Genomic DNA, 57,017 nt, shown 5'->3' on the forward strand with positions numbered 1-57,017 from the left:
TGGCGCGATTCGGTGGCGCTCATGCCAGCACCTGCCAGGCCTTGCTGAAGAAATCGACCGTGCCGAAATTGCCGGACTTGAGCGCCAGCGCCAACGGCGCCCGGCCATCGTCGCCCGGCGCGGGCAAGGCTTGCGTCCACGGCACGCCAGGGTCGATCTCGGGGCCGATGCGCAAGCCCGCCACGCCCAGCGCTTTCACCACGGCGCCCGAGGTTTCGCCGCCGGCCACGATCAGCTGGCCCACGCCGAGGCGCACGAGCCCTTGGGCAATGGCGGCCAGGCTTTCCTCGACGAGGGCGCCGGCACGCTCCACGCCCAGCTGCGCCTGCACGGCGCGCACGGCATCCGGCGTGGCCGTGGCATAGATCAATACGGGGCCTTGCGCCAGATGCTCATCCGCCCACGCCAGCGCCTGCGCGACGACCGCATCGACTACTTCGCCGCCTGCGGCCAACTGCAGCGGGTCGACGTGGAACGCCGGCGCCAGTTCACGCAAATGCGCCACCTGCTGCTGCGTGGCCACCGAGCAGCTGCCCGAGATCACGGCGCGCAAACCCGTCGGCGGCGGCAAGCGTCCCGCTTGGCCCGCGGGCGATGGCGCCAACTGGCCCCGCTGGCGGAAATTCTGCGGCAGTCCCAGTGCGATGCCGGAGCCGCCCGTGACCAGTTTCAAGTCCGCGCAGGCGGCGCCGATGGCTTCCAGGTCGCGGTTCGAGACGGCATCGACGACGGCGAAATGGCAGCCCTGGCCGCGCAAGTCCGTAAAGCGCTGGGCGATGGCGGCCGCGCCCTTCTCCACCACGGAGAAATCGGCCAGGCCTACCTTGGCTTGCACCTGCTGCTGCAGCACGCGCACCAGGTTCGAATCCGTCATCGGCGTCAAGGGATGGTCGCGCATGCCCGATTCGGCCAGCGGCACGTCGCCGACGAACAGGTTGCCCTTGTAGATGGTGCGGCCGTTGGCGGGGAATGCGGGACAGGCGATGGTGAAATCCGTGTCGAGCGCCCGCATCAGCGCTTCGGCCACGGGGCCGATATTGCCGCGCGGCGTGGAGTCGAACGTGGAGCAGTACTTGAAGTAGAACTGCTTGCATCCGGCTTGCTGCAGCCAGGCCAGCGCGGCCAGCGATTCGGCCACGGCGTCCTCCGGTGCATTCGTGCGCGACTTGAGGGCGATGACGACGGCGTCGACATCGGCTGGCGGCGGACCTTGCGGCACGCCGATCAGCTGCACCGTGCGCATGCCGGCCTTGACCAGCATGCCGGCCAGGTCGGTGCCACCCGTGAAATCGTCGGCGATACATCCCAGTAGTACGGTCATGATGGTTCCTCTTGATTCAGTGACGCCTTCGCCGGCAAAGTAATGCCCGGGAAGGTCTTGATGACGGCCGAGTCGTCCTCGCCGCCAAAACCAGCCGCCGAGGCCTGCATGAACATCTGGTGCGCCGTGGCGGACAACGGTAATGGAAACACGCTTTTCTTCGCGTAATCGAGCACGATGCCCAAATCCTTGACGAAGATATTCACGGCCGACAGCGGCGTGTAGTCGCCCTTCAGGATATGCGGCACCCGGTTCTGGAACATCCAGGAACTGCCGGCGCTATTTGAAATGACTTCGTACAGGGCCTCCGGATCGCAACCGGCGCGCAAGCCCAGCGCCATCGCTTCGGCGGCGGCGGCGATGTGCACGCCGGCCAGCAACTGGTTGATCATCTTGACCTTCGAGCCCTGCCCCGGCTGTTCGCCCAGGCGGTACAGCTTGGCGCAGATGGCGTCGAAAATGCCGGCGCAAGCGTCGAACGCATCGGGCGCGCCGGCCGCCATCACCGACATCTCGCCGGCAGCCGCCTTGGCCGCGCCGCCGGAAATGGGCGCATCGATGAAGCGCAGTCCCATGGCCGCCAGGCGCGCGCCGAGCGCCTCGGCAAACTCGGGCGCCACGGTGGCGCAGGCGATCACCACGCTGCCCGGCGCCAGGCTGGCAGCCGCACCGTGTTCGCCAAACAGCACGGCTTCCGTCTGCTGCGCATTGACGACGACGATCAGCATCGCTTGCACCTGTGCCGCCAGCGCGGCCGGAGACTGCGCCGCATGGGCGCCCTGGCCGGCCAGCGCTTGCACGGTGTCGGCGCGCACGTCGCAGGCATGTACTTCAAAGCCGGCGCGCAGCAACGATTGCGCGATGCCCATGCCCATGGCGCCCAGGCCGATCACGCCTACTTTTTCTATTGTTGCGCTCATTATTTGCTCCATTTTTATTTGTTCACCAGCTTGGCCGGCACGCGCATGATGATGGCCGCGCCGATCACCAGGATGCCGGCCAGCAGGTAGATGGCGATGTCGGTCGACTGCGTCAGATCCTTGATCGAGCCGATCATGTACGGCGCTGCGAAGCCAGCCAGGTTGCCCACCGAGTTGATGGCGGCGATGCCGGCGGCGGCCGAGACGCCGCCAAGGAAAGCCGTCGGCAGGCTCCAGAACATCGGCGAGGCGGCCAGGATGCCGCCGGCGGCGATCGTCAGGAAGAAGATGGCCCAGCCCGTGTTGTGGGCGCCGGCCAGCGCGCTGCAGACGATGGCGGCGGCGCCGACGACCAGCGGGATGGCCATGTGCCAGCGGCGTTCGCGGTATTTGTCCGAGCTGCGGCCCAGCAGTATCATCGACGCCACGGCCACCGAGTACGGGATCGCCGTGAATAGGCCGATATTGAGCACGCCCGTCACGCCGGCCGCCTTGATCAGGCTGGGCAGCCAGAAGGTCAGCGAATACTGGCCCATTACGCAGCAGAAATAAATCAGGGCCATGACCCAGATGCGCGGGTCGGCGAACATGGCGCGGATCGACGGGTGCGATACCTTGCCCTGCGCTTCCGTGGCGATGCGCTGTTCGAGGATGACTTTTTCCTCTTCCGTCAGCCACTTCGCAGCGCGGATGCTGTTATCGAGGTAGAACAGCACGGCCACGCCCATCAGCGCGGCGGGAATCGCTTCGAGCACGAACATCCATTGCCAGCCCGCATAGCCGTGCCAGCCGGCGAAGGTTTCCATGATCCAGCCCGACAGGGGGCCGCCGATCAGGCCCGCCACGGGAATGGCGGCCATGAAGGTGCACACCATGCGCGCACGGCGCTCGGATGGATACCAGTAGGTCAGATACAGAATGATGCCGGGGAAGAAGCCTGCTTCGGCGATGCCGAGCAGGAAACGCATGACGTAGAACTGGGTCGGCGTCGTGACGAACATGAAGGCGCCCGAGATGACGGCCCACGTGATCATGATGCGGGCGATCCACACGCGCGCGCCGATCTTGTGCAGCATCACGTTGCTGGGCACTTCGAACAGGAAGTAGCCGAGGAAGAACACGCCCGCGCCCAGGCCGTACACGGTTTCGGAAAACTGCAGGTCGGCCAGCATTTGCAGCTTGGCAAAGCCCACGTTGACACGGTCGAGGTAAGCGACGATGTAGCACAGCATGAGGAAGGGAATGATGCGCCAGGTCACCTTGCGGTAGACGGCGTCGTCGATGGTTTTCTGGCTTGCGGCGGCGCCGGCCGGCTGCCCGGGCAATGCTTGTGATACGTCCATGCTTGTCTCCTGATCGCTGGGGGATCGACCGTGCCGGGTTTTTATGGTCCACCGGAGGTGGCTGGCAACTTGTCTAAAATTTGTATTGATGTATATTATGTGTGTGTTTTGTGTGTGTCAAGCTGTATATTCCATATAATGGCAAGCAGGCAAGCAGGCAAGCCCCATGAGAACCGCTAGCACAAGGATGCACCGATGGACCGCACGTTCCGCTTTACCCTTCCCCCGCCGGAGCCCGCCGCGGGCAGTTTCACCACCGGCACCCTGGGTGCGCGGGTGGCGACACGGCTGCGCCAGCAAATCCACAACGATGGCCTGGCCGGCGGCACGCGTTTGCCGTCGGAGCAGGCGATGGCCAGCCACTTCGGCGTGAGCCGCACGGTGCTGCGCGAAGCCATCGCCCTGCTGCAGGCCGACGGCATCGTCGTTACGCGCAAGGGCAGCGGCACCTTCGTGTGCGCGCAGGATGGCGCGAAGACGGGCGAACGGGGCGACGCGCTGACGGAGCAGTCGGTGCAATCGCTGCTGAACCTGATCGAGGTGCGGCAAGGGCTGGAGGCGGAAATCGCCGCGCTGGCGGCCGTGCGGCGCACGCCGGGCCAGCTGGCCGACATCGAGCATGCGTTGCACCGGATCGAGGAGGCCGTGGCGGCCGGCGTCGATGGCGTGGAAGAAGACGTGCGCCTGCACCTGTCGATCGCCGAAGCGACGGGCAATCCTTACTGGCCGAAATTCGTTGCCATGTTTGCCGACCCGATCCGCTCGGCCGTGAAGGTGACGCGCGCGAATGAAGCGCGGCGCACGGACTTTTCCATCGAAGTGCGGCGCGAACATGAAAAGATCGTCCAGGCGATTGCCGACGGCGACCCGCAACGGGCGCGCCAGGCGGCCATGGAACACATGCAGCACGCGGCCGAGCGCGTGCGCCTGGCCGACCGCGAATTCTGGCGCGGCGACGGCGGCGCGCTGGCGCGCACCTTGGGGCGCGATCCCATCATGCAAAAATAAGACCGCTCACGCCCGCCGCCCCTGCTTGCCTATGCTCGCGCTCATCATGTCGAACAGGGTGCGCGACGCGGGCGGCATCGCATGCTGATGCCGGCTGATCAAGCCCAATGTCCGTTTCACGGCGGGATTGACGAGCGGTACGCCGACCACCGTACCCTGCCGCTCCGGCAGGATGGACAACCCCGGCACGGCCGCTACGCCCAAACCCGACTCCACCAGCGCCAAGATGCCTGACACGTGGTTGATCTCGCACGAGATCCACGGATGCTTTTCCACGCCGGCCAGCGCCGCATCGAGCACGCTGCGGTTGCCGCTCGACTTGGCCACCGAGATATAGCGTTCGTCGACGGTGTCCTTCCAGCTCAGCTTCTTGCGCCTGGCCAGCCGGTGATCGTGCCGCATCGCCAGCACGTAGGTTTCGACATAGATGGGCTGGAAATGGATCTCCGGATTTTCCGCGCCCGTAAAGCTGATGCCGAAATCCGCCTCGCCCGTCAGCACGAGATTGAGCACGTCCTGCGCGCTTTCGTCATGCACGCGCACGCGGATTTTCGGAAACTGCGCGCTGAAACGCTTGAGCACGTCCGGCAGGAAGTGCCACACGGCCGATGGCACGCAGGCGAACGTCACCGTCCCCGTGCGGTGCGCGGCCAGGTCGGCGACACCGAGCACGGCATCCTCGAGGCCATTGAGCGCATCGCGCACGTTCACCAGAAACACCTGCCCCACATTGGTCAGCTGCACGCGCCGGGTGGTGCGCTCGAACAGCTTGACGCCCAGCGCATCCTCGAGTTTTTCAATGCGGCGGCTCAGTGCCGGCTGCGACAGGAACAGGTCGGCCGCGGCCTGGCGAAAGCTGTTGCGCTCCGCCACGGCCACGAAGGCCTGCAAATCATGAAGTTCGTAATTGATGCGTTGCATGCATTAATCCCCGGAAAAATTGCAATTATCAAATTATGCCATTTCAACGATGATGGGGTCTTAATGCTGAGCCTCGCCAAGAAGGCATCCCCCCAAAAAAAGATGGAGACACCATGCGACATTGTTCCACGTTCGCGCTGTTGTTCGCGGCCAGCGGCGCCTGCCTGGGCCAGAGCGGCGCGGTCTTGTATGGCATAGCGGATGCCGGCATCCGCTATGGAAAAGGCTTGAACGCCGCCAACGCACCCACGGCCGGCGGCACCACGCCCGCCGTCAGCAGCGGCATCAACAACACGAGCCGCTGGGGCCTGCGCGGCCAGGAAGACCTCGGCGGCGGCTGGCAGGCGCTGTACCGCCTCGAGGGTGGGCTGAATCTGGACACGGGCAGTGCGGCCAAATCCGACAAGCTGTTCGACCGGCAAGCGTGGGTGGGCCTGAAGTCGCCGCTGGGCTCCGTGACCCTGGGGCGCCAGGCGACCTTGCTGGCCGACGCCATCGCGCCGGTGGACCCGCTGGGCATCCGCTATGCCTCCTTCAATCCGAACGTCAACATCGCCGGCTTGAGCAATACGGCTTTTGGCCGCCACTCGTTTGGCCAGCAATACGGCAGCAGCGGCTATGCCGACAACTTCTACCGGCTCGACAACATGGTGAAAACCAGCGCCAGCCTCGGGCCGGTGGTGGCGCGCGCCGCCTACTCGTTCGGCGAGGTGGCGGGCGCCACGTCGCCATTATCGACCTGGGGCGCCGCCCTGACATACCAGCAGGCGGGGCTGGCCGTCTCCGGGGCAGTGATGCGCTTTCGCAATCGCGACAACCGCAGCCTCGACGCCGCCACCGTGGGCGCCGCCTACAAGATGGACGCCTGGCAGTTCAAGGCCAACCTGGGCGTCAACCGCGCCGACGTGGGCGCCGGCAAGTCGGTCCGGCAGAGCGTGATGTCGGCCGGCGTAAGCCGGCAAATGGCGCAGGACGTGCTGCTCACGACCGCCTACTACAAGGTGCGGCGCAGCGCCACGGGCCACATCGACGACGGCTTCCAGCGTGCTTTCGCCTACCTGGAAAAAACGCTCTCGCCGCGCTCCACCCTGTACCTGGAATCGGACTACACCACGTGGCAAGGCGATGCGGCCGGCGTCACGGGAACGCGGGTCAACGACCGCAAAGGCATGGGCTTGACGCTCGGCCTCATGCACAAATTTTAACGACAGGAGAAACAACCATGCTTCAACATACCCTCGTGCGGCGCTCCGCCCCCATCCTGGCCGGCTTCATGCTGCTGGCCGCCGGCGCGGCCCATGCCGCCGACATCCGCGTGGTCAGCTCGGGCGGTTTCGCCCAGGCCTACAAAAATCTGGCGCCCGCCTACGAGCGCGCCAGCGGCGACCATCTGGTTTCCGAATGGGGACCGTCGATGGGGACGACCAAGAATGCGATCCCGGCGCGCCTGGCGCGCGGCGAGCCGATCGACGTCGTCATCATGGTGGGTGACGCGCTCGACAAACTGATGCAGGAAGGCCGCCTGGTCCCCGGCAGCAAGGTGGTGCTGGCCAATTCACCGATTGCCTGCGCCGTGCGGCGCGGCGCGGCCAAGCCCGACATCAGCACCACCGAGGGATTGCGCAGCGCTTTCCTGAAGGCGGACAAGGTCGCCTATTCGGACAGCGCCAGCGGCGTCTACATCGAGACGCAGCTGATGAACAAGCTGCAGATTTCGGAGCAGATGCAGGGCAAGGCCGCAAAAATTCCCGCCACCCCCGTCGGCGAAATCATCGCGCATGGCCAGGCCGATTTCGGCTGCCAGCAGCGCAGCGAGCTGCTGCCGGTCGAAGGTATCGACATCGTCGGCCTGCTGCCGCCGGAAGTACAGAAGATGACGCAGTTTTCGGCGGCGCTGGTCCCGGGCGGCAAACAGCCTGAAGCCGGCCGCGCCCTGCTGCGCTTCCTCGCCGCCCCTGCCAACGCGGGCGCGATCGAAGCGACCGGTCTGGAACCGGCGGCGGCGGCGGCGCTGGCGCCAACGCCAGCAATGCACTAGGCGTACGTCACTCATCTTTCATCAATAGGTAAATCATGGACATTCCCTCCACCGCCGCGCCCATCGCCAGGGCGGCAACGCCGCGCGCGCAAGTGCGCCAGCCCTCGCGCATCGCCACCGTCATCCGGGTGACGAGCGGGAACTTCATCGAAATGTACGATTTTTTCCTGTTCGGCTTTTACGCCACGTACATTGCCAAGGCCTTCTTCCCCGCCACCAGCGAATACGCGGCCCTGATGATGACGTTCGCCACCTTCGGCGCGGGGTTTTTCATGCGACCGCTGGGCGCCATCATCCTCGGCAGCTATATCGACCGCATCGGCCGCCGCAAGGGCCTGGTGCTGACCCTGGCCATCATGGCTTCCGGCACGGCGCTGATCGCCTTCGTGCCCGGCTATGCCACCATCGGATTGCTGGCGCCATTCCTCGTGCTGATCGGGCGTTTGCTGCAAGGCTTTTCCGCCGGCGTGGAACTGGGCGGCGTGTCCGTCTACCTGTCCGAGATGGCGACACCCGGCAACAAGGGATACTACGTCAGCTGGCAATCGGCCAGCCAGCAGGTCGCCATCATCTTTTCCGCCGCGCTCGGCTACTATCTCAACGAAACCCTGAGCAAGGAATTCATCGCGGACTGGGGCTGGCGTATCCCGTTCTTCATCGGCTGCTCCATCATCCCCGTGGTGTTCTACATCCGCCGTTCGCTGCAGGAGACCGAGGCCTACCTGACGCGCAAGTCCCATCCGACGTTCCGGCAAATGCTGGGGACGATCGCCCTCAACTGGCCGCTGGTGGTCACCGGAACGATGCTGATCGTGCTGACGACGGTCGCGTTCTACCTGATCACCGTCTACACGCCGACCTTCGGCAAGAACGTGCTCAAGCTGAGCACCGAGGAAAGCCTGCTCGTCACCTTGTGCATCGGCTTGTCGAACTTCATCTGGCTGCCCGTCATGGGCGCGCTGTCCGACCGCATCGGGCGCTGGCCCATCATGGCCGTGTGCTCGGCGCTGACGGTGCTGACCGCGTATCCGGCCCTGTCGTGGCTGGTCGCCCATCCCAGTTTCGACCACATGCTGATGGTGGAGCTGTGGCTGTCCTTCCTCTACGGCAGCTACAACGGGGCCACCATCGTCGCGCTGACGGAAATCATCCCGGCCAGCGTCAGGACCACGGGCTTTTCGCTGGCCTACAGCCTGGCCACGGCGCTGTTCGGCGGCATGACGCCGCTGGTGTCGACCCTGCTGATCGAGAGCACCGGCGACAAGGCGGCGCCAGGCTACTGGATGGCCGGCGCCGGCGCCATCAGCCTGCTGGCGACGTGGCTGATCTATCGCGGCATCGTCAGGGAGCGCCATCCGCTCCCTGCATGATGTTATGGCCAGGCGGGCCGGCGCATGTGGAACAGGCTGTCCGGCCCGATCTCGAAATAATCGGCCGGACCGCCGCCGCGCAAGATCGGCGCGGCGGCCGCCGTGTCGTACACGCCATCGTTCAACAGGTGGCGCGCGATGTGCACGCCCACCACTTCCCCCAGCACCAGCCAGCTGCCGACACCGTCGCCATTGACGCCTTGCAGCTCGATGATCTGCGTGCGCCGGCATTCAAAGGAGACGGGGCTTTCAGCCACGCGCGGCACATTGACGATGCGCGAGGCGGCCGGCGTCAGGCCGGCCAGCGCGAATTCATCGACTTCGGGCGGCGCGGGCGCACAGCTGACATTCATCGCGTCGGCCAGCGGACGCGTTGCCAGGTTCCACACGAATTCCCCTGTCTGTTCGATATTGCGCAAGGTATCCTTGCGGCCGATGCTGGAAAAACCGATCAGCGGCGGATGGTAATTGAAGGCATTGAAAAAGCTGTACGGCGCCAGATTGAGCACGCCCTCGCTGCTGCGCGAGGCGATCCAGCCGATGGGCCGCGGCCCCACGATGGCATTGAAAGGGTCATGCGGCAGGCCATGGCCCTGCGCAGGTTCATAAAAGTGAATATTGTCGGCCACGCGCGTTCCTGAGGTCAAAGTCAAAAGCGCCCGGGATGGAACGCCTGGAACGACAGCTTACTGGAATTGCCGCCACCGCGTTGCCAGCCCGCCGGCGCCAGATGCGCTCGCGCACGCATCACGACAATTGTATGGCGCGCCGCACCATGCCTCGCTTATGATGGGACAACTCAACCCTTATCATTACGCTACCGCCCATGCATACCCTCACGCTGCACCAGAAAGTGTTCCTGCTCCTCCTGAGCATCGTCACCATCGGCTTCGGCTGGATACTGGCGCCGTATGCGGGCGCCATCTTCTGGGGCGTCATCCTGGCGATCCTGTTCGCGCCCGTGTACCGCTGGCTGCTGCTGAAAACCAAGGGACGCGCCGGCCTGGCGTCGCTGCTGACCTTGCTGCTGATCATCGTCATCGTGATCCTGCCGCTGTCGCTCATTTCCGTATCGCTCGTGAACCAGGCGGCCAGCGTCGTGGAAATGGTACGCTCGGGCGAATTCACGGTCGCCATGTTCTTCAATAAAATCATGGCCGTGCTGCCGCAATGGTTGATCAATTTGCTCGACCGCTTCAACCTGACCAGCCTGGCCAGCATGCAGGACAAGCTGGCCGAGGGCGCCACGCAGGTGAGCCAGGTGGTGGCGGTGAAAGCCATCAACGTGGGCCTGTACACTTTCGAATTCCTCACCAGCCTGTGCATCATGCTGTACCTGCTGTTTTTCCTCATGCGCGATGGCTCGACCCTGTCGGCCCGCATCAAGGGCGCAGTGCCGCTGAGCCGCAAGTACAAGCAGCGCCTGTTCACCAATTTCACCACGGTGATCCGCGCCACGGTGAAGGGCAACATCCTCGTGGCGATCGCCCAGGGCGCCCTCGGCGGCCTGGCGTTCTGGTTCCTCGACGTGCCGGCGCCCCTGCTGTGGGCCGTGCTGATGGCCTTCCTGTCGCTGCTGCCGGCCGTCGGCGCCGCCCTCGTCTGGGCACCCGTGGCCGTCTACTTCCTGGCCACGGGCGCCATCTGGCAAGGCGCGGGCCTGGCCGCCTTCGGCGTCTTCGTCATCGGCCTGGTCGACAACGTGCTGCGCCCCATCCTGGTGGGCAAGGACACCAAGATGCCCGACTACGTGGTGCTGCTGTCGACCGTGGGAGGCATGGCCCTGTTTGGCCTGAACGGCTTCGTCATCGGCCCCGTGGTGGCGGCCCTGTTCATCGCCTCATGGGACCTGTTCGTCTCGGCCAGCGAGTTCCAGGCCGAGGATTGAGGCGGCTTAACGAAATGCACACACAGACCATTCAGTACCCGGCCTGCGGGCAGCACAATCCGCGCTTCCAGAATCAGGCAAGAACCGCCTGGCGGCAGAGTGTCCACGGGCACCGGATAGTCCCGGCAACTATCCACATGAGACCACATTTCATAGCAACTATCATGTTGCAATAGTATACATTTAGCAACAAATGCAAAAATATAGTTTTTGACGCAGCAGGAGCCGCGGCGTAGTGTCGGTCGTCCCGACAACCACGTAATGAGGAGCCTTCCATGGCAAATCCACTGTGCTTAATGATGCCGGTACTGCCCGGCACCAATCCGATCTCCATCGCTGCAGCATTGCAGGAATACCAGACGAAGATCAATACCGCCCTCACCGATATCGGTACCGTGCACTTTGCCCGCTTCGTCCTGTTTGACCGCTCCCAGGCCAATCTCTTGCCCAACATTGGCAAGACGGGCACTTCCGATACCCTGATCATCGGCGTGATCACCGAGTATGACGGCAGCTTCAACGGCTACATCGAGGATTTCGTGGCCCAGCTGGGCGAGGTATTCGACGCGCTGCTGCAGTTTGTCGTGGGCGGCAAGGCGCTGATGCCCGTTGCCAACCATGTGGCCGCATTCGAAGCCTTCATCACCGCCAACGACGCCGCGCAGCACGTGCCCAACACGGGCCTGTATAACGCCTATCCGCAGACCGTCCAGCAAATCCTCGCTTCCGTCTAAAGAAAACGCCACGCCGGGGCTGCGCAAGCGGCCCCACCACCCCAGCCCCCGGAGAGACAGCATGGCCGATCCCACCATCGATTACGACGACGTGCAAGGCACGATCCTGCGCGGCTACCGCGTCAACCTGGCGCGCCATTTCATCTTCAGCATCACGGATGCGGCGCAGGCGCGGCGCACTATCGCGGCCCTGCTCGACGGCAGCGACGGGCTGCCGGCCATTACCACCGCGCGCCATATCCACCCCAAGCCGCCCTGCTTCCTGAACCTCAGCTTTACCGCTCCCGGCCTGTCGGCTCTGGGGATAACCGCGGCCGAGCTGGCCACCTTTGACCAGGCATTTCAACGGGGTGCGGCCGATCCGGCCAGCGTCGCCGCCGTGGGCGACGTGGGCGACAGTGCCCCCGAACACTGGCTCGGCAACCTGGGGCCGGCCACCACAGCCGGCCAGGTGCATGCGATGCTGAGCCTGTGGGTCAGCGAATCGGAGGAAGTGCTGCAGGCAACGTCGGCCAAGCTGCGTGGCGCCTTTGCCGCCGGCTGGCATGAACTGTATGCGCACGATGGCGTGGCCCTGCCAGGCAACCGCGTGCATTTCGGCTACCGCGACAACATCGCCCAGCCCGACGTCGATGGCGCCCCGCCGCGCAAGCACGAACGCGCATACGACCCGGACCCGCTCAACAGCGTCAAGACGGGCGAATTCCTGCTCGGCTATCCGAATGAAAACGGCGGTACCTACCAGGTGCAGCCGCCGCAACTGTCCACCAATGGCAGCTATGCCGCCTTCCGCATCCTGGAGCAGGACGTGCCCCTGTTCGACAGTATTCTGAGCCAGGGCGCGGCCAGTTCCGGGCTCAGTACCGAGATGGTGGCCGCCAAGATGTGCGGGCGCTGGCGCAACGGCAATCCGCTCGTGCTCGCGCCGGACGAACCGGGGCCCGTGCTGCCGGACGCCAGCCTGAACCACTTTCACTATGTCGATGCGCAGCCGGAACTGGACGACACGCTGGGCTTGAAATGCCCGATCGGCGCGCATATCCGGCGCAACAACCCGCGCGACGAAGGCGTCGTGGGCACCTCGGCCCGTCACCACCGCATCGTGCGGCGCGCCATGCCCTACGGCAGCGAATACGATCCGGTGACACCCATCGCAGAGCAGCGGGGACTGGTCGGCTATTTCATCAACGCCAACCTGCGCAATCAGTTCGAATTCCTGATGCAGCAATGGAACGATGACGCTACCTTCGTCAAATCGGCCGTCGGCCCGGCCGGTCCCGAGGCGGGCAATGCCACGCTCAACATCAGCGGCCAGGACGTGTTCCTGGGAATCAACGACCCGAGCGTCAGCTCCTTCACCTTGCCCGGCGTGGGCGCCAAGGGCAGCGGCAATACGAAACTGCAGCATTTTTCGCGCAGCGTCATCACGCGCGGCGGCGTGTATTGCTTCTTCCCCAGCATCACGGGATTGCGCTACCTGGCAAACCTGAGTTAGGCGGCGGGCGGGCCTCGGATGCAAGCGGAACGGCCCGGACCGCTTGCATTGATCCTGTCATTGCACTATCGTTGCCACACGCGCGTGTTGCCAACCTTGCACAGGAGATCCCACCGTGTCGCTGATCCTCTACGGCCATCCCTTTTCCTCGTACACGCAAAAGGTGCTCATCGCCCTGTACGAAAACGCCATACCGTTCGATTTCCGCTGCCTGGCGCCGGACATGCCCCAGCACTTGCAGCAATGGCTGGAGCGCTGGCCGCTGCGCAAATTCCCGCTGCTGGTGGACGGCGAGCGCAACGTCGCCGAGACCAGCATCATCATCGAATACCTGCAAGTGGCCCATCCCGGCCCCTTGCGCCTGCTGCCGGACGACGCCATGCAGGCGCTGGACGTGCGTTTTCTCGACCGCTATTTCGACCTGCACGTCATGACACCGGTGCAGCATGCCGTCGGTGCCGCCTTGAGCGGCGACGCGGCGAAGACCGAGGAAGGCCGCGCGTTTGCCGGAGACAAGCTGGACCTCGCCTACGCCTGGCTGGAAACCCGCCTGGCCGGCAAGACGTGGGCCGCCGGCGACCGCTTTACGCTGGCCGACTGCGCCGCCGCTCCCTCGCTGTTCTATGCGGACTGGACGCAGCCGATTCCCGCGACGCTGCCCCTGCTGCGCGCCTACCGCGCGCGCCTGCTGGCCCGCCCGTCGTTCGCCCGCGCGGTGGAAGAGGCACGCCCGTACCGCCACCTCTTCCCCCTGGGCGCGCCGCAGCGCGATTGACCTTGTTCAGGCAAACACGGGCCGGAAGAAACTGCGCTCATAGCTGACGATGCAGCGCGTCTCTTCCGCATAGCGGAAGGCGGCCTGGCATTCGGCGTCCTGCATCGAGTCGCTGCGGTACTGCTCGTACAAGGCCAGGCTGGGAAACGAGAACATGGCCAGCGCCACGTTGCTGGCGCCTTCCGATGGCAAAAAGTAGCCGTGGTGCTGGCCGCCGAAGCGTTCGACCAGCGGTATCCACAGCTTGCCATAGGCTTCGAATTCCCGCAATTTGTACGGATCGATGATGTAACGCAGGTAGCAGGTAATCATGTATTTTCCTTGTGAACGTTCAGATCCATCAGCATGCCAGATTCCCAGGAACCGATGGCGGCCAATGGCGAGCCAGGCAAAAAGTCCAGCGCGCAGGGATACGTAAAATCTTCCTGCGCCACGACGCCGAGCCCCGGCCAGGCATAGAACAACAGCTTGCCCTTGCCGATGCGTCCCAGCGCGCTGCCGTCGGGCAGCCAGCGCAAGGCGTCGCCCGTGCCGGCGCCCGCTTCCACGGGCGCCGTGGCCAGACAGCGGCCATCGTCCATCGCATGCACGGATCAGAACTCGTCGCCGCCCGCGTAATGCAGCACGGCCAGGCGCTCGCCATCGGGCGATGGGGCGCACGACGCCAGCTTGGGCAGCGACAGCACCACGCGCCCGCCTCCCGCTTGCAATGGCCAGTCCCACACGCTGCAGTAGTCGGGCGGCTGCACCTGCCCTTCCTCCACCGACTTGATGCCATGCAGGACCAGCAAACGCCGCCCGCCATCGATGGCGTAGATTGCGCGCAGCATTTCGCCAGGGTGCTCGTGCATGAACAGCAGGTCACCCGTCTGCGCGTCGCGCACGCGCAGGCGGCCATCCCAGCCGCCGTCGGCAAGATATTGGCCGCACGGCGACCATGCGGGACCGCAGCCTTCGCCATCCTTTTTGTTCTGGAAGTTCAGCAGCACCTGGCCCGCCAGGGCATCCACCACGGCCTGCTGGCCCGTCGTGCTCTTGATGGCCAGCCGGCTGCCATCGGGCGAGAACGCCATGCTGGAACAATGGGCGATGAACTTTCCGCGCCACAGTTTCTGGCGTGCCGCCACGTCCCACAGGACCAGGTCGCGCCCCAGTACGGCCAGGTGCGCGCCATCGGGCGAAAACCGCACGCCGTAGGCGCAGCCCAGCTTCAGGGGCTTGCGCGTTACCGTCATGGGCGCGCCAGCCGGTACACGACGCTATCGATATCGTAATGGCGTTCCATGCCCGCGTACTGCATGCCCAGGCGCGTCATGACCTTGATCGAGGCGGCGTTGTCCGGGTGCGCCACGGCCACCACTTCGGGCGCGCCGACGACGTCGAACGCATGCACGACGATGGCGGCCGCCGCTTCGCTGGCATAGCCCTGGCCCCAGCCCGTGCGGGCCAGACGCCAGCCGATTTCGTGCGGCTTGCTCTTGTCGCCATCGAGATGCTGCAGGCAGGCCATGCCCACCATCTCGCCATCATCGAGGCGTATCAGCGCCCACCAGGAATAGCCCCACTCGGCCCAGCGGCCCGTGACGCGCTTGACGGCGGCGCGCGTGTCCTCTTCCTTTTCGGGCTGGCCCGCGTTCAGATAGGTCATCACCTCGGGGTCGGTGTTGAGCGCGCGCATGCGCTCGTAATGGTTTTCCGTGATCGGTTCCAGGCGCAGGCGCGCCGTCGTCAATATGGTCATCGCATTTCCTTGGACGAAAAAAAAGACGATACACGATCGTCTTTTTTTTGCAAGCGCGCACGCAATTACTTGCCTGCTTCGCCCTTCTTGATCCACGCCGCCAGCTGGTGCGGACGCAGGCCGTCGTAGTCTTCGAACGGCTGGTGGATCCACGGGTTGTGCGGCAGTTCGTCGAGGAAGTAGTCGGGACGCACGACGGAGCAGCCCTTCAGCCAGATCACGGCCGATTTGACTTCGGTCACGTCAGGGAAGTTTTCCTTCAGGTGACGCGTGACCTTGTCCAGGGTGACGCCCGAATCGGCCAGGTCGTCGACCAGCAAAATGCGGCCGGCCAGCGGGCCCTTGGTCATGGTCATGTACTTGGCGATATCGAGGTCGCCGCGCACCGTGCCCGCGTCTTCGCGGTAGGAGCTGGTCGACAGGATAGCCAGTGGCAAGTCAAAAATGCGCGAGAATACGTCGCCGGGACGCACGCCGCCGCGCGCCAGGCACAATACCTGGTCGAATTTCCAGCCCGATTCGTAGACCTTGAGCGCCAGGCGCTCGATCAGGCGGTGGTATTCTTCCCAGTTGACCCAAAGGTGTTGATCGTTCGATTGTGGGGTAGTCATGATAGTGGAATCTTATTATTAGCGTGATTAAAAAAATCCGCCTTGCGGCGGATTGTGTCCAGCAGCTTACTCGAATGGGTGACGCAGCACGATCGTTTCTTCACGATCGGGACCGGTCGAAACCATGTCCACCGGTACGCCGACCAGTTCTTCGATGCGCTTGATGTAAGCGCGCGCCGTTGCCGGCAGCGCCGCCAGCGATTTCGCGCCGACCGTGCTTTCCGTCCAGCCTGGCATCTCTTCGTACACCGGTACGCAACGGGCGGCTTCTTCAGCGCCCGACGGGAAGATGTCCGTGGCGACGCCATCAATGGTGTAGCCGGTGCACAGTTTCAACGTTTCGATACCGTCCAGCACATCCAGCTTGGTCAGGCACATGCCCGTCACGCCGTTGATCTGCACGGAGCGGCGCAGCAAGGCAGCGTCGAACCAGCCGCAGCGGCGGGCACGGCCCGTCACGGTGCCGAATTCATGGCCGACTTGCGCCAGGTGGTGGCCGACGCCCGCATCCGTTGGCAGTTCCGAAGGGAACGGGCCGGAACCGACGCGCGTCGTGTAAGCCTTGGTGATACCCATGATGTAGTGCAGCATGCCAGGACCCACGCCCGAACCGGCGGCGGCATTGCCGGCCACGCAGTTCGACGAGGTGACGAATGGGTAGGTGCCGTGGTCGACGTCGAGCAGGGAGCCCTGCGCGCCTTCGAACAGCAGGTTCGCGCCGGCCTTGTGCGCCTTGTACAGCGCGCTCGACACGTCGGTCACCATCGGACGCAGACGCGGCACATAGGCCAGCGCGTCGTCGAGGGTCTTCTGATAGTCGACCTTCGGCGCCTTCAGGTAGTTTTCCAGCACGAAGTTGTGGTAATCGAGGTTTTCGGCCAGCTTTTCGGCAAAGCGTTTCTCGTTCAGCAGGTCGGCGATACGGATCGCGCGGCGCGCCACTTTGTCTTCGTAGGCCGGGCCGATGCCCTTGCCGGTGGTGCCGATCTTCGCATCGCCACGCTTGGCTTCACGGGCCAGGTCGATCGCGGTGTGGTAAGGCAGGATCACGGGCGCAGCGTCCGACACTTTCAGGCGCGAAGCGACTTCGACGCCGACAGCTTCGAGCTTGTCGATTTCGCGCAGCACGTCCGGCACGGAAACGACCACGCCGTTACCGATGTAGCAGGCGACGCCTGGACGCATGATGCCCGAAGGGATCAGTTGCAGCGCGGTTTTGACGCCGCCGATGACCAGCGTGTGGCCTGCATTGTGACCGCCCTGGAAGCGCACCACACCCTGGGCGTGATCGGTCAACCAATCGACGATCTTGCCTTTACCTTCATCGCCCCATTGGGTGCCGATGACAACGACGTTCTTTGCCATAATTTTCTTTGACATCACTTAACCTAAGTTTTTAAGAATCCAGCTACTACCATTATCGGCAAGTACCAGCACGCGATCGCACTCGAACTCGTCTTGTTCATTACTGTGACCCGGCATACTCTGGATCACGACCTCGCCCGCCTTGCGCAACTCGGCGATTTTTTCCTTCAATTCTGGCGCGCTGCCCCATGGGGCGCGGATCGAATGCTTCCGTTCCGCCGTTGGGAGCAGGCGCGCCAGTTCGCGCAAATCGAGCGAGAAGCCGGTCGCGGGACGTGCCCGGCCGAACGCTTCGCCGACGTGGTCATAACGGCCGCCGCGCGCAACCGCGTTCGGCAAGCCAGGTACATACAGCGCAAACATCGCGCCACTTTCATATTGGTAGCCGCGCAGGTCGGCCAGGTCGATCGCCACTTCGGCGCGGCCAAGGGCAGATCCTGCCAGCGCGGCCAGTTCGGCCAGCGCCTTCAACACGCCAGGCAACGGCGGCAGCACTTCGCGCGCACGCGCCAGCACGTCGATGTCGCCATACAGATTCGGCAAGGCCAGCAGCGCATCGCGCGTGACGGCATCGTAGGATGCGGTCAGGGCGCGCAGGCCCGGCGCATCTTTCGCGCGCAGCAAGGCGTACAGCGCAGCTTCGTCCCGCTCGGCGGCGGCGTCTTGCGCAATGATAGCGCGCAACAGGCCGACGTGCGACAAATCCAGGCGGACGCTATCGAAACCGGCCAGTGCCAGCGAAGCGAGCGCCAGTTCCTGGATCTCGGCATCGGCTTCCAGGCCGGCGTGGCCATAGATTTCGGCGCCGATCTGCAGCGGTTCGCGGGTGGCGTGCAGACCCGACGGACGGGTATGCAGCACGCTGCCGGCGTAGCACAGGCGGGTCACGGTGGCGCGGTTCAGCAGATGGGCGTCGATGCGCGCCACTTGCGTCGTCATGTCGGCGCGCAGGCCGAGCATGCGGCCCGACAGCTGGTCGACCAGTTTGAACGTGCGCAGGTCAGTATCCTTGCCAGCGCCGGTCATCAGCGATTCCAGATACTCGAGCAGCGGCGGCATCACCAGTTCATATCCGTACAGACGGAAATTATCCAGCATGAGGCGGCGCAGCTCTTCGATCTTGCGCGCTTCCGACGGCAGAACATCGGCAATATTTTCGGGCAAAAGCCAATTCGGCATGAGGGAGCGAGATACGGAAGAAAGTTGAAAAAATGCATCATGCGAGGCAGCGGCGGGCGCGCCAGGCAAGAGGCCGAACCTGATATTTTACGCGAAAACACGGGCCTTTAGGGATAAGTTGTCCGAAACGCTGCCGCACAACCCCAAAAACACCGCATTTTACGCCTTCCAGCAACAGCTAAGTAATCCTAAAAAAACGGGGCCGGCAGTGACGCCGGCCCCGCTGCTGCCACCCGGTCGTTGCGGCCGGTGGCAGTGTCGATGCTGCCTTACTTCTTGGACGGAGCGGCCGTGCCGTTACCCTTGAAGTACTTGAAGAATTCCGAACTCGGATCGACCACCATCACGTCGCCCTTGTCCTTGAACGTGGCGCGGTAGGCTTCCAGGCTGCGATAGAACTTGTAGAACTCCGGATTCTTGCCAAACGCTTCCGCGTAGATCTGCGATGCCTTGGCATCGCCCTCGCCGCGGATCTTCTCGGCTTCGCGGTACGCTTCTGCCAGGATCACCGTGCGCTGCTTGTCGGCGTCGGCGCGGATTTTCTCGGAGTCGGCCGAACCGGTCGAACGCAGCTCATTGGCCACGCGCACGCGCTCGGACTTCATGCGCTCGTACACGGAGTTGTTGATCTGCTCGACGTAGTCGACGCGCTTCAGGCGCACGTCGACGATTTCCACGCCGATGGCCTTCGCTTCAGCCGAGACCTTCGCCAGGATCGCTTCCATCACCTTGCCGCGCTGGCCCGAGATCACTTCGCGCACGGTGCGCTTGGTGATTTCATCGTTCAGCGCCGCCTTGACGATTTGCGACATGCGGTTGCGGGCCGGTTTTTCATCGCCACCGAAGCTGCGGAAATACAGGCGCGGATCGGCGATGCGCCATTTCACGTAGGCGTCGACGAGGATGTTCTTCTTCTCGGCCGTGATGAAGCGTTCCGGTTCCGGCGTATCCAGGGTCAGGATGCGCTTGTCCAGGTACAGCACGTTCTGGAACGGCGGCGGCAGCTTGAAGTACAGGCCCGGCGTGCTGATGACTTCCTTGACTTCGCCGAGGGCGAAGACGACCGCATACTTACGCTGGTCGACCACGAACACGGTCGAGGACAAGAGCATGATCGCGATAAAGCCCGCGATCAGGGCGGCTACGATACGGTTCATTAGCGGCTCTCCCGTTCACGCGAAGAGCGGCTGTCGCGGCGCTGATTGACTTCTACTGTCGGCATGGCTTCCTGTGGCAAAACGGTGTTGGCTGCGGGTGTCGCGGCAGCACGGGCGGCGGCAGCGGCAGCGTCGGTGGCAGCCGTCTGGGCGATCAGCTTGTCGAGCGGCAGGTACAGCAGATTGCTGCCCGTCTTCGCGTCGACCATGACCTTGCTGGCACTGCTGAACACTTGCTGCATCGTTTCGAGGTACATGCGGTCGCGCGTGACAACCGGCGCCTTCTGGTACTCGACCAGCACCTGCTTGAAGCGCGAAGCATTGCCTGCCGCGTTCTCGGTCACCATCGCGCTGTACGCTGCGGCTTCCTCCATCAGGCGGAAAGCGGCACCGCGGGCTTTTGGAATGACGTCGTTGGCGTAAGCCTGGCCTTCATTCTTCTGGCGTTCGCGGTCCTGGCCTGCCTTGACGGCATCGTCGAAAGCGGCTTGCACCTGCTCCGGCGGCTGCACGGCCTGCATCGTCACGTTGGTGATGACGGCGCCGACCTTGTAGCGGTCGAGAATCTGCTGCATCAGCTGCTGCGTATCGTACGCCACCTTTTCGCGGCCCTCGTACAGCACGAAGTCCATCTTGCTGCGGCCGACCACTTCGCGGATCGCCGTTTCGGCGACCTGGCGCAGGGTGTCTTCCTGGTCGCGCGTGTTGAACAGCCACGCCACGGGATCTTTCAGGGTGTACTGCACCGCGAACTGGATGTCGATGATGTTTTCATCGTCCGTCAGCATCAGCGATTCGCTGGCCTGCTTGTTGCGCAGCGACTGGCGGTAACCCACTTCCACCGTGCGCACTTGCGACACGTTGACGGTTTCGTCGGTCTGGAACGGGTACGGCCAGCGCCAGTTGAAACCGGCCGGCGTGGTGTGGCTGTACTTGCCGAACGTGAGCACGACGCCGTTCTGGCCCTCTTGCACGATGAACGCGCCGCTGGCGAGCCAGATGAAGACGGCGATCACGCCGACCACGCCGGCGGTGATGCCGGCGCCCTTCATGTCGGGACGCGGACCACCGCCACCGCCGTTGTTATTGCCGCCGTTGTCGGGACGGTTCTTCTGTCCGAAAAAGGCGTTCAGGCGCTGATTGAAATCGCGCCACAACTGATCGAGGTCCGGCGGACCTTCGCCGGGCTTTTTGCCTTCTTGGGCTTTCTTGCCGTCGTCCTTGCGATTGCCCCAGCGGGGATCGTTCAGGGACAACTTCAAGCCTGTTTTTTTGAGTAGGGAGACAAGCATAACTATCGTGTTCCGACTTGGGAGTGGGTGGAAATCCTATCGTCCTCGCCAGGCTCTTCGTCCTGGTCCGGGGCGGCGCCATCGTGCTGGTCGTACTGACCGTCAAACTGATCTTCCTGCGGTGCTTCGTCGTTCTGATACAGGTGGGCCGAACCGGGCGCCTTCCTGGCCATCTCGACGATCGCATCGCGCAGCAGGTCGAGCCCGCTGCCCTTCTGCGCACTGACGAACACGCGACTGATCGTAGCATATTCGTCGCGCTCCACCGAGGGCTCCAGCCCGGCCGCATCGATCTTGTTCCACACGAGGATTTGCGGAATATGATCGGCACCTATCTCTTTCAAGACCAGGTTGACCTGCTCGATCTGCTCCATGCGCACCGGCGACGCGGCGTCGACGACGTGCAGCAGCAAATCGGCATGGATGGTTTCTTCGAGCGTGGCGCGGAATGCCGCCACCAGCTGATGCGGCAATTCGCGCACGAAGCCGACCGTGTCGGAGATCACCACGTTGCCCACTTCCTGCCCCAGGTAAACCCGGCGCGAGGTGGTGTCGAGGGTGGCGAACAACTGGTCGGCGACGTACACGCCGGCCTTGGTCACGGCATTGAACAGGGTCGACTTGCCGGCATTGGTATAGCCGACCAGGGACACCGAGAATGTGTGATTGCGGCCGCGCGCACGGCGCTGCGTTTCGCGCTGCTTGTGCAGCTTTTCCAGACGCGCGCGCAAGGCCTTGACGCGCTCGCCGATCAGCCGGCGGTCGGTCTCGAGCTGCGTCTCGCCGGGACCGCGCAAGCCGATACCACCCTTTTGCCGCTCAAGGTGGGTCCAACCGCGGATCAGGCGCGTGGCCAGATGCTGCAGCTGGGCCAGCTCGACTTGCAGCTTGCCCTCGTGGCTCTTGGCGCGCTGCGCGAAGATGTCGAGGATCAGGCTGGTACGGTCGAGCACGCGCACATTCAGGCGCTTTTCCAGATTGCGCTGCTGGGCAGGCGAGAGGGCATGGTTGAAGATGACGATTTCCAGGCCATCGTTGACGACGACGTCGCCAATTTCATCGGCCTTGCCGCTGCCGACGAAATACGCGGAATCGGGACTGGAACGCTTGGCCGTGATGGTGGAAATCGGGTCCGCGCCAGCCGAGCGCGACAACAGCATGAGTTCCTCCATGCTGGCGGCGAAGTCGCTGTGACCGAAGTCAACTCCGACTAGTGCCGCGCGCATGATGGCATCTGATAAGTTGCGGCGGACGCCGACGCCGATGCAAACGCATCAGCGCCGCTGGCGCGGACGGGGGCGATGGACGGTGAAAGGCGCTGGGCCGTCAAGCTCAACGCTTTACTCCGCTTCAGATTCAATATTGAGATTGACGGCACGGGCCGGCACCACTGTCGAGATGGCATGCTTGTACACCATCTGTGTCACCGTATTGCGCAGCAATACGACATATTGATCGAACGATTCGATATGGCCCTGCAATTTAATGCCATTGACCAGATAGATCGAGACAGGAACATGCTCTTTGCGTAATGCATTGAGGAATGGGTCTTGTAACAGTTGCCCTTTGTTGCTCATAACAGCTCCGTTGTTTATGTTGTTGTGTAAGAATTGGAGGCGACTCGCTTGATTTCAAGTGCTCTCACACCTTTCAAAGAAAGAAAGATGCGTCATAGCTACTGTAACCTGTTTTCGCGATCGCTGTCGCGCATGGCGCATTAACACTTTATTATTTTCGTGCAAACAGCCATTAAATGACTGTTGGCGCCGCATTATCTCCGCGGCGCCTTAATATGCACTTAATTCAGCATTTAAAACATTACTTGCTTGGCGTGCGTGCAAACGGGTTTTTACCCGTACGCAATTCGATGCGCAGCGGCGTGCCGACCAGGGCAAACGTATCGCGGAAATGTTTTTCCAGATAACGTTTGTACGGGTCGCCGACGGCGTCGAGCGCATTGCCGTGAATAACGATCACAGGCGGGTTCATGCCGCCCTGGTGCGCATAGCGCAGCTTCGGACGGATCGAACCCTTGCGGCGCGGTTCCTGCTTCTCCACGGCCTCGATCAGGGCGCGCGTCAGCTTCGGCGTCGACAGGTCGCACATGGCGGCCGCATACGCGGCGTTGAGCGACTTCATCAATGGACCGATATTGGTGCCCTTCAGCGCCGAAATGAAATGCATCTGCGCGAACGACAGGAAATCGAGCTTGCGGTCGATGTCGATCTTGATCTCGTCGCGCTGATGCGATTGCAAGCCATCCCATTTATTCACGGCCACGACCAGCGCGCGGCCCGATTCCAGGATGAAGCCGGCGATATGCGCGTCTTGCTCGGAAATATCCTGCTGCGCGTCGAGCATCAGCACGACCACATTGGCTTCGGAAATCGACTGCAGCGTTTTCACGACAGAGAATTTCTCGATCGCTTCAAACACCTTGCCGCGGCGGCGGATACCGGCCGTGTCGATCAAGGTGTATTGCTGGCCATCGCGCTCGAACGGGATTTCAATCGAATCGCGCGTCGTGCCCGGCATGTCGAAGGCGATCACGCGCTCTTCGCCCAGCAAGGTATTGATCAAGGTCGACTTGCCCACGTTCGGACGGCCGACGAGGGCGATCTTGATGCCGCGGTCGGTCTTTTCCAGCTCTTCAGGCTCATCCGGACGCTGCGCGAACGCCAGGTCCAGCATCACTTCGACGAGGTCGTTGACGCCATCGCCGTGCGCCGACGAGATCGCGTACGGATCGCCCATGCCCAATTCATAGAATTCGGACACGACGGCCGTGTAGCGCATGCCTTCGCTTTTGTTGACCACCAGCAAGACCGGGCGACCGCTCTTGCGCAGGAAGTCGACGATGGTCTTGTCATGCGGGGTCAGGCCCTGACGGCCGTCCACGATGAATACCACCACGTCGGCCTCGGCCACGGCCTGCTTGGTCTGCAGTGCCATCTGGTGCATGATGCCTTCCTTGGCGACGGGTTCGAAACCACCCGTATCGATGACCAGGAAGGGACGTTCGCCGACACGGCCTTCGCCATAGTGACGATCGCGCGTCAACCCAGGCAAATCCGCCACCAGCGCATCGCGCGAGCGGGTCAGACGATTGAATAAAGTCGATTTCCCAACATTGGGTCGACCTACTAGTGCAATTACCGGCTTCATTGTATTACTCGACCGCGAGAGCGGTCACTGTCCCTGATTGGGTTTGAAAAATCAAATTCGAACCGGCAACAACGGGAGCCGAAACAATCGGGCTACCGTCGGTGCTGACACGACCTATTAATGCACCATCTTCCCGTGACAGGAAGTGGATATAACCTTGATAATCGCCGACGGCGACGCTGCGGCCGTAGGAGGCCGGTGTCGACAGGCGGCGGCGCGCCAGCGCCTCGTTCTTCCAGGCGCTCTGGCCGCCTTCGCGGCTGAATGCCAAGACGCCGCCCTGATCATCGGCAACAAACACGAAACGCTGGTCGACGGCCACGCCCACGTCGGACGAGATCGGCTTGGTCCAGCGCGGCACGCCCGTGGCGGCGTCGAAACAGCCCGCCTTGCCCTGGTAGGTGACGGCGCACACTTCGCCTTCGAACACCACCGGCGCGCCGGCGATGTCGGAGACGCGTTCAAGTTCGGTAGCGCCGCGCGGTTCGCTGACGACGATCTCCCAGCGTACCACACCGGTGGCCGCCGTCAGTGCCAGCAGCTTGCCGCCAGGCTGGGCCACGTAGATATTGGCGCCGCCCAGCACCATGCCCGGCGCATTGCGCAGGGTCAATGCCGGCGTGGCGCGCTGCACCGTCCACTTGCGCTCGCCCGTCTTGGCGTCGAAGCCGACGATGCGGTTGTCCACGCTGCGTACCACGACCACGCCTTGCCCCACGACGGGCGCCGTCAATACTTCGCTGGACGCCTGCGCCTTCCACAGCTGCTTGCCATCGGCGTCAAACGCCAGTACGGCACCCTTGGCGGCGCCGACGGCCACGACCGTGCCATCGCTGCCGGCGCTCGATGTGATATCGCTGCCGGCCTTGACGCGCCACGTTTCACGGCCGCTGGCCGCATCGAGGCGCGCCAGCGCGCCATCGGCGTTGACCACGTACAGGCTGCTGCCGGCCAGCGCAGGCGTGAATGCATAGACGCCAGCCTTGCCGATCGAATACTTCCAGGCGTCGCGCACGGCGATGCTCGATTTTAACTCGACCAGCTTGGCCGGCTCGGTTTTCGGATCTTTCGAGGCGAACGGGTTCCAGGACGAGCAACCGGCCATCAGGGCCAACAGACTTGCAGCTACCAGCTTTTCAGTGACACGCATAAGTGTTATCCAACCTTTTTCTTGTACTTGTAAGGGCAAGGCAGGCGGCGCACAACGCCACCCGGCCCCGCCATCAGTGTTCCTGTCAGGCGGCGGCCTTGTCAGCCTTGGCCTTGTCTTCCGGTACCGTACCGCCGATTGCTTCCAGTTTGACCTGGATCAGCTGACGGCCTGGATTGTTCTTGTCCGTCGCGGCCAGAGCGGCCAGGTATGCCGTGCGGGCATCGGCCAGCTTGTTTTGCGCCACCAGGATGTCGCCCTTGCGGTCGGCCACGGCGCCGGCAAATTGCGCCACGGAAGCCGTTGCCAGCACTTTCAGCGCTTCATCGTAGGCTTTTTCGTCCAGCAGGACACCGGCCAGGCGCAGCTTGGCGATGGCCTTGTACTCTTCCGTGCCATGCTCGGCCACCCATTGCAGCTGGGTCTTGGCCGTTTTCAGGTCGTTCGCGTCGAACGCCACCTTGGCCGCGGCCAGGGCGCTCATCTGCGCATACGCCGTGCCGCTGAAACGCGACTGCATGTCGCCGGCCGCGCGCATCACCTTGGCCGTGTCCTTGGCGGCGATGGCGTTTTGCAGTTCGTCGTACAGCTGGCCCGCTTGCGCAGCCTGCGTGCGCTGGTAGTACTGCCAGCCAGCCCAGCCGCTGTAGCCTGCCAGCGCCACGATCAGGACCCAGGAGGTCAGATTGCCATTGCGCTGCCACCAGGCCTTGAGGGTTGCCAGTTGTTCTTGTTCTTCGTGATCGTATGCCATGGGTCGTCAGTTTTAATGAGTAGTTGATCGAGGGTAGAACGGTCTTGCTGCAAATCAGTGGTGGTGATGCACGTGGCCGCCAGGACCGTGGTCATGGCCGCAATCGTGGTCGCCGATGATCTGGTCCACCACGTAATCGACGACATCGTCGAACGGCACCGTGTTCTGCTGTGCGCCCGCATCGGCTTCGCGCATGGCTTTCACCGTCGCGACATGGTTGGCGATTTCATCGTCGCCCATGATCACGGCAAATGCCGCGCCGCTGGCGTCCGCCTTTTTCATTTGCGTTTTGAAGCTGCCGCCACCGTTGCTCGCTGCGCAATGTAGCACAACGTCCAGGCCCGCATCGCGAATCCGCTCGGCCAGCACGAACGCTTGCAAGCCTGCCTGCTCGCCCTGGTGCACCAGGTAGACGTCGCATTGGGCTGGCTGTTCCGGCTCAGCCGCATCTTTCATCAGCAGTACCAGGCGTTCGACGCCCATGCCGAAGCCGACGGCGGGCGTCGATTTGCCGCCGAACATTTCCACCATGCCGTCATAGCGGCCGCCGGCGCAGACCGTGCCTTGCGCGCCCAGCTTGTCGCTGACCCACTCGAACACCGTGCGGTTGTAGTAATCGAGGCCGCGCACCAGGCGTGGATTGATGATGAAGGGAATATTGTTATGGTTCAGAATCTTCTGCACGCCGTGGAAATGGGCCAGCGATTCCTCGCCCAGGTACTCGAGCAGCTTCGGCGCGCCATTGACCAGATCCTGCATGGCAGGATTCTTGGTATCCAAAATGCGCAGCGGATTGCTGTGCAGGCGGCGCTTGGCTTCTTCGTCGAGCAGCTCGCTGTGGCTTTCCAGGTAGGCGATCAGGTCGGCGCGGTGGCGCAGGCGCTCGGCCGCGTCGCCAATCGAGTTCAGTTCCAGGCGGATGCCTTCCAGGCCCAGGTCATCCCACAGGCGGCGGGTCATCATGATCAGCTCGGCGTCGATGTCCGGGCCCGTGAAGCCGATGGCTTCCGCGCCGAACTGGTGGAACTGGCGGTAGCGGCCCTTTTGCGGACGCTCGTGGCGGAACATCTGGCCCTTGTACCACAGGCGCTTCGGGCCTTCGTACACGAGGTTGTGCTCGACGACGGCGCGCACTACGCCAGCCGTGCCTTCAGGACGCAGGGTCAGGTTGTCGCCGTTCATCGAATCGGTGAACGAATACATTTCCTTTTCCACGATATCGGTCACGGCGCCGATGGCGCGCGCGAACAGCTTCGTTTCTTCCACGATCGGCGTGCGGATCTGCTGGAAGCCATAGCTTTGCAGCACGGATTGCGCCGTGTTTTCAAACAATTCCCACAGCGGGGCGTCGGCTGGCAAGATATCGTTCATGCCTTTGACGGCGGTGATTTTGTCGAGCTTTTTATTTTCGGACATAGTGTTCTTCTTTGCTTTAACTTGATTGTCGGATGACGCGCACAGCGCTAATCCGACCTACGCCGTTGCCGTGGCGGCGGCGCCGTAATGGCTTTTAACATAATTGAGGACGATGTCCTGGAATTCCTCGACGATGCGTTCGCCGCGCAGGGTGACGACCTTTTCGCCGTCGACGAACACGGGCGCGGCCGGCGACTCGCCCGTGCCGGGCAGGCTGATACCGATGTTCGCATGCTTCGATTCGCCGGGACCGTTGACGATGCAGCCCATGACGGCCACGTTCATCGCTTCCACGCCCGGATACGATTTCTTCCACTCCGGCATCTGCTCGCGCAGATACGTCTGGATGTTGTCGGCCAGTTCCTGGAAGGTGGTCGACGTCGTGCGGCCGCAACCTGGGCAAGCGATGACCATGGGAGCGAACTTGCGCAAGCCCATGGTTTGCAGGATTTCCTGGCCGACGATGACTTCGCGCGTGCGGTCGCCGCCCGGTTCGGGCGTGAGCGAAATGCGGATGGTGTCGCCGATGCCTTCCTGCAGCAGCACGGCCAGGGCCGCCGTCGAAGCGACGATGCCCTTGCTGCCCATGCCCGCTTCCGTCAGGCCCAGATGCAGCGGATAGTCGCAGCGCTGCGCCAGTTCGCGGTACACGGCGATCAGGTCCTGCACGCCCGACACCTTGCACGACAGGATGATCTTGTCGCGACCCAGGCCCAGCTCTTCGGCGCGCACGGCGTTTTCAATCGCCGACGTCACCAGCGCTTCATACATGACGGCTTGCGCCGGCCATGGTTCGGCACGGCCCGCGTTTTCATCCATGATGCGCGCCAGCAAGGCTTGATCGAGGCTGCCCCAGTTCACGCCGATGCGCACCGGCTTGTCGTAGCGGCAAGCCGCTTCGATCATCTGCGCAAATTGCGTGTCGCGCTTGGCGCCCTTGCCCACGTTGCCCGGATTGATGCGGTACTTCGACAGCGCGCGCGCGCAATCAGGGTAATCGTTGAGCAGGGTATGGCCGTTATAGTGGAAATCGCCGACCAGCGGCACGTCGATGTCCATCTTGTCGAGCTGCTCGCGGATGTAGGGCACGGCCGCGGCCGCTTCCGGACGGTCCACGGTCAGGCGCACCAGTTCCGAACCGGCACGCGCCAGTTCCTTGATCTGGATCGCCGTGCCGATGGCGTCGGCCGTATCCGTGTTCGTCATCGACTGCACCACCACGGGGGCGTCGCCGCCCACCCAGATCTGGCGCTGGCCGTGCGCGATCAGCACCTTGCGGCTGTCGCGCCGGCCGGATGGACCGGAGCCGATCGCTGTTTTCGAGGTAGCCATAATATTATCTTCTGAGTTTGCTTGAACGGTTACTGCAATTATTTGATGCTGACGCGCGAGATCGTGCCACCGGCAACGGTCGGCAGCTCCAGCTTGGCGCCGCGCAAGGTTGCCTGCACCACGCCAGGTTTGCCCACCACCAGGGTGGCCGGGCCCGTGATATCGAACGTTTCCGTGCTGCCCGCCTTGACCATGCGCGAAATCAGCGGCGTGCTGCCTGGGCGGCGGATTTCCACCCAGGAATCCTGCTCCACCTTCAGCACGAGCGCATTCGCGCCCACGGCAGGGGCAGCCACGGGCGGCGTGACGGCAGCCGTCGCGGCTGTCGCAGGGGCTGGCGCAGCAGCCGGCGGCACGGCGGCGGCCGGCGCCGAAGCGATGGCGGCAGCCGGAGCGCCCGTCTGCGTATCGTTGCCTGGCGGCGGCGGCACGGAAATCAGAGGCACGGACGGCGACTGCACGGGCGTCAAGTCCTGGCCCGGCTTGACCAGGGTCGTTTCCACGGGACCCACTTCCGCATGCGATGTTTCTTTCCCCGCCTGCGAGGACAGCAGGCTGGCCGGCACATAACCGAGTTTATACGCGCCAAAGGCGGCCGCCACGACGACGGCCACGGCACCGGCGATCCAGAGGGGAGTCTGGTTCGACGAGCGCTGCGTCATCGAGGGGAAGCGCGATTCGGAAAACGTGGCGGAAATTTCGCGCCGCACGGGCGCGGCCGGGTCTTGCGCCGGCGCCGGGTGGACTTCGATCATGGCCACCAGCGGCGCCGCGTCGAGACGCACCACCTTGGCGTAGGCGCGCACGAAACCGCGCACCACGGCCACATTCGGCAAAGCCGCCATGTCGCCCTCTTCCAGCGCGATCACCTGGCGCGGCGCCAGCTTGAGCTGGTCGGCCACCTGCTCCACCGGCCAGCCCAGCGCTTCGCGCTGCGCCTTCAACTGCGCGCCTGCCAACGCCAGATTGCCCTGGGGCTGCTGCTGAGGCGTTTCTGCCCACTCTGAATTCATTGGTATCCCTGTCTCACTCATCAAACGCCCCATTTTGATAAGCAGCATATTCGGGGGAGCCGGAATGGTGGTTGCGCAAATGCGCCCCCAGGCCAGCTTCCGCACCCGCATCCCCGAGCTTATGCTGCACCTTGATCCCGAGCCACAGCACATCGGCCGTCTGGCTCTCCATTGTTGCTATCTTACCGAGCCGCTGCAAATAATAAGCCGCCTGCCGGTAGTCTTGCTGTTGGTAATACACGCGCACCAGGCCGGCGTTCGTCACTGCCACGTCCGGTGCGATGCGTACGGCGCGCATCCAATACGCGCCCGCACGCGGGTAATCGTTCAGGGCCAAGCTGCAAGCGCCCCCATTGTTGAGCGCCTTTTCCGGCGATACATACGCCGCGTCCGCCAATGCCGCATCGAAATACGCCAGCGATTGCGCGGCGCGTCCCGTCTGGCACAAAAACAGGCCGTAATTATTGCTCAACTCAGGATTGTGGGGCGCAAGGCGCAAAGCGTAAAGGAAATCTTTCTCGGCAGACGCAGTTTGCCGCTGGGCCGCGAGGATCAGGGCGCGCACGCCATACGCTTGCGCATCGTTCGGCGCCAGCTGCACGGCTTGCTGCGCTTCGGCCAGGGCCACGTCGAGCTGGCCTTGCGCATAGTACGCGCTGGCCAGCTGCAAGCGCAGCGCGGCACGCTCCGGCGCACCTGCCTGCACGTCCTTGGCGACAGTCTGCGGCGTGGAAGAGGCACAGCCGACCAGCAGCACGGCCAGGCAAACAGCGGCCACAGCGAGCGAGCGTTGGTAAGCCATGCCTTCCCTCATCAGGAGCGGATCTCCACGATCTTGCCGAAATTGGCACCAAATTTCTGTTGATACTCAGTCATCTTTTCCATCCGTTCCTGCACCCGGGTGCGGTCCTTGACTTCACCGGCCAGCTGGCCGCAGGCCGCATCGATATCGTCGCCGCGTGTCTTGCGCACGGTGGTGATGATGCCGCCGTCCATCAGCACCTGGGCGAAGGCCTTGATGCGCGGGTTTTTCGAGCGGAACAGGCCCGACTCGGGGAAAGGGTTGAACGGAATCAGGTTGAATTTGCAGTTCACGCCGAACTCGCGGTCTTGCACCAGCGCCAGCAGTTCGCGCGCGTGCTCGTCGCTGTCGTTGACGCCGTCCAGCATGCAGTATTCAAACGTGATGAAATCGCGCGGGGCGAATTCCAGGTAGCGCTTGCAGGCCGCCATCAATTCCTTCAGCGGGTATTTCTTGTTCAATGGGATCAAACCGTCGCGCAAGGCATCGTTCGAGGCGTGCAGCGAGACGGCCAGGGCCACCGGCACTTCCTGCGACAGCTTGTCCATCATCGGCACGACGCCCGACGTCGACAGGGTCACACGGCGGCGCGACAGGCCGTAGGCGTTGTCGTCGAGCATCAATTTCAGGGCCGTGACGGTCGGTTCAAAGTTCAGCAGGGGCTCGCCCATGCCCATCATGACCACGTTGGTGATCTGGCGCTCGCCTTTCGGGCCCGGTTCGATGCCCTTGGTGCGGCGCAATTCGAATTCCGCCATCCACAGCTGGCCGATGATTTCGCCGACACTGAGGTTGCGGTTGAAGCCTTGCTTGCCCGTCGAGCAGAAACGGCAGTTCACGGCGCAGCCGGCCTGGGTCGAGATGCACAGGGTGCCGCGGTTTTCTTCCGGGATGAACACGGTTTCCACGGCATTGCCATTGCCCACGTCGACCAGCCACTTGCGCGTGCCATCCGTCGACGTGTGGTCGCTGATGATGGCCGGGGCGCGCACTTCGGCGCGCGTGGCCAGCTTGTCGCGCAGCGACTTGGCCAGATCCGTCATGGCGTCGAAATCGGAGGCGCCGAACTGGTGTATCCAACGTTGTAATTGTTTCGCACGAAACGGTTTCTCTCCCAACTCGGCGCAGTAAGCGATGAGTTGCGCGGGATCGAGGTCCAGCAAGTTGGTGAGGGTCGTCGTATTCATGATCTTGTCTATTCTAAAAATCCGTCCCCGCGCGCATCCGGAGCGAAAACTCCACAGCGCAGCGGGAACAGGGGGTGATAAGTTATTTCACAGATAACGCCAGGAAATAACGTTATCTAAGGCAATTAAGCCTTCAGTTCTGGGAAGAAGTAAGCGATTTCCACTTTAGCAGCTTCGACAGCGTCGGAACCGTGTACGGCGTTAGCGTCGATCGAATCGGCGAAATCGGCGCGGATCGTGCCTTTTTCTGCTTTCTTCGGATCGGTCGCGCCCATCAGGTCACGGTGGGCCAGAACGGCGTTTTCGCCTTCCAGGGCTTGAATCATGACTGGACCGGAAACCATGAAGTCGACCAGATCCTTGAAGAAGCCGCGTTCTTTGTGCGCTGCGTAGAAGCCTTCAGCTTGTTCGCGCGACAGTTGGGTCATGCGTGCTGCAACGATTTTCAGGCCAGCGTTTTCAAAACGCGAGTAGATTTGACCGATTACGTTTTTTGCAACTGCGTCTGGTTTGATGATCGACAGGGTGCGTTCGATTGCCATGTGTGAAAACTCCAATAAAAAGTAAGGTTTAAAACGGTAAATTGAGAACTCAATCAACCTTTGATTTTACCATACTCCACCCCATATCACCCAGACAGGCAGGGGCATCTTGCCGCCCTGTCCCTGTTTAATGAAATCTTAAGCTGCTTTTTTGGCAAATTCCGGCCCTCATGCTATCCTTGAGTAAAGCAGTAATTTGAATTGACAACACGGAGGCACTATGAATCAGAACATGCAACGCACCTTTGACCTGTCGGGGGGCATGCAGCAAGTCCGCCATCAGGTCTTGCGCAACACTTACTGGCTGCTGGCGCTGTCCATGATCCCGACCGTGCTGGGCGCCTTCATCGGCGTGCAAATGCATTTGCCGATGCTGACCGGCGGCATGGGCTTCATCATCTTCATGGCCGTCGCATTCGGCTTCATGTACGCGATTGAAAAGACCAAGAACTCGGGCCTCGGCGTCGCCGTCCTGCTGGGCTTTACCTTCTTCATGGGCCTGATGCTCACGCCACTGTTGACGCGCACGCTCGGCTACTCGAACGGCGGCATGCTGATCATGACGGCATTCGGCGGTACGGCCACCATCCTGGCCGTGATGGCGACGATCGCCACGGTCTCGAAGCGCGACTTCTCGGCCATGGGCAAATGGCTGTTCGCGGGCGTGATCGTGCTGATCCTGGCATCGGTGGCGAATATTTTCCTGGGCCTGTCGGCACTGTCGATCGTGATCTCCATGGTTGCCATCGCCATCTTCTCGGCCTACATCCTGTATGACGTGCAGCAAATCATCAACGGCGGCGAGACCAACTACATCTCGGCCACCCTGCGCATCTACCTGGACGTGTACAACATCTTCACCAGCCTGTTGTCTTTGCTGGGCTTCGCCGGCGGCAGCCGCGACTAAGCGCTAGCGCAAAAACGCCCAGGGCGGCGTTGCAGTGCCTCGCCGTACTAGTCGTACTGTCTTCGGCACCGCGCCTTGCCCTGAACGTTTTATGCTCTGCGCTTATGCGCATGAGCAGGATAAAAAAAGCCGACCCTCGGGTCGGCTTTTTTACGTCTCACACATTTACTTGATTCTCTCCGCCACCTCGAGCAGGCAGGCGCGGGCGCGGTCCAGGGTCGGGTTGTCGCGCTGGGCCGCGTAGACGGCGTAGGCGGAATGCGAGAATTCGGGCGCGTCGCGCACGCGGTGCAGCAAGCCCGCATCGAGATAGGGTTGCGCGCTGCCGATGCGGAAGTAACTGGCACCGCCCGCTTCCAGCAGGTAGACGAGGGCCAACGGCCCCAGCGAGATCGACACGGGCGGGCTGCTCAGTTCCGGATACGCGGCCTGGTGGTTCGCGGCAAACGCCGGGCCCCAGTCCACGTACACGTATGTATCGACATGCATCTGCCCGTCCGCGCGCGTGGTCACCATCACGAGCTTTTCCTCGGCCAGCAATTCGCTGGCCAGGCCCGGACGCTGCGGCGGGTTGTACAGCACGGCCAGGTCGAGCGAGCCGTCGTGCACGGCGTCGAGCAGGCGCGCGGGGCTGTCGACTTCCGCGCGCAGGGCGATCTCGGGGCAATCGCGGCTCATGCGTATCAACCAGTCGCCCAGCAGCGGCTGCCACAAGCTCAGTTCGCAGCCGATGCTGACGGCGTCGTCGCGCCCCGGCGGCAAGGCCACCTGATGGCGCGCCCGTTCCCACACCTGCACCATGGTGGCCGCATGGCGCATGAAGCGCTCGCCGGCCGGCGTCAGGCGCGCGCCCGCCTTGTTGCGCACGAACAGCTGGCGCCCCAGCTGCTGCTCCAGGGTGCGGATGCGGGCGCTGACGGCCGTCTGTGTCACGTGCATGCGTTCGGCCGCCATGATGAAGCTGCCGCAGGACGCCACTTCGAGGAAGGTACGCGCTTGATTGATATCCATCAGCCCATGATATCAGCTGACACGCCCATAGCCGCCCAATACCCCCCGCTTCGACAGCACCCATTGCCACAGCTGCAGGTCGCGCGCGCGGAAGGCGCCCGCGCAAGACAGCAGATAGTAGGACCACATGCGGTGGAAGCGCCCGCCCAGCTGGGCGGCAAAGCGCGGCCACGCCTGCTCAAAATTCGCATGCCAGGCCATCAGGGTCTTGTCGTAGTCGGCGCCGAAGTTGTGCAAGTCTTCGGCTACGAACAGATCGTCCATGGCGTCGCCGATCTGGCCGATCGACGGCAAGTCGCCATTCGGGAAGATGTATTTGTCGATCCACGGGTCGCACGTGGAATGGCGCTTGTTTTTGCCTATCGTGTGCAGCAGGAACAGGCCGTCGTCTTCCAGGCAGCGGTGCGCCACTTCCATGAAGGTACGGTGATTCTTGTGGCCCACGTGCTCGAACATGCCGATGCTGACGATGCGGTCGAATTTTTCATCGGTGTCGCGGTAGTCCTGCAGGCGGATGTCCAGCTGTTCGCCGCCCGGCATGGCGCGCGCATACGCGGCCTGCTCTTGCGAAATCGTCACGCCCACGCACCGCACCTGGTATTTTTCCGCCGCATAGCGCATGAAACTGCCCCAGCCGCAGCCGATATCGAGCACGCGCATGCCCGGCTCCAGGCGCAGCTTGCGGCAGACCAGATCGAGCTTGGCCTCCTGCGCCTCGGCCAGGTTGGCCGCATCCTTCCAGTAGCCGCAGGTATAAGTCATGCGCGGGTCGAGCATGGCCGCATAGAAGGCGTTACCGAGGTCGTAGTGCTCCTTGCCCACCATCCAGGCGCGGCGTTCCGTCTGCAGATTGAACAGGCGCGCGGTCAGCGCGTGGAAGGCCAGGCGCATGGGGCGCACGTCGTCGCCCAACCTGGCGCGCAGCAAATGGCAAAAGAATTCGTCGAGCTGCTGCGCATCCCAGTCGCCGTCCATGTACGCTTCACCGAGGCCCAGGTTGCCGCTGGCGAAGGCGCGCTCGGGCACGCCCGGCTTGCGCAGCTGCATGTCCCAGGCGGCGCGGCCATTCAAATGGATGTCGGCCCTGGCCAGCAGCTCGGCCGCTTCGCGGGTCAGCCGCGTGTCGAGCCGAAGTTCAGTACGATCTGCTGGTGCTTGCTGTAACTGTGTCATGTGCTGCGTGTTCATGCCCTGCCGCCTCCAGATGTTGTTGGTACTGGCGCCGTGCCAGCCATCAAATTATCCGCCCGCCACCGCCCTCTGGATAATGAAACATCGTGGCCGTTCATATCAAAATAATTGCTTCAAAATGATTTGAATCACATATTTTATGGAAATATCTTATACAAGAAGCGCACCGTAGCATGAAAAAAGCCGCCCGTAAGGCGGCTGTTCGCGGCAAGTTCGCCCCGCCATCAAAAGTCGTGATTCGGCGGATACTTGCTGTAAAAATCGTTATCCCATTTGAAGTTGGTAAACGCCACCGTCATCGATACGTCGAGCGCTTCGACGAAATGCCAGCAGCCGACGGGCAAAAACAGGATCTCGCCTGGCGCCAGCACGCATTCGCGCACCTGTACGTCGGCCATCAGCGGATAGCGCCGCACGTCGATGTCGCGCCCGTCGACGGGCGTAAAACAGTGGCGCTGGTTGTACACGCGCGCCACCTCGCAGGCGGCCATGATGCGCAGCCGCTTGCGCCCTTTGACCTGCGCCATGAAGTTGTTCGTCAGGTCGTGGTGGAATGGCGTCACGGTGCCGGCCGGGCCGAACCACAGAAAACCCGTGGGGACGCCATCCTGCTTCAGGTATTCGGGCAGCTGGCCGATATCGTCCCACAGCTCGCGCAAGGCTTGCCGGTTCTGCGAATTGTTATTCGCCGTCATGTAGAAATCGTTGGTCGCGCCGCTGCCCTCGACCAGGCTCGCATACTCGCCAAACGCCATCTTGCGCTTGTGGGCCACGCTGTTCATTTCGTACTGATCGTCCGCCTCGCGGCCGAACTGCACTTCCACTTCGCGCTGCGCGTAATGCTCGCGGAAATAGACGGGGCTCCACTTGGCCATGGCGGGCCAGTCGTCCATCATGCCCGTGATGATGACGGGCTGGTTGGTCGAGTAGTACTCGTCGAGGAATTCCTGCGCGGAGAGCTTGTCGCGGCGGGGAATCTCGGGGTCGCGCAGCTGGTTCAGCTTGCGCTGGATATCGATCACCCAGTCGCGCTTGGCCAGGCGGTTCGACAGGCGCACGGCGCCGGCCAGATAGGGACTCTGCAGCGCCAGCTCGATTTCGCGGCGCGCCAGTGGCTCCGCGATGCCCGCCTGTTGCAGCACCGGCATCAACGCCGACGGGTGGCTGCCCAGCATGAGGTTTTCCGCGATCCAGCTGCGCCACTCGCGGCTCAGCTCCTGTTCCGGATGTTTTACTCCGAATGTCGATACCGCCGCCATCGCCCGTCTCCTGTTTTTTATGTGAACAAGCGGCCGGGCAGCAATGCCGCCCGGCCGCGTCTTACTCTACTCCAGTGTTACCGCACTTTCCACACCTCGGTCGCCAGCACGCCATTCGCGTCGCCATCGAGTTCCCACGAGAACGCGCCGCGCAAGCCCTGGTCCTTCACGTACTTGACCTTGGTGCCGATGACGGTCGGGTCGTCATAGCTCCACCACTGGCCGCCCGCTCCCGTGTACAGGTACAGCTGCTTGGTCACGGGATGGTAGTAGCGCGTGCCAGCCTTGGCGACAAGGATTTTGTAGTCCTCGATGCCCGACTCGTAGGTGCCCGGCGCCGTGCCCGTGGCCGCCTGGTACAGGCCATCGCCATTCGGCCCTGGCGCCACGCCCGTCCAGCCGCGGCCATAGAACGGTATGCCCAGCAGCAGCTTGTCGCGCGGCACGCCAGCGGCAATCATGTACTGCACCGCCTTGTCGCCCACGTATTCGCGCGCCATGCCCGTCGATGGATCGGCAGGGTCGGCAAACAGCTGGGCATTGAAGTTGGTGCTCGTTTCCCAGCCGCCGTGGAAGTCGTAGGTCATCAGGTTGATCCAATCCATGTACTGCGAGTACAGGGCCGGTTCCGTGTTGTCGATCTTGTCCTTGCCGGCGCCGACAGCCGCCGTCAACAGGTAGCGCTTGCCGTTGGCCGCGCCCAGCGCATCGAGCTGGCTGCGGAATTCCGCCATCAGCAAGGTGAAGTTGCGCTTGTCGTTGGGGCTGACCGTGTTGTACGGCTGGCCGCCGCCGACCGGATATTCCCAGTCGATGTCGATGCCGTCAAAGATGTTGGCCGCCGCGCCCACGCCGCCACGACCGCCCTGCACCGGCAGGTTGCCCTTGATGTAGATGTCGATGCACGAACGCACCATCTGCTTGCGCAGCGCATCGGTGGCAGAACCGACGGAGAAGTTCTTCGACCAGCTCCAGCCGCCCAGCGAGATGAACAGCTTCAGGTTCGGGTGCGCCGCCTTCAGTTTTCTCAACTGCAGGAAGTTGCCCGACAAGGGAGCATCCCAGGGAATCGCCTGGCCATCAACGGTGCGCTTCGGCGTGCGGATGTAGTCGGCCTCGGCATCGCCACCCGTGCCCGCATCGGGCGAATTCGGATTCGTCGCGCCCGGCTCCGTCTTGGTGATCATGGCGCATTCATAGCCGCCGTTTTTCGGATAGATATTGCCGAAGGCGTAGTTGATGAAGGTCAGCTTGTCGGCCACGCCGCTCGTGTGCACGTTCGCCACTTCATAGTCGCGGCCATACACGCCCCACTGCGCGAAATAGGAACCGACTTCGCGGCCAGTTGGGGTTGGCGTTGGAGTAGGTGTCGGGGTTGGAGTAGGTGTCGGCGTTGGAGTAGGCGTCGGCGTCGGTGTCGGAGTAGGCGTTGGGGTAGGCGTCGGGGTTGGAGTAGGCGTGGTGCTGCAGATCTCCTGGCTGGTCCATGGCTTGCCCGTGCCGGCGCCGCCGCTGCTGGTCGACGGGTTGTCGCCCTGCGTCCAGTAATTGGCGCGGTAGTTCGTGCCCGCATAGCTGACGGTGGCGCCCGCGCTGTAAGCCGTGCCGGCCGCCCACGCCAGTGCGCAGGTGCCGCCCGTTGGCGTCGGGGTCGGAGTCGGTGTTGGGGTCGGCGTTGGTTCCGGTGTCGGGGTCGGGGTCGGCGTCGGCGTGGGCGTGGTGCCGCCGTCGCAAGTGCCGCCGGCGCTCCACAGGCTAGGCGTGGAAACGGGATTCCAGCCCGAGCCCACGTGATCGGTCTGCGTCACCAGGGCCGTGTAGTTGGCGCCCAGGTACGTGACCACCGTGCCCGCGTTGTAGGTGCCGCCCTCCTGCCATGGCACGCAAGCGACGACCGTGCTGGCCGCCAGCAATTGCGAACCAGCCGGCGCGCCTGCGTCACCGCCGCCGCCACCGCATGCCGCCAGCACACCGCCGCTGGCCAGACATACCATCATGTTCCTGATTGTTTTTTTGAGTATTAAATTTTCCACATTGTCTCCTGTTCAGGTTTGCAGAAATGCCACTCTGCTTCGTAAATAACTACCCTGTGATTTTGTTTTTTTGCAGTTGCAAGAACAGCATGCTGCTGAAAAAATAGGCGGTCAAGTGGTTTTGAAGTGGCATCAAAGTGAGCAATACCACTTCAAACAGAAAGCGCAGCGGAAGGTGTAAACGGCGTGTTGTCCTACTGGACAATGAAAAAACGGCAGAGGGAGGATGAAAAAAGACGCTGAATCGGGAAAAGACAGACCAGTTTTATAACACGGTGTAAGTGGTATTGCGACAGCTTGCTGCGCCGCTGAATGCGGCAACGGCGGGTGCCTGCCTGGCCACCCGCCGTATCAGACAGACTTACTGAGGCAAATCAAATACAGCCATCGATTCGACATGCGAGGTATGCGGGAACATATTGACCACGCCCGCCTTGCTCAGCACATAACCGGCTTCCAGCGCCAGGATGCCGGCATCGCGCGCCAGGGTCGACGGGCTGCACGAGACGTACACGATGCGTTTCGGCAGCAGATCCGGGCGCACTTGCGACAGGCCGACCAGCGCCTGGCACAGGGCCATGGCGCCGTCGCGCGGCGGGTCGACGAGGATGCGGTCAAACTTGCCCAGCGCGATCAGGTCGTCCGTCGTCACTTCAAACAGGTTGCGCGTCGAGAACGAGGTTTTTTCCGCCAGGCCATTGGCCAGCGCGTTTTCCAGCGCCCGCTCCGTCAGGGTGGTGCTGCCTTCGATACCGACCACTGCGCTGCCCTGCGTGGCCAGCGGCAAGGTGAAATTGCCCAGGCCGCAGAACAGGTCGGCCACGCGGTCCGTCGGCTGCACTTCCAGCAGGCGCAGAGCTTTCGACACGAGCACGCGGTTGATGTGGTGGTTCACCTGCGTGAAATCGACGGGCTTGAACGGCATCTTGACGCCGAATTCCGGCAGCAAATAATGCAATTGCTTGTCGAGCGGGTAGAACGGCACGGCCGTTTCCGGGCCTTTCACCTGCAGCCACCATTGCACGCCGTACTCGTCGGCAAAGGCTTTCAATTTCGTTTCGTCGTCCGCCGTCAACGGCGCCATGATGCGCAAGACCATGGCGGTGACGTCTTCGCCCACGGCCAGCTCGATCTGCGGCATCTGGTCGAAAATCGACAGCGAAGCGATCAGGCCGCGCAGCGGCAGCAGCATGGCGGAAATGTGCGGCGGCAGGATCTCGCAGCTATCCATGTCGGCAACGAACGCCGATTTCTTTTCATGGAAACCCACCAGCACGGCGTCTTTCTTCTTGACGTGGCGCACGGACAGGCGCGCGCGGTAGCGGTAGCCCCACGTCGGGCCATACATGGGACGCATGATGCTTTGCGGACGCACCTTGCCGATATGCCACAGATTGTCTTCCAGCACGCGCTGCTTGATCGCCACCTGCGCCGACGGTTCCAGGTGCTGCATCGAACAGCCGCCGCAATTGTCGAAATGCTTGCACTTGGGCGTCACGCGCATAGCCGATTCGCGGTGCAGCGCCGTCATGCGGGCCATTTCCCAGTTCTTCTTTTTCTTGAACGTTACAAAGCTGACGCGCTCGCCCGGCAATGCGCCTTCGACAAACACGACCTTGCCCGGCGAGCCGTCTTCGTTCTCAATATGGCCAACGCCACGGGCGTCCATGTCGAGCGATTTGATTTCGATGATATTTTCTTGCATAGCGATCAATAGGTAAGAGTGGGCCAGGACGCAGGGCCGCGCTGGAACTTGAAAGAATGGGGGAAAGGTCAGGCGCCGCGAGCGGGGCGTATGATAGCAGATGCGGCCCCGGAAATACCGGGACCGGGCGTCCTAGAGCAGAGAGTCGCGCACGACGCCGCGCGCGGCCATGGCCCTCTTGAGCTTGATCAAGGCTTCCTGCTGGATCTGGCGCACGCGCTCGCGCGTCACGCCCATTTCCTCGGCCAGGGTTTCCAGGGTGGCCGGATCGTCGTTGTCGAGGCCGAAACGGCGCATGATGACGACGCGCTGCTTGTCGGGCAGCTTGGTCAGCCAGTCGCGCACCAGCACCGTCATTTCATGGTGTTCGGCGCGCGCGTCGGGGCTGTCTTCGCTGGCGCCGGGCAGCATGTCCATCAAGGACGACTGCGGGTCGTTGTCGAGCGGCGCGTCGAGCGAGGTGGCGTGCTCGGACAGGGCCAGGATATCCTGCACTTCCTCCACGGGACGGCCCACCAGATGGGCGATGTCTTCCGCCGTGGCATCCTTGCCGTCGTGGTGCTGGGCTTCCAGGTGGTATTTGCCGCGAAGGATCTGGTTCAGTTCGCGCACCATATGCACGGGCAGGCGCACCGTGCGCGCCTGGTTCATGATAGCGCGCTCGATGCTCTGGCGTATCCACCAGGTGGCGTAGGTAGAGAAACGGAAACCGCGTTCGGGCTCGAACTTGTCGATGGCCCGCATCAGGCCGATGTTGCCCTCCTCGATCATGTCGAGCAAGACCACGCCGCGGTTGATGTAATGCTTGGCGATCGACACGACGAGGCGCAGGTTGTGCTCGATCATGGTTTGCCGGGCTTCGAAATTGCCCTGCTTGGCAAGGGTGGCGTAATGCACCTCTTGCGGCGCCGTCAGCAGGGGCCGCGTGCCGATCTGGTTCAGATAGTGCTGCGTGGTATCGGTCGACAGCTCGGCCGCCAGCACTTTTTTCAGTTCATCGACACTTTCGACCACCACGCTGACGCTGGCCACCTCGCCGCCCTCGCCCGCGTCGACGGCGTCAATGCCGTCGAGCTCGCCGATATCGTCCGTCACGACTTCGTCTGCCCCGTCTTCCGGCAGTTCCGGGTCATCGTCCAGCTGATCGTGCGGCGCGTGTGTCATTGCTTTACCTAACGGTTAGGCAGGAATTTCGAAGGATCGACGGGCTTGCCCTGCTGTCGGATTTCAAAGTGCAGCTTCACGCGGTCGGCATCGGAATCGCCCATTTCAGCGATGGCCTGGCCTTTGTTGACGTTCTGCCCTTCCTTCACCAGGATGCTGCGGTTATGCGCATACGCCGACAATAAACTATTACTGTGCTTCACGATGACAAGATTACCATAACCACGGATTCCGCTCCCGGCATACATGACTTTTCCCGCGCCGGCGGCCACCACTTGCTGGCCCGCCTTGCCGGCGATATCAACGCCCTTGTTCTTGCCTTCGTCGAAAGTGCCGATGACCTTGCCTTCGGACGGCCACATCCAGCTGATCTTGTCGTCGCCAGGCGCCGATGCCGCAGGGGCTGCCGCTGCGGCGGAAGCAGGTGCCGTGGCGACGGTTGCCGCCGGCGCCGGCGTCGGCTTGGCGTCGCTGGTGCCGCCATCGGCGCGCAGCTCGGCCAGGGTGGCGTCGGAATACGCGCGCTTCTCGCCGCGCGGGCCCGTTTTCTTCGGCACGACAGGCGCGGCAGGCTTGACTTCCGTCGACGGCGGCATGACGATGGCCGACGTTTGCGCGCCGCCCGTGTCGCCGGTTGGCGGCAGCACGCGCAGCACCTGGTCGACCTTGATGTCGTTCGGGTTGCTCAAGTCGTTCCAGGTCACCAGGTCGCGGTAATTCTGGCCGTGCTCGAGGGCGATGCGCAGCAGGGTGTCGCCGCGCTTGACCGTGTAATAGGCCGGGTCGCGGTCGCGCGGATCGCTGGCGGCGGCGCTGCTGCTCGGTGGGTGGCGCTCCACGACGGGCGCCTGGACGCCGGTCGTGCCGCAACCGCTCAACAGCGCGGCCAAGGTGATGCTACATAGAAGTATGTTACTTTTCTTAATCATTCGCATGTAATTGTATGTCCTGCTTGCTAGCTGATCCGGGGATCATATGGTGCCCGGGCGCAAAGGCACGAAATGGCAATCTTCCAGGGTCTGGCTGGTCCATTCCATTTTCCCCACCCGGGTAATGAGTTGTAAGTGTTGCAATTTAGCCCCCACCGGCGCAACCAGACGCCCGCCGGGCGCCAGCTGTTCCAGCAGGGCTTGCGGGACTTCCAGGCCGGCTGCGGCAAGGATAATCCCGTCGAAGGGCGCCGCCTGCGGCAGGCCAAGCATACCATCTCCGTACTGCAAGCGCAGATTCGACACGCGCAGCGGGCGCAGATTGGCCTTCGCCAGTTCGTGCAAAGGCCGGATACGCTCGATCGAATACACCTCTTTCGCCACCAGCGACAGCACCGCGGCCTGGTAGCCGCAGCCCGTGCCGATTTCCAGCACGCGCTGCAGCGCGCCGCCCTGGCGCATCACTTCGATCATGCGCGCCACGATGTACGGCTGCGAAATGGTCTGGTGGTGGCCGATGGGCAAGGAGGCGTCGATATACGCCTGCGAGGCCAGCGCCTCGTCCATGAACATGTGGCGCGGCACGGCTTGCAGCGCGTCGAGCACGACCTGGTCCTTGACGCCCTGCTTCGCCACGCGGGCCACCATGGCCCGGCGCACGGCTTCCGAGACGAGCGGGTTTTGCCGCGGCGGCGACACGACGGCCGGCTGCGCCCGCTCATTGGCGATCGCTTGCGCGCGCGACGGCGCGATGGCCGCATGCGCGCCATACGGCTGCGCCACGCCGCGCGCCGCGTTTTGCGCCGCATTCTGCGTGGCCGTCTGCGGCGTGGCGATCCGGGACTGGGGCAGCGACTGCCCCCCGCCCTGCCTGGCGGGCTTGCCGGCCAGCGAATCGAGGGAAAGGGGGAAGGTACGCGGCTTGTCAGTCATAGTGAGCGGTCATGCCAGGCCTTTTGCCAGTGCATCGAGTTGGGTGGTATGGGTCAGGTCGATCTGCAGCGGCGTGATCGATACTTGTCCATGTTCAACGGCATGGAAGTCCGTGCCCGGACCGCCTTCCTTGGCCGCGCCGGCCGGGCCGATCCAGAAGATTTCACGGCCACGCGGGTCGAGCGCGCGGATGACGGGCTCGGCCGAATGGCGCTTGCCCAGGCGCGTGGCTACCACGCCTTGCAATTGCGCGTAAGGGATGGCCGGGATGTTCACGTTCAGCAGATACGGTTTTTGCAGGGCGTCAAACTGGCGCTCGACGATTTCCCTGGCCACGCGGGCGGCCGCGTCCAGGTTGGCCCAGCCGAACTGCGACTGGGAAAAGGCGATGGCGGGAATGCCGAACAGATAACCTTCCGTGGCGGCCGCGACGGTGCCCGAGTACAGGGTGTCGTCGCCCATGTTGGGGCCGTTGTTGATGCCGGACACCACCAGGTCGGGACGCTCGATGAGCATGCCCGTCAGCGCCACGTGCACGCAGTCGGTGGGCGTGCCGTTGACAAAGTAAAAGCCGTTGGCGGCCTTGTGCACGGACAAGGGCCGGTCCAGGGACAGCGAATTGGACGCGCCCGAACGATTGCTGTCGGGCGCCACCACGACGATGTCGGCGATGGGTGCGAGCGCGTCGGCCAATGCCTCCAGACCGGGCGCCAGGTAACCGTCGTCGTTACTGATAAGAATTCTCATAACGAGATTTTACCTGAAGCAATGCCCACACTGCGCATGCCGCACGCCGATAGGCAGCATTTTTTGTGCCGCCGCGCGAAGATGGGGCAGCCAGGTCAGCGCTGTTCGATGCGCGCTTCCGACAACGCCCCTTCCAGCGCCTGCACTTCATCCTCCTGCAAGGCCAGCAAGGCATTCAGGTCGCCTTGCAACTTGTACATTCTTTTCAGCTGCGCCATGCCGCGCCTGCGCAGCTTGCCCGGCACGCCCGGGCGCAGCAGGCAGGACTTCAAATGTTCGGCCAGTTCGCCCGCCTGCGGATACTGTTCCCGCTCGATCATGCCTTGCAACATCGAGATCATGCTGGCCAGGGTATCCGGCTCGGCCCCTTCGTGGCCGCTGGCGCGGCCGGCCAGGATGGTTTCCTGCAAATGCCGCGCGCCGTCGAGCACGCTGTCAGCATGCCCCGTGACGGGGGCGTTCAACAGCCGGTCGCTGCCGCTGAGCACGGCATCTTCCAGCAGGCGCGCCGCCTCGCTGTCGCCCTGCTGCTGCAGGGTGCCGGCCAATTGCGTCTTGCTGTGCAAGGTATCGAGGTGGTCTTCGCCCAGCAGGCGCGCATGCACTTCCAGCACCTGCTCCTGCACGCTGCGCGCCGCATCGAGTTCACCGCGCCGCAGCAGCGCCTCGGCCAGCTTGCGCTGGCTCATCAGGGTTTCCGGATGGTCGAGCCCGCGCGTGCGCTCGCGCGCCGCCACCTGGTCTTCGTGCAACTGGCGCGCGCCGGCCCAGTCGCCCTGCCCGGCCACGATGTCGGCCAGCAAGTCACGCGTGGACAAGGTGGCCACATGGTCGCTGCCCAGGCGTTTTTCCTGCACTTGCAGCACGGCGGCGAGCAGGCGCCGCGCGCCCTCCAGGTCGCCTTCACGCCCCAGCGCCTGCGCCAGGGCCAGCTTGCTGCGCAAGGTATCGCCATGTTCGGCGCCAAACAGGCGCTCGCGCGCCGCCACCACCGTGGCCAGCACTTGCTGCGCCTGTGCCAGCCGGCCCATGCGCAGCAAGGTGGCGGCGCGGCCATCCATCGCATCGAGGGTCAGCGGATGCTCGCCGCCCAGCTGGCGCGCATAGGTGGCCAGCACCGTATCCTGCAGCAGCAGCGCCGCCGCCAGCTCCCCCTGCTGCAACAGGGTTTGCGCCAGGCAGGCCCGGGCGGCCAGGGTTTCCGGATGTTCGCCGCCCAGCACGCGTTCGCGCACGTCGAGCACGTCTTCTTCCAGGAAGCGGGCTTCATCGAACTTGCCCAGCTGGCGCAGCAGGCGCGCCATGCCGCTCTTGCACGCCAGGCTGTCGGGATGCTCCTCGCCCAGCAGGCGCACGCGGATCTCGACGCTCTGGCGAAAGGCGTCGAGCGCCTGGGCGCTGCGCCCATCCTTGCGGTACAGCTCGCCCAAACGGGCCAGGTCGCGCGCCAGCGGCAAGGCCACGGCGCGGCCCGGCTCGGCCAGCAAGGCCTGGCGCGCTTCACTGATGGCGCCCAGCAAGGCGATTTCACGGCTCGACTGCCATGGGAAGTAGCCGCCCGTCAGCCACTGCAAAAAAGCTTCGAACGTGCGCGTGAGGGAAAAGCGGTCGCCGCCCTGGTCGATGCGCACGGCCAGCTGCTCGCCATAGGCAAAGGTTTTCGTCTGCTGTAGCTGGACTTCGTCGAAATAGCTGTCGAGGGCAATATGCGGCAAGCCATAGGAGGTGCGCAGCAGGCGCTCGAACATGGGCTGGAAGCCGGCGATGCCCTTGTGCGCGTCGCCACGGCGCCACTCGGCGCGCTGCGCGCCATCGCCCATTTCTATGCGCGAGGGCAAGGGATACACGAGCAGCGGACGCTGTTCGTCTTCATGGCTGCGGCGGTACTCGATGGCCCGCGTGACGAGCGCGTCGACGCCTTCCAGGCTTTGCCGGTTCGGCGTGAAGACCACCACGAGCTTTTTCGGCAGCAAGGTGGTGCAGATGCCGGCGCTGTCCGTGCGGCCCGTGCGCGAATCGACGAGCACGTAGCGAAAATGCTGGGCCAGGGTATCGGCGAAGCAGCGGAACAGGGCCGGGCACGTGTCGAACAGCTGATCCCAGCGCATCTGCGCCAGGCGCTCGCTGTAGCTGGCGTCGAAGCGCCCCGCGCGCATCAGGTACAGCGGACTGCCCTGGTCGACGCGCACCACGTACTGCTGCCAGTCGATGGCGTCGAGCACGCGCTGGGCCAGCGCCGCGTCCTCGCGTCCTGTGCCCTGTCCGCCGGCGCGCCCGCCCGCCGTTTCCAGGCTGATGCGTTCGAGCTGCTGGCGGCACGCTTCGAAGAACTCGAGCACGCCCGGTCGCTCCTCGTGCTGCTCGAAATAATGGTGCAAGCCCGGCGCTTCCATGTCCCAGTCCAGCATCAGCACGGGCACGCTGGCGTTTTCACGGCGCGCCAGCAGGACGGCGATATTCGACAGGGCCATGGTGCGGCCGGTGCCGCCCTTGTAGGAATAGAAAGTGACGACTTCGCCAGGGGCGCTCAAAGGCGGCAGGGAGAGGCGTTGGCATTCCATGACAGGACCTTTTACGTGATTAACGTGGAAAGTGGGGAGGCGGAATGGCGCGCCATTCCGGTGGAATATCGGGCAACACGAAACGGCTGCAATCGTGACCGGGCGGTGTTGACCGCTTGAGCAAGTGGTAATGCGTGGCGATGCGCTGCACGATGCGTTCGATGTCGGGCAGATATTGGGGGTTTGACTTCAGGTCGCCGCTGGCCAGCGTATAGCCGGAAAAATCGACGTACAGGCCCGACTCCGTGATTTGCGGCGGCAAGCCGTCCGGATGGCGCGTCATGATGATGGGAATGATCAAATGACTGGGCAGTTCATACCAGGCACGCCGCTCCTGCTCGATCAGCTGCATGGCGGCAAATTCGCGCCGCGTATAGCCGTGCGCTTCATATTTGGGCGTGTACAGCACGATCATGCAGACGCTCTGGCACATGGCCCGCGCCACGCGCAAGTCGATATCGTCGCCGCCGCCCAGCTGCTCGCTGTCAATGAACAGGACCTCCTCGCGGTCCAGGTGCGGCTCCAGATAGCACGCCAGCGCCTCGATGAGGTCATTCTTGAACTTGTTCATGAACGCATATTGGCCGTGTGCATAACTCAAGAAACAGCCGTAGCGGATCTCCATGGCATCCCCCTGTTCCCCGTGCGGCCCTGCCATCGCCGCGCCTTGCCCCTGTAAGGCATGGGCTCACTGTAGACCGCTCAGCAACAACCTTTTTGCGCTGGCGCAAAGATGTGTCTGGCGTCGTGGACATGCGTCACAATGCCAGAAACTGGCGTGATTGCGCCGCTTTCTGGCATGACAAGCACGCAAGCGGGCGGCGCGTGAAAAAGCGCTACTCGCTTGATAACAAAGGGAAATAAGCCGGCGCACGGATGGCGCCGGCAAGCGGAGCTTAAGCGCCCTTGGCGGGCAGGTTGCGGAAGAACTCCACCACTTCGGCGGTATCGCGCGTGCGCTTGAACGGCGGCAGGCTTTGCCAGATGCGCTTGCCGTATGGCTTGGAAATGAGGCGCGGATCGCAGATCATCAGTACGCCCCGGTCGCCTTCGTCGCGGATCAGGCGGCCCGCGCCCTGCTTCAAGTTGATGATGGCTTCCGGCAGCGAGTGGTGCATGAAACCGTTCTTGCCCTGCTTTTCCATCACTTCGATGCGCGCGGCCAGCACCGGGTCGTCGGGCGGCGCGAACGGCAGCTTGTCGATGATGACGAGGGACAGCGCATCGCCACGCACGTCGACGCCTTCCCAGAAGCTCTGACTACCGATCAGCACGCCATTGCCGGCCGCGCGGAACTGGTCGAGCAATTCCGTGCGGCCCTTTTCTCCCTGCACGAACAGGGGGAAGTTCAGGCCCCGCTGCCTGAATTCGTCGGCCAGGCGCTCGGCGGCGCGCTTGACGGCGCGCAAGGTCGTGCACAGGAAGAAGGTGCGCCCGCCCGCCGCCTCGATGATGGGCAAGGCGCAGTCGATGACGGCGTCCGTGTAGCCGAGCGAGTTCGGTTGCGGCAGGTTTTGCGGCACGAACAGCAAGCCTTGCTGGCCATAGTCGAACGGCGACGGCCACGTATGCGACGGCTCGCCCGTCAAGCCCATCTGTTCGGAAAAATGCTTGAAGTCGTTTTTCACGGCCAGGGTGGCGGACGTGAAAATCCAGCTGCGCGGCGTGCCTTCGCGCTGGTTGTTGAAGATCGGCGCGATCGACAATGGCGTTTTATGCAACTGCAAGGAGCTGGAAAACGCTTCCACCCAGAACACGGCTTCCTCGCCAGCCGCCACTTTCGCCTTCGGATCGAACTTCCAGCCGCTCAGCTGCTGCGCCAGCTCGACGCCGCGCACTCTGCACTGCTCCAGCGTTTCCGCCCGTTCCGCCTGGGTTTCCAGCACGGCCACCATGCCATCGAGCTCATCCTTGAGGGTGTCGAGCGCGGGGAAAAAGTCGCTCGACGGGGCGATCTGCGGCAGGGACAGGCGCACGATGTCTTGCGGGAAGGTCAGACGCAGGTCGCGCGCCGCCTTTTCCACCACCGTGACGATCTTGGCCCAGTCGATACCGCGCGCGTGCGCGAGGCCTTCGGCCAGCACGTCGCGGCACAGCTCGAGGATTTGCGAGGTCGATACCGTATTGCCAAAGAACAAAGTGGCCGTATCGGGCAGCTGGTGCGCCTCATCGAAGATGATGGTATTGGCCGACGGCAGCAACTCCGCCACGCCCGTGTCCTTCAGGGCCACGTCGGCAAAGAACAAGTGATGGTTGACCACCACCACGTCGGCCTGCTGTGCTTCCTTGCGGGCCTTCATCACGAAGCAATCCTGGTAGTACTGGCATTCGGCACCCATGCAGGTGTCGCGCGTGGACGTCACCAGGTTCCAGATCATGGCGTTTTCCGGCACCTTGGCCAGCTCGGCCTTGTCGCCGGAACTGGTCATCTTGATGAAGCGCGAGATTTCCCGCAGATGGCCCACGTCGTCGCGCGACGTCATGCGCCCGTTCTGCAGGGTGCGTTCCAGATGATAGTGGCAGACGTAGTTCGAGCGGCCCTTGAGCAAGGCGACGGAAACGGGCGCCTGCAGCGCGGCGCGCACGGTGGGGATATCGCGCAGGAACAATTGATCCTGCAAGTTCTTCGTGCCGGTGGACACGATGGTCTTGCCGCCCCACATCAGGGCCGGCACCAGATAGGCGAAGGTTTTACCAGTGCCCGTGCCCGCCTCGGCGATCAAGGTCGTCTGGCTGTCGATGGCGCTGGCGATGGCTTTCGCCATTTCCGTTTGCGAACGGCGCGGCTTGTAGCTGCCCACGGCCGGACCGAGCGGGCCACCGGCGCCAAACAGGCGCTCGATGTCGGCATCGTGCTTGCCAGGCGCCGCCTGCGGTTCGGCTGGCAGACTGGCTTGCGGATCGGCCGGCTGGCCATCTGGGCTTACTGGCAATAAATTGTGATCGGTCAAAATATACTTAGGTGAAGGCTGGACTGGACGCTACTGGCGCCCCTCAGGCGGGAACGTCGGGCACCAACTGCATTTTCAGCAAGGTGATGTGATCCTTCAATTGCAATTTGCGCTTTTTCAGGCGGCGCAGCTGCAGCTCGTCATGGTGGCCATCGAGTATCAGCAACTCGATGACGGCATCGAGGTCGCGGTGTTCCACGTTGAGTTCAATCAGGCGCCGCTCTATTTGCTGTGCATCGCTCATGTGTTGCGTTCCAGGCAGTGTTACTGACAATGTTGGGAAACCGGCGCGCGCAGGCAGCCATGGTGCGTAGTTTAACCTGCCGCGCGCCTTAGGGCACGCCATTTCCGGCGTACCCTTGCACGGCAGTCTTAATTGGCTGGCGGCACAGGCACAACGGCTGGCGTGCTGGCGGCGGCGGCCGCAGCCTTGGCAGCCTTGGCCTGCGCTTCGGCCTGGCGCTCGGCCAGGCGTTGCGCCACCCGTTTCTGGCGCTCCACGGCTTCCGCCTGTTTTTTCGCATAGGCGGCTTCACGGGCCGCGCGGCGCGGCGCTTCGGCCGCATCGGCGGCGGCCTGTTTCGCCACCTTCGCCGCTTGCTCGGCCTCGCGTTCGGCAAGGCTCTTGCCTTGCGGCTTGGGCGGCGCCGGCTCGGGCGTGACCACTTTCACGGGCTTGGGCACGGCGGCGGCCCGCTGCTCGGCGTCGAGGCGCGCACTTTCCTGCGTCCTGGCCAGGTCGATATCGCGCAGGCGCACGGATTCGGCCCGCTTGAAGTAATTCGCTTCCGCATCGACGGCGCGCAGGCGCACGAGGATCAGGCGGCGCTTTTCCTTGGCCTTGTCGAGGCAGTTATTCACGAAAAACTTGTCGTAGCACTCGATTTCGCGCGCGGCAAACTCGTTTTCCGCCGCCTCGCGCTCGCTGGCCGACTGCTTCAGCTTGGCGTCCGCTTCTTCCACGGACAGGGTCGCGGGCACCTGCGGTGCGCCGACCTCATCCAATGCCGCGGCACCCTGGTGCGCGCAGGCGGACAACGCCAGGACCAGGCCCAGCGCCGCACCCAGCTTGTATAGTGTATTTGCCATCATGTTCATTATCCCTGCCTCAAACGATCGCGTCGGCCGCGCCGCGCTGTTCTTTTTCCATGTATTCGCGCGATTGCATCTCGATGATACGCGAAACGGTGCGGTGAAACTCGTTGGCCAGCATGCCGTTCGTGTACAGCTCATCCGGCGGCACTTCGGCTGACATGATCAGCTTGACCTTCTGGTCGTAAAACACGTCGATCAGCCACGTGAAGCGGCGCGCCTCGGACGACTGCGCCGCCGACATGGCCGGTATGCCGGACAATATCACCGTATGGAAGCGGCTGGCGATTTCCAGATAATCATTTTGCGAACGGGGGCCGCCGCACAAGGTGGCGAAATCGAACCAGATGATGCCGCCGGCGCGGCGCAGACAGTGGATTTCGCGGCTCTCGATGCGGATGCGCGCGTCTTCGTCGGCCGTCTCGGCGATGCGCGTGTAGGCGTCGCGCAGGGCCTTGTCGGTTTCCGCGCCGAGCGGGGTATAGTAACTTTCCACCTGCTCCAGCGCGCGGCCGCGGTAATCGACGCCGGCGTCGACGTTCATCACGTCGAGCTTGTCCTTGAGCAGCGCGATGGTCGGCAGCATGCGGTCGCGATGCAGGCCGTCCGGATACAGCAGGTCCGGATCGTAATTCGACGTCATGATGAAGGACACGCCATTGGCGAACAGGGCCGACAGCAGGTTGTACAGGATCATCGCGTCGGCGATGTCGGAAACGTGGAATTCATCGAAACAGATGAGGCGGTATTTCTTGGCGATGCGCTTGGCCACCTCGTCGAGCGGGTCGGCCACGCCTTTCAATTCATCGAGCTGCTGGTGCACGCCGCGCATGAATTCGTGGAAGTGCAAACGCGTCTTGCGCACGAGGGGCACGACCGAGTAAAAACTGTCCATCAGGAACGATTTACCGCGCCCCACCCCGCCCCACATGTACACGCCTTTCGGCACGGCAGGACGGTTCAGCAGGCGCTTGAAGGTGCTCGAGCGCTGGCCCTTGTAGGCCACCCACTCGTCATAGCACAGCTGCAGGCGGTCGACCGCGCGCCTTTGGGCGGCATCGGCCTTGAAATCACGCTTCTGCAACGCGTGCTGGTAAAACTCTTCTACGTTCATGGGATTCGCTTTAACGCACAAGGGCGCCGGCGGAAAAAATCCGCGAGCGCCCCTGCAGGACTAACTACAATTAAAAGTTCAACGTGCGCTTGTCAACCGCCAGTGCCGCTTCCTTGGTCGCTTCCGACAGGGATGGGTGAGCGTGGCAGATGCGCGCGATGTCTTCGGCCGAAGCCTTGAATTCCATCGCCACGACGGCTTCGGAAATCAGTTCGGACGCCATCGGGCCGACGATGTGCACGCCGAGGATTTCATCGGTGGTCGCATCGGCCAGGAATTTCACCATGCCCGAGGTGTCGCCCAGCGCGCGCGCACGGCCGTTGGCCATGAACGGGAAGGTGCCGGCCTTGTAGGCGATGCCTTCCGCCCTCAGGGTTTGCTCGGTCTTGCCGACCCACGCGATTTCCGGCGAGGTGTAGATCACCCACGGAATCGTGTTGAAGTTGGTGTGGCCATGCTGGCCGGCGATACGCTCGGCCACGGCAACGCCTTCTTCTTCGGCCTTGTGCGCCAGCATCGGGCCGCGCACGACGTCGCCCACCGCCCAGACGTTCGGCAGGTTGGTCTTGCAGTCGCCGTCGACGGCGATGAAGCCGCGCTCGTCCAGCTGCAGGCCGACTTTGTCGGCACCCAGGCCGTTGGTGTTCGGCGTACGGCCGATCGAGATGATCAGCTTGTCGAACACGGCTTTTTGCGCTTCGCCCTTGGCGTCCACGAATTCCACGGTGACGTCTTTCTTGCCTGGCGTGATCGCACCGATCTTGCAACCGAGGTTGATCTTCAAGCCTTGCTTGGTGAACAGCTTCGACGCTTCCTTGGCGATCTGCTCGTCGACGGCGCCCAGGAAGACCGGCAGGCCTTCCAGCACGGTGACGTCGGAACCCAGGCGGCGCCAGACGCTGCCCATTTCCAGACCGATCACGCCGGCACCGATGACGCCCAGCTTGGCTGGTACGGCGTCGATGGCCAGTGCGCCCGTGTTCGACAGGATCAGTTTCTCGTCGAATGGTGCGCCCGGCAGTTCGCGCGCGTTCGAACCCGTGGCGATGACCACGTGCTTGGCCGTCAGGGTTTCGTTGGCTTCGCCCGTCACGCTGATGTCATACGTGCCGGCGGCGGCAGCGGCGAAAGCGGCGCGGCCGTGGAAGAAGGCGATCTTGTTCTTCTTGAACAGGTACAGGATGCCGTCGTTGTTTTGCTTGACGACCGTGTCTTTGCGCTTGAGCATCTGGCCCAGGTTCAGCTTCAGGCCGGCGACGTCGATGCCGTGCTCGGCGAAGCTGTGGCCCGCGTGTTCGAAATGCTCGGACGATTGCAGCAGCGCTTTCGACGGGATGCAGCCGACGTTGGTGCAGGTACCGCCAGGAGCGGCGCCGCCCTTGGCGTTCGACCACTCGTCGACGCAAGCGACGGAAAAGCCCAGCTGCGCTGCGCGGATGGCGGCGATGTAGCCGCCAGGGCCCGCACCGATGACAACTACGTCAAATTGTTTAGTACTCATGTTTTGTTATTCCAATCTCTTCGTCTGGTACGAAAATCCACAATAGAAGGTAAATCACCACGCCGAAGCCGAAGGTCAATGTAAACAGGACGAAGACGAGGCGCCAGATCCACGCTTCCATGCCGGAAGCGCGTCCCAGGCCGCCGCAGACGCCGCCGAGCCAGCGGTCGTTGCGCGAACGGCGCAGGCGGTTGAATTCCTGCACCAGGTCATTCGCCGGGCCGGCAGCCGCATCGGCGCCGGCGCCGGACGTGCTGTCCGGCTTGTCCAGGTTGATATTGCTCAGGAGCTTGGCTTTCGCTTGCGCGAATTCCGCGTCGCTCAGGGCGCCCGCCAGGTGCAACTCATGCAGACGCTTGATTTCTTCAGAGATGTTCATAGGAATCCTCTTTCATTGAGATCAGCCAGCTGCGTCTTCTGGCAAGGGGTATCAGCTACATTGCCCCGGCGGCTACGCCGGGGGACTACGGTGCTTACAGGTCCAGCAGCAGGCGTGCAGGATCTTCCAGCGCTTCTTTCATCGCCACCAGGCCCAGGACGGCTTCGCGGCCGTCGATGATGCGGTGGTCGTAGGACATGGCCAGGTAGTTCATCGGACGTACCACGATCTGGCCGTTTTCGACAACGGCGCGGTCCTTGGTCGCATGCACGCCCAGGATAGCCGATTGTGGCGGGTTGATGATCGGGGTCGACAGCATGGAGCCGAAGGTACCGCCGTTCGAGATCGAGAACGTGCCGCCCGTCAGGTCGTCCAGGGTCAGCTTGCCTTCCTTGGCTTTCGCGCCGAATTCACCGATTTTTTTCTCGATGTCGGCGATCGACAGCTGGTCCGCGTTGCGGATGATAGGCACGACCAGGCCGCGTGGCGAACCGACAGCGATACCGATGTCGAAGTAGCCGTGGTAGACGATGTCGTTGCCGTCAACGGAGGCGTTGATGATCGGGTACTTTTTCAGGGCGGCGACGGCGGCCTTGACGAAGAAGGACATGAAGCCCAGCTTGACGCCGTGCTCTTTCTCGAACTTGTCCTTGTACTTGTTGCGCAGGTCGATGACCGGCTGCATGTTCACTTCATTGAACGTGGTCAGGATGGCGTTCGTCGATTGCGATTGCAGCAGGCGCTCGGCGATACGTGCGCGCAGGCGGCTCATCGGCACGCGCTCTTCCGGACGGTCGCCCAGGTTGGCGGCCGACGGCGTGGCAACTTGTTGCAGCGCTGGCTTGGCAGCGGCTGGCGCCAGCGGCGCGACAGCTGGCTTGGCGGAAGCGGCCAGGGCGTCGCCCTTGGTCACGCGGCCGTCTTTGCCCGAACCGGCGACGTCGCCAGCGGACAGGCCTTTTTCGGACAGGATCTTGGCGGCGGCAGGCATGGCGACATCGCCTTTGGTCGCGGCGGCTGGTGCGGATGCGGTAGCGGCGTCTTGTGCGGCGGCAGCCAGGGCTGGAGCAGGCACGGCCGACACTTCCATCGGGCTGACCTTGGCCGAGCCGTCGGTGTCGATGATGGCGATGACTTCGCCGGCGACGACGGTGGCGCCGTTATCCTTGATGATCTGCACGATCACGCCAGCGGCAGGCGCAGGCAGTTCCAGCACGACTTTGTCGGTTTCGATATCGATCATGTTTTCGTCGCGCGCAACTGCTTCGCCGACTTTCTTGTGCCATGCGAGCAAGGTCGCTTCTGCTACCGATTCCGACAACTGGGGAACTTTGACTTCGATTTGTGCCATGTAAAACTCCGTTTATTTTGTTATTGCGGCGCCGCCCCTGCGTAGCAAGGGCGGCGCTCCGTCATGATGTATGCAAGCAGGCGCCATGCATGTGCATGGCGCCCCTTATCCTGCCACTTACTTGGTCAGGATAAAACCCTTCAGCTTCGAGAATGCCGTTTCCAGCAGATCTTTTTGCTGGGCGTAGTGCTTGTCATAGTAACCGACAGCAGGCGACGCCGAAGCAGGACGGCCGGCGTAGGCCAGACGTTGCCCCGATTCCAGGCCTTCGAAGATGTTGTGCTGGATCTGGAACCAGGCGCCCTGGTTTTGCGGCTCGTCCTGTGCCCAGACGACTTCGACCAGGTTCGGGAACTTCTTCAGTTCAGCAGCGAACGACTTGTGCGGGAACGGATACAGCTGTTCCAGGCGCACGATGGCCGTGTCGGTCTGGCCACGGGTCTTGCGTGCGTTGACCAGGTCGTAATAGACCTTGCCCGAGCAGGCGACCACGCGCTTGACTTTCTTGGCGTCGATTTTGTCGTCGACTTCGCCGATGACGGTCTGGAAACCGCCCTTGGCCAGGTCGGTCAGCGGCGAACCGGCATCCTTGTTGCGCAACAGCGACTTCGGCGTCAGGATGACCAGCGGCTTGCGGAACTGGCGCACCATCTGGCGGCGCAGCAAATGGAAGATCTGCGAAGCCGTCGTCGGCTGCACCACTTGCATGTTGTTGTCTGCGCACAGCTGCAGGAAACGCTCAGGACGCGCGGACGAGTGCTCAGGACCCTGGCCTTCGTAACCGTGCGGCAGCATCATGACCAGGCCCGAAGCGCGGCCCCACTTCACTTCGCCGGAGCTGATGAATTGGTCGATCACCACTTGCGCGCCGTTGGCGAAGTCGCCGAACTGGGCTTCCCAGATCGTCAGCGTGTTCGGTTCAGCGGTCGAGTAGCCGTATTCGAAGGCCAGTACGGCTTCTTCGGACAGCACCGAGTCGATGACGGTGAACGGCGCCTGGTTGTCCGACACGTTTTGCAGCGGAATGTAGGTACCTGCATCCCAACGCTCGCGGTTTTGATCATGCAAGACAGCGTGGCGGTGCACGAAGGTGCCGCGGCCGGCATCCTGACCGGTCAGGCGGATGGCGTAGCCGGACGATACCAGCGAAGCGTAGGCCAGGTGTTCGCCCATGCCCCAGTCCAGGTTCATTTCGCCACGGCCCATGGTGCCGCGGTCGCCCAGTACTTTTTCAACCAGCGAGTGGACCTTGAAGTCTTCCGGCACGGTGGTGATGCGGGTAGCCAGGCGCTTCAGTTCCGTCATCGGCACGGCGGTGTCGGCCGAATCGGTCCATTTCTTGTTCAGGAACGGCAGCCAGTCGACGGCGTACTTGTTCTTGAAGTTCGAGATGACTGGATCGACGGTATGCTTGCCGGCGTCCATGGCGTCGCGGAATGCGGCCACCATCTTGTCGCCGCCATCGGCAGGGATCACGCCTTGCGCTACCAGCTTGTCCGCGTACAACTTGCGGGTGCCTGGATGCTGGCCGATCTTCTTGTACATCAGTGGCTGCGTCAGTGCCGGCGTATCTTGCTCGTTGTGGCCAAGCTTGCGGTAGCAGATGATGTCGAGGACGATGTCCTTCTTGAATTCCATGCGGTAGTCGAGCGCGATCTGCGTCGCCAGCA

The 57,017-nt window shown here is 63.1% G+C and carries 54 protein-coding genes (2 of these 54 only partly in view); 9 read left to right on the forward strand and 45 right to left on the reverse strand.

All coding sequences use genetic code 11. The features are described 5' to 3' along the window. The 4 genes in view from otnC to AC4BCN_RS21615 are tightly spaced (at most 14 nt apart) and all read right to left on the reverse strand, a layout consistent with a single transcriptional unit that may run on beyond the window. On the reverse strand, window positions 1–23 hold the 5' end (the start) of the coding sequence (gene otnC / locus AC4BCN_RS21600; protein ID WP_490491735.1) for a 3-oxo-tetronate 4-phosphate decarboxylase. 622 nt of this gene lie to the left of the window's left edge; the window shows 23 of its 645 coding nt (coding positions 1–23); it begins with the start codon at window positions 21–23; its stop codon lies beyond the left edge, outside the window. After that, window positions 20–1,321 carry a 3-oxo-tetronate kinase gene (otnK, locus tag AC4BCN_RS21605; RefSeq protein WP_490491736.1) on the reverse strand — a complete coding sequence of 434 codons (1,302 nt, stop codon included), beginning with the start codon at window positions 1,319–1,321 and terminating at the stop codon, window positions 20–22. Before otnK ends, otnC begins: the two co-directional genes overlap by 4 nt. Then, entirely contained in the window at window positions 1,318–2,241 is a 924-nt protein-coding gene (ltnD, locus tag AC4BCN_RS21610) for an L-threonate dehydrogenase (protein WP_490491737.1), read from the reverse strand. Before ltnD ends, otnK begins: the two co-directional genes overlap by 4 nt. Before the next feature lie 14 nt (window positions 2,242–2,255). Further along, a complete protein-coding gene (locus AC4BCN_RS21615; RefSeq protein WP_128142421.1) occupies window positions 2,256–3,584 on the reverse strand; it encodes an MFS transporter in 1,329 nt (442 codons plus the stop codon). Between the two features lie 195 nt (window positions 3,585–3,779). Here AC4BCN_RS21615 and AC4BCN_RS21620 point away from each other — a divergent pair, with 195 nt between their 5' ends. Continuing rightward, a complete protein-coding gene (locus AC4BCN_RS21620; protein ID WP_490491738.1) occupies window positions 3,780–4,592 on the forward strand; it encodes a FadR/GntR family transcriptional regulator in 813 nt (270 codons plus the stop codon). Between the two features lie 6 nt (window positions 4,593–4,598). On the opposite strand, the gene AC4BCN_RS21625 is transcribed toward AC4BCN_RS21620, so the two are convergent. Beyond that, entirely contained in the window at window positions 4,599–5,513 is a 915-nt protein-coding gene (locus AC4BCN_RS21625) for a LysR family transcriptional regulator (RefSeq protein ID WP_128142419.1), read from the reverse strand. Between the two features lie 113 nt (window positions 5,514–5,626). On the opposite strand from AC4BCN_RS21625, the gene AC4BCN_RS21630 reads away from it, so the two are divergent. The 3 genes from AC4BCN_RS21630 to AC4BCN_RS21640 are packed head-to-tail and all read left to right on the forward strand — an operon-like array spanning window position 5,627 to window position 8,921. Beyond that, complete coding sequence (locus tag AC4BCN_RS21630) at window positions 5,627–6,718, forward strand: porin (protein WP_490491739.1); 1,092 nt, start codon at window positions 5,627–5,629, stop codon at window positions 6,716–6,718. Between the two features lie 17 nt (window positions 6,719–6,735). Continuing rightward, complete coding sequence (locus AC4BCN_RS21635; protein WP_490491740.1) at window positions 6,736–7,551, forward strand: substrate-binding domain-containing protein; 816 nt, start codon at window positions 6,736–6,738, stop codon at window positions 7,549–7,551. A gap of 35 nt (window positions 7,552–7,586) precedes the next feature. Further along, a complete protein-coding gene (locus AC4BCN_RS21640; protein ID WP_402718965.1) occupies window positions 7,587–8,921 on the forward strand; it encodes an MFS transporter in 1,335 nt (444 codons plus the stop codon). A 2-nt stretch (window positions 8,922–8,923) separates the two neighbouring features. On the opposite strand, the gene AC4BCN_RS21645 is transcribed toward AC4BCN_RS21640, so the two are convergent. Next, entirely contained in the window at window positions 8,924–9,550 is a 627-nt protein-coding gene (locus AC4BCN_RS21645; RefSeq protein ID WP_490491741.1) for a flavin reductase family protein, read from the reverse strand. Between the two features lie 197 nt (window positions 9,551–9,747). On the opposite strand from AC4BCN_RS21645, the gene AC4BCN_RS21650 reads away from it, so the two are divergent. The 4 genes from AC4BCN_RS21650 to AC4BCN_RS21665 all read left to right on the forward strand — a co-directional run bounded on the left by AC4BCN_RS21650 (window position 9,748) and on the right by AC4BCN_RS21665 (window position 13,813). Further along, entirely contained in the window at window positions 9,748–10,809 is a 1,062-nt protein-coding gene (locus tag AC4BCN_RS21650) for an AI-2E family transporter (RefSeq protein WP_139089956.1), read from the forward strand. Between the two features lie 275 nt (window positions 10,810–11,084). Continuing rightward, window positions 11,085–11,543 (forward strand): hypothetical protein, encoded by a 459-nt coding sequence (locus AC4BCN_RS21655; RefSeq protein ID WP_485878382.1) that lies wholly within the window; start codon window positions 11,085–11,087, stop codon window positions 11,541–11,543. Between the two features lie 61 nt (window positions 11,544–11,604). Beyond that, window positions 11,605–13,038 carry a Dyp-type peroxidase gene (locus AC4BCN_RS21660; RefSeq protein ID WP_490491742.1) on the forward strand — a complete coding sequence of 478 codons (1,434 nt, stop codon included), beginning with the start codon at window positions 11,605–11,607 and terminating at the stop codon, window positions 13,036–13,038. 115 nt (window positions 13,039–13,153) lie between these two features. Then, entirely contained in the window at window positions 13,154–13,813 is a 660-nt protein-coding gene (locus AC4BCN_RS21665; protein WP_128142411.1) for a glutathione S-transferase family protein, read from the forward strand. 6 nt (window positions 13,814–13,819) lie between these two features. Here the strand turns inward: AC4BCN_RS21665 and AC4BCN_RS21670 are convergent, their stop codons facing one another. The 20 genes from AC4BCN_RS21670 to ndk all read right to left on the reverse strand — a co-directional run bounded on the left by AC4BCN_RS21670 (window position 13,820) and on the right by ndk (window position 32,519). Then, entirely contained in the window at window positions 13,820–14,125 is a 306-nt protein-coding gene (locus AC4BCN_RS21670) for an NIPSNAP family protein (RefSeq protein ID WP_034752016.1), read from the reverse strand. After that, the gene (locus AC4BCN_RS21675) at window positions 14,122–14,403 is read right to left on the reverse strand and encodes a hypothetical protein (RefSeq protein ID WP_490491743.1); all 282 of its coding nucleotides are present in this window, start codon (window positions 14,401–14,403) and stop codon (window positions 14,122–14,124) included. The genes AC4BCN_RS21670 and AC4BCN_RS21675 overlap by 4 nt, the downstream gene beginning before the upstream one ends. Window positions 14,404–14,406: 3 nt before the next feature. Continuing rightward, window positions 14,407–15,048 (reverse strand): WD40 repeat domain-containing protein, encoded by a 642-nt coding sequence (locus tag AC4BCN_RS21680; protein ID WP_490491745.1) that lies wholly within the window; start codon window positions 15,046–15,048, stop codon window positions 14,407–14,409. Beyond that, window positions 15,045–15,554 (reverse strand): GNAT family N-acetyltransferase, encoded by a 510-nt coding sequence (locus AC4BCN_RS21685; protein WP_490491746.1) that lies wholly within the window; start codon window positions 15,552–15,554, stop codon window positions 15,045–15,047. The genes AC4BCN_RS21680 and AC4BCN_RS21685 overlap by 4 nt, the downstream gene beginning before the upstream one ends. Window positions 15,555–15,619: 65 nt before the next feature. Next, the gene (locus AC4BCN_RS21690) at window positions 15,620–16,165 is read right to left on the reverse strand and encodes a phosphoribosyltransferase (protein WP_034752020.1); all 546 of its coding nucleotides are present in this window, start codon (window positions 16,163–16,165) and stop codon (window positions 15,620–15,622) included. Between the two features lie 66 nt (window positions 16,166–16,231). After that, window positions 16,232–17,545, reverse strand: a complete 1,314-nt coding sequence (locus AC4BCN_RS21695; protein WP_034752021.1) for an adenylosuccinate synthase — start codon at window positions 17,543–17,545, stop codon at window positions 16,232–16,234. 3 nt (window positions 17,546–17,548) lie between these two features. Continuing rightward, window positions 17,549–18,709, reverse strand: a complete 1,161-nt coding sequence (locus AC4BCN_RS21700) for an ATP phosphoribosyltransferase regulatory subunit (RefSeq protein ID WP_034752022.1) — start codon at window positions 18,707–18,709, stop codon at window positions 17,549–17,551. A 269-nt stretch (window positions 18,710–18,978) separates the two neighbouring features. Next, a complete protein-coding gene (hflC, locus tag AC4BCN_RS21705) occupies window positions 18,979–19,866 on the reverse strand; it encodes a protease modulator HflC (RefSeq protein ID WP_101482164.1) in 888 nt (295 codons plus the stop codon). Continuing rightward, the gene (gene hflK / locus AC4BCN_RS21710) at window positions 19,866–21,158 is read right to left on the reverse strand and encodes an FtsH protease activity modulator HflK (protein WP_034752025.1); all 1,293 of its coding nucleotides are present in this window, start codon (window positions 21,156–21,158) and stop codon (window positions 19,866–19,868) included. Before hflK ends, hflC begins: the two co-directional genes overlap by 1 nt. Before the next feature lie 2 nt (window positions 21,159–21,160). After that, window positions 21,161–22,384, reverse strand: coding sequence for a GTPase HflX (hflX, locus tag AC4BCN_RS21715; protein WP_128142407.1), 1,224 nt, complete (start codon window positions 22,382–22,384; stop codon window positions 21,161–21,163). Window positions 22,385–22,498: 114 nt separating this feature from the next. Next, on the reverse strand, window positions 22,499–22,735 hold the full coding sequence (gene hfq / locus AC4BCN_RS21720) for an RNA chaperone Hfq (protein WP_008450615.1): 237 nt from the start codon (window positions 22,733–22,735) through the stop codon (window positions 22,499–22,501). 241 nt (window positions 22,736–22,976) lie between these two features. Next, entirely contained in the window at window positions 22,977–24,323 is a 1,347-nt protein-coding gene (gene der, locus AC4BCN_RS21725; RefSeq protein ID WP_070221915.1) for a ribosome biogenesis GTPase Der, read from the reverse strand. 4 nt (window positions 24,324–24,327) lie between these two features. After that, window positions 24,328–25,473: an outer membrane protein assembly factor BamB gene (gene bamB, locus AC4BCN_RS21730; RefSeq protein WP_128142406.1), complete on the reverse strand. Its 1,146-nt coding sequence runs from the start codon at window positions 25,471–25,473 to the stop codon at window positions 24,328–24,330. A gap of 85 nt (window positions 25,474–25,558) precedes the next feature. Beyond that, window positions 25,559–26,227, reverse strand: coding sequence for a YfgM family protein (locus AC4BCN_RS21735; protein WP_034752031.1), 669 nt, complete (start codon window positions 26,225–26,227; stop codon window positions 25,559–25,561). 54 nt (window positions 26,228–26,281) lie between these two features. After that, window positions 26,282–27,643: a histidine--tRNA ligase gene (hisS, locus tag AC4BCN_RS21740; RefSeq protein ID WP_070301526.1), complete on the reverse strand. Its 1,362-nt coding sequence runs from the start codon at window positions 27,641–27,643 to the stop codon at window positions 26,282–26,284. Window positions 27,644–27,700: 57 nt separating this feature from the next. Beyond that, the gene (gene ispG, locus AC4BCN_RS21745) at window positions 27,701–28,975 is read right to left on the reverse strand and encodes a flavodoxin-dependent (E)-4-hydroxy-3-methylbut-2-enyl-diphosphate synthase (protein WP_046685712.1); all 1,275 of its coding nucleotides are present in this window, start codon (window positions 28,973–28,975) and stop codon (window positions 27,701–27,703) included. Window positions 28,976–29,013: 38 nt separating this feature from the next. Next, window positions 29,014–29,988 carry a helix-turn-helix domain-containing protein gene (locus AC4BCN_RS21750; protein ID WP_490491747.1) on the reverse strand — a complete coding sequence of 325 codons (975 nt, stop codon included), beginning with the start codon at window positions 29,986–29,988 and terminating at the stop codon, window positions 29,014–29,016. 13 nt (window positions 29,989–30,001) lie between these two features. After that, entirely contained in the window at window positions 30,002–30,790 is a 789-nt protein-coding gene (gene pilW / locus AC4BCN_RS21755; protein WP_490491748.1) for a type IV pilus biogenesis/stability protein PilW, read from the reverse strand. Between the two features lie 11 nt (window positions 30,791–30,801). Next, the gene (gene rlmN / locus AC4BCN_RS21760; RefSeq protein WP_034752035.1) at window positions 30,802–31,977 is read right to left on the reverse strand and encodes a dual-specificity RNA methyltransferase RlmN; all 1,176 of its coding nucleotides are present in this window, start codon (window positions 31,975–31,977) and stop codon (window positions 30,802–30,804) included. A gap of 125 nt (window positions 31,978–32,102) precedes the next feature. Continuing rightward, a complete protein-coding gene (gene ndk / locus AC4BCN_RS21765; protein ID WP_034752036.1) occupies window positions 32,103–32,519 on the reverse strand; it encodes a nucleoside-diphosphate kinase in 417 nt (138 codons plus the stop codon). Window positions 32,520–32,751: 232 nt separating this feature from the next. On the opposite strand from ndk, the gene AC4BCN_RS21770 reads away from it, so the two are divergent. Beyond that, window positions 32,752–33,426, forward strand: coding sequence for a Bax inhibitor-1/YccA family protein (locus tag AC4BCN_RS21770; protein WP_411268305.1), 675 nt, complete (start codon window positions 32,752–32,754; stop codon window positions 33,424–33,426). Between the two features lie 165 nt (window positions 33,427–33,591). Here the strand turns inward: AC4BCN_RS21770 and AC4BCN_RS21775 are convergent, their stop codons facing one another. From AC4BCN_RS21775 to AC4BCN_RS21865, 19 genes are all read right to left on the reverse strand, one after another. Continuing rightward, window positions 33,592–34,437 (reverse strand): LysR family transcriptional regulator, encoded by an 846-nt coding sequence (locus tag AC4BCN_RS21775; RefSeq protein ID WP_490491749.1) that lies wholly within the window; start codon window positions 34,435–34,437, stop codon window positions 33,592–33,594. Window positions 34,438–34,449: 12 nt separating this feature from the next. Beyond that, the gene (gene cfa / locus AC4BCN_RS21780) at window positions 34,450–35,610 is read right to left on the reverse strand and encodes a cyclopropane fatty acyl phospholipid synthase (RefSeq protein WP_490493623.1); all 1,161 of its coding nucleotides are present in this window, start codon (window positions 35,608–35,610) and stop codon (window positions 34,450–34,452) included. Window positions 35,611–35,852: 242 nt separating this feature from the next. Then, window positions 35,853–36,887, reverse strand: a complete 1,035-nt coding sequence (locus AC4BCN_RS21785; RefSeq protein WP_490491750.1) for a cupin-like domain-containing protein — start codon at window positions 36,885–36,887, stop codon at window positions 35,853–35,855. Between the two features lie 77 nt (window positions 36,888–36,964). Beyond that, window positions 36,965–38,884, reverse strand: coding sequence for a glycosyl hydrolase family 18 protein (locus AC4BCN_RS21790; protein ID WP_490491751.1), 1,920 nt, complete (start codon window positions 38,882–38,884; stop codon window positions 36,965–36,967). A gap of 397 nt (window positions 38,885–39,281) precedes the next feature. Further along, window positions 39,282–40,625 (reverse strand): 23S rRNA (uracil(1939)-C(5))-methyltransferase RlmD, encoded by a 1,344-nt coding sequence (rlmD, locus tag AC4BCN_RS21795; RefSeq protein WP_490491752.1) that lies wholly within the window; start codon window positions 40,623–40,625, stop codon window positions 39,282–39,284. Between the two features lie 132 nt (window positions 40,626–40,757). Then, window positions 40,758–41,789 carry an RNA polymerase sigma factor RpoS gene (gene rpoS / locus AC4BCN_RS21800; protein ID WP_128142399.1) on the reverse strand — a complete coding sequence of 344 codons (1,032 nt, stop codon included), beginning with the start codon at window positions 41,787–41,789 and terminating at the stop codon, window positions 40,758–40,760. A gap of 8 nt (window positions 41,790–41,797) precedes the next feature. Continuing rightward, window positions 41,798–42,718 (reverse strand): peptidoglycan DD-metalloendopeptidase family protein, encoded by a 921-nt coding sequence (locus AC4BCN_RS21805; protein WP_490493624.1) that lies wholly within the window; start codon window positions 42,716–42,718, stop codon window positions 41,798–41,800. Window positions 42,719–42,760: 42 nt separating this feature from the next. Beyond that, the gene (locus AC4BCN_RS21810; RefSeq protein WP_490491753.1) at window positions 42,761–43,651 is read right to left on the reverse strand and encodes a protein-L-isoaspartate(D-aspartate) O-methyltransferase; all 891 of its coding nucleotides are present in this window, start codon (window positions 43,649–43,651) and stop codon (window positions 42,761–42,763) included. A gap of 9 nt (window positions 43,652–43,660) precedes the next feature. Then, entirely contained in the window at window positions 43,661–44,398 is a 738-nt protein-coding gene (surE, locus tag AC4BCN_RS21815; RefSeq protein WP_139089970.1) for a 5'/3'-nucleotidase SurE, read from the reverse strand. A 95-nt stretch (window positions 44,399–44,493) separates the two neighbouring features. Next, a complete protein-coding gene (locus tag AC4BCN_RS21820; protein WP_490491754.1) occupies window positions 44,494–46,959 on the reverse strand; it encodes a tetratricopeptide repeat protein in 2,466 nt (821 codons plus the stop codon). A 19-nt stretch (window positions 46,960–46,978) separates the two neighbouring features. Continuing rightward, on the reverse strand, window positions 46,979–47,584 hold the full coding sequence (locus tag AC4BCN_RS21825; protein WP_034752049.1) for a toll/interleukin-1 receptor domain-containing protein: 606 nt from the start codon (window positions 47,582–47,584) through the stop codon (window positions 46,979–46,981). A 271-nt stretch (window positions 47,585–47,855) separates the two neighbouring features. Then, on the reverse strand, window positions 47,856–49,910 hold the full coding sequence (gene yoaA, locus AC4BCN_RS21830) for a DNA repair helicase YoaA (protein WP_490491755.1): 2,055 nt from the start codon (window positions 49,908–49,910) through the stop codon (window positions 47,856–47,858). A gap of 43 nt (window positions 49,911–49,953) precedes the next feature. Then, window positions 49,954–50,154, reverse strand: a complete 201-nt coding sequence (locus tag AC4BCN_RS21835) for a YdcH family protein (protein ID WP_034752051.1) — start codon at window positions 50,152–50,154, stop codon at window positions 49,954–49,956. 128 nt (window positions 50,155–50,282) lie between these two features. Further along, a complete protein-coding gene (locus tag AC4BCN_RS21840) occupies window positions 50,283–51,002 on the reverse strand; it encodes a hypothetical protein (protein ID WP_490491756.1) in 720 nt (239 codons plus the stop codon). 16 nt (window positions 51,003–51,018) lie between these two features. Continuing rightward, on the reverse strand, window positions 51,019–52,116 hold the full coding sequence (zapE, locus tag AC4BCN_RS21845; RefSeq protein ID WP_034752052.1) for a cell division protein ZapE: 1,098 nt from the start codon (window positions 52,114–52,116) through the stop codon (window positions 51,019–51,021). 70 nt (window positions 52,117–52,186) lie between these two features. Next, on the reverse strand, window positions 52,187–53,617 hold the full coding sequence (gene lpdA / locus AC4BCN_RS21850; protein WP_490491757.1) for a dihydrolipoyl dehydrogenase: 1,431 nt from the start codon (window positions 53,615–53,617) through the stop codon (window positions 52,187–52,189). Further along, window positions 53,607–53,996 (reverse strand): PspC domain-containing protein, encoded by a 390-nt coding sequence (locus AC4BCN_RS21855; protein WP_046685723.1) that lies wholly within the window; start codon window positions 53,994–53,996, stop codon window positions 53,607–53,609. The genes lpdA and AC4BCN_RS21855 overlap by 11 nt, the downstream gene beginning before the upstream one ends. Window positions 53,997–54,090: 94 nt before the next feature. After that, window positions 54,091–55,347, reverse strand: a complete 1,257-nt coding sequence (gene odhB, locus AC4BCN_RS21860; RefSeq protein ID WP_490491758.1) for a 2-oxoglutarate dehydrogenase complex dihydrolipoyllysine-residue succinyltransferase — start codon at window positions 55,345–55,347, stop codon at window positions 54,091–54,093. Between the two features lie 117 nt (window positions 55,348–55,464). Further along, a protein-coding gene (locus AC4BCN_RS21865) for a 2-oxoglutarate dehydrogenase E1 component (RefSeq protein WP_128142393.1) crosses the window boundary here: on the reverse strand, window positions 55,465–57,017 show its 3' portion. 1,300 nt of this gene lie beyond the right edge of the window; the window shows 1,553 of its 2,853 coding nt (coding positions 1,301–2,853); its start codon lies beyond the right edge, outside the window — the gene reads right to left on this strand; it ends in the stop codon at window positions 55,465–55,467.

It is taken from the genome of Janthinobacterium sp. Bl 1 (genome assembly GCF_058215535.1).

Coding starts and splice junctions, on each gene's coding strand:
- otnK (WP_490491736.1), bottom strand. CDS start 1,321: ATGACCGTACTACTGGGATGTATCGCCGACGATTTCACGGGTGGCACC.
- ltnD (WP_490491737.1), bottom strand. CDS start 2,241: ATGAGCGCAACAATAGAAAAAGTAGGCGTGATCGGCCTGGGCGCCATG.
- AC4BCN_RS21615 (WP_128142421.1), bottom strand. CDS start 3,584: ATGGACGTATCACAAGCATTGCCCGGGCAGCCGGCCGGCGCCGCCGCA.
- AC4BCN_RS21620 (WP_490491738.1), top strand. CDS start 3,780: ATGGACCGCACGTTCCGCTTTACCCTTCCCCCGCCGGAGCCCGCCGCG.
- AC4BCN_RS21625 (WP_128142419.1), bottom strand. CDS start 5,513: ATGCAACGCATCAATTACGAACTTCATGATTTGCAGGCCTTCGTGGCC.
- AC4BCN_RS21630 (WP_490491739.1), top strand. CDS start 5,627: ATGCGACATTGTTCCACGTTCGCGCTGTTGTTCGCGGCCAGCGGCGCC.
- AC4BCN_RS21635 (WP_490491740.1), top strand. CDS start 6,736: ATGCTTCAACATACCCTCGTGCGGCGCTCCGCCCCCATCCTGGCCGGC.
- AC4BCN_RS21640 (WP_402718965.1), top strand. CDS start 7,587: ATGGACATTCCCTCCACCGCCGCGCCCATCGCCAGGGCGGCAACGCCG.
- AC4BCN_RS21650 (WP_139089956.1), top strand. CDS start 9,748: ATGCATACCCTCACGCTGCACCAGAAAGTGTTCCTGCTCCTCCTGAGC.
- AC4BCN_RS21655 (WP_485878382.1), top strand. CDS start 11,085: ATGGCAAATCCACTGTGCTTAATGATGCCGGTACTGCCCGGCACCAAT.
- AC4BCN_RS21660 (WP_490491742.1), top strand. CDS start 11,605: ATGGCCGATCCCACCATCGATTACGACGACGTGCAAGGCACGATCCTG.
- AC4BCN_RS21670 (WP_034752016.1), bottom strand. CDS start 14,125: ATGATTACCTGCTACCTGCGTTACATCATCGATCCGTACAAATTGCGG.
- AC4BCN_RS21680 (WP_490491745.1), bottom strand. CDS start 15,048: ATGACGGTAACGCGCAAGCCCCTGAAGCTGGGCTGCGCCTACGGCGTG.
- AC4BCN_RS21685 (WP_490491746.1), bottom strand. CDS start 15,554: ATGACCATATTGACGACGGCGCGCCTGCGCCTGGAACCGATCACGGAA.
- AC4BCN_RS21690 (WP_034752020.1), bottom strand. CDS start 16,165: ATGACTACCCCACAATCGAACGATCAACACCTTTGGGTCAACTGGGAA.
- AC4BCN_RS21695 (WP_034752021.1), bottom strand. CDS start 17,545: ATGTCAAAGAAAATTATGGCAAAGAACGTCGTTGTCATCGGCACCCAA.
- AC4BCN_RS21700 (WP_034752022.1), bottom strand. CDS start 18,709: ATGCCGAATTGGCTTTTGCCCGAAAATATTGCCGATGTTCTGCCGTCG.
- hflC (WP_101482164.1), bottom strand. CDS start 19,866: ATGAACCGTATCGTAGCCGCCCTGATCGCGGGCTTTATCGCGATCATG.
- hflK (WP_034752025.1), bottom strand. CDS start 21,158: ATGCTTGTCTCCCTACTCAAAAAAACAGGCTTGAAGTTGTCCCTGAAC.
- hflX (WP_128142407.1), bottom strand. CDS start 22,384: ATGCGCGCGGCACTAGTCGGAGTTGACTTCGGTCACAGCGACTTCGCC.
- hfq (WP_008450615.1), bottom strand. CDS start 22,735: ATGAGCAACAAAGGGCAACTGTTACAAGACCCATTCCTCAATGCATTA.
- der (WP_070221915.1), bottom strand. CDS start 24,323: ATGAAGCCGGTAATTGCACTAGTAGGTCGACCCAATGTTGGGAAATCG.
- bamB (WP_128142406.1), bottom strand. CDS start 25,473: ATGCGTGTCACTGAAAAGCTGGTAGCTGCAAGTCTGTTGGCCCTGATG.
- AC4BCN_RS21735 (WP_034752031.1), bottom strand. CDS start 26,227: ATGGCATACGATCACGAAGAACAAGAACAACTGGCAACCCTCAAGGCC.
- hisS (WP_070301526.1), bottom strand. CDS start 27,643: ATGTCCGAAAATAAAAAGCTCGACAAAATCACCGCCGTCAAAGGCATG.
- ispG (WP_046685712.1), bottom strand. CDS start 28,975: ATGGCTACCTCGAAAACAGCGATCGGCTCCGGTCCATCCGGCCGGCGC.
- AC4BCN_RS21750 (WP_490491747.1), bottom strand. CDS start 29,988: ATGAATTCAGAGTGGGCAGAAACGCCTCAGCAGCAGCCCCAGGGCAAT.
- pilW (WP_490491748.1), bottom strand. CDS start 30,790: ATGGCTTACCAACGCTCGCTCGCTGTGGCCGCTGTTTGCCTGGCCGTG.
- rlmN (WP_034752035.1), bottom strand. CDS start 31,977: ATGAATACGACGACCCTCACCAACTTGCTGGACCTCGATCCCGCGCAA.
- ndk (WP_034752036.1), bottom strand. CDS start 32,519: ATGGCAATCGAACGCACCCTGTCGATCATCAAACCAGACGCAGTTGCA.
- AC4BCN_RS21770 (WP_411268305.1), top strand. CDS start 32,752: ATGCAACGCACCTTTGACCTGTCGGGGGGCATGCAGCAAGTCCGCCAT.
- AC4BCN_RS21775 (WP_490491749.1), bottom strand. CDS start 34,437: ATGGATATCAATCAAGCGCGTACCTTCCTCGAAGTGGCGTCCTGCGGC.
- cfa (WP_490493623.1), bottom strand. CDS start 35,610: ATGACACAGTTACAGCAAGCACCAGCAGATCGTACTGAACTTCGGCTC.
- AC4BCN_RS21785 (WP_490491750.1), bottom strand. CDS start 36,887: ATGGCGGCGGTATCGACATTCGGAGTAAAACATCCGGAACAGGAGCTG.
- AC4BCN_RS21790 (WP_490491751.1), bottom strand. CDS start 38,884: ATGATGGTATGTCTGGCCAGCGGCGGTGTGCTGGCGGCATGCGGTGGC.
- rlmD (WP_490491752.1), bottom strand. CDS start 40,625: ATGCAAGAAAATATCATCGAAATCAAATCGCTCGACATGGACGCCCGT.
- rpoS (WP_128142399.1), bottom strand. CDS start 41,789: ATGACACACGCGCCGCACGATCAGCTGGACGATGACCCGGAACTGCCG.
- AC4BCN_RS21805 (WP_490493624.1), bottom strand. CDS start 42,718: ATGATTAAGAAAAGTAACATACTTCTATGTAGCATCACCTTGGCCGCG.
- AC4BCN_RS21810 (WP_490491753.1), bottom strand. CDS start 43,651: ATGACTGACAAGCCGCGTACCTTCCCCCTTTCCCTCGATTCGCTGGCC.
- surE (WP_139089970.1), bottom strand. CDS start 44,398: ATGAGAATTCTTATCAGTAACGACGACGGTTACCTGGCGCCCGGTCTG.
- AC4BCN_RS21820 (WP_490491754.1), bottom strand. CDS start 46,959: ATGGAATGCCAACGCCTCTCCCTGCCGCCTTTGAGCGCCCCTGGCGAA.
- AC4BCN_RS21825 (WP_034752049.1), bottom strand. CDS start 47,584: ATGGAGATCCGCTACGGCTGTTTCTTGAGTTATGCACACGGCCAATAT.
- AC4BCN_RS21835 (WP_034752051.1), bottom strand. CDS start 50,154: ATGAGCGATGCACAGCAAATAGAGCGGCGCCTGATTGAACTCAACGTG.
- AC4BCN_RS21840 (WP_490491756.1), bottom strand. CDS start 51,002: ATGATGGCAAATACACTATACAAGCTGGGTGCGGCGCTGGGCCTGGTC.
- zapE (WP_034752052.1), bottom strand. CDS start 52,116: ATGAACGTAGAAGAGTTTTACCAGCACGCGTTGCAGAAGCGTGATTTC.
- lpdA (WP_490491757.1), bottom strand. CDS start 53,617: ATGAGTACTAAACAATTTGACGTAGTTGTCATCGGTGCGGGCCCTGGC.
- AC4BCN_RS21855 (WP_046685723.1), bottom strand. CDS start 53,996: ATGAACATCTCTGAAGAAATCAAGCGTCTGCATGAGTTGCACCTGGCG.
- odhB (WP_490491758.1), bottom strand. CDS start 55,347: ATGGCACAAATCGAAGTCAAAGTTCCCCAGTTGTCGGAATCGGTAGCA.